Origin of the sequence: Mesorhizobium sp. M0106 (assembly GCF_040322715.1) — a bacterium.
GTDB lineage: Bacteria > Pseudomonadota > Alphaproteobacteria > Rhizobiales > Rhizobiaceae > Mesorhizobium.
Genome location: NZ_JAMYUA010000003.1, coordinates 113,432 through 168,851 on the forward strand (window position 1 = coordinate 113,432; position 55,420 = coordinate 168,851).

The following is a 55,420-nucleotide window of genomic DNA, read 5'->3' on the forward strand; positions in this document are numbered from 1 at the left end:
ACGGCCTTGCATACACACGGCGCGGCAAGGTCAATCTGCGCAACGCCCGCCATGCCGACGATCCGCGTCCGCTCGACGAGGAAAGCGACTGCCCGGCCGCACGCGACTATTCGCGGGCCTATTTGCACCATCTGGTGCGCTCGCAAGAGGCGCTTGGGGCGATGCTCCTGACCTGGAACAATCTGTCCTATTACCAGCAGCTGATGCGCGACATTCGTGAAGCGATCGAGGCTGGCAGGTTCGCCGAACAAGCCGAGATCATCACGCAGCAATGGGCAAACGGTGACCTCGCCGTCCGGTAGGCATGCCCGCCAGGAATCCGGCTCCAGGGAGGAGTTGCCCCTGCCATGAACTGTTTTGAAACGACTGCCTAATAAGCATTGCCGGACGACATCGGGCGAGGATCAAGAACCTGTTCGTTTCGGGGCAAGTTTCAGTTCCTGGCACGCCGGTGCGGACGAACGGCATCGCTGCACCTTCGCCCTCCGTGGCTGTCCAGCAATGGACGGCGGGGTCGTTGCTTGCCGCTCTGATGATCGCCGTGACCGGCCTGGTCTTGCGCTCGCTTGGCGCGCGCGGCGACCTTTGGCTGGACGAGATCTGGAGCTTTGCGCTGATCGAGCCGCTGACCTCGATCGACCAGATATTCTGGCGCGTCAATCACGACAACAATCATTTCCTCAACTCGGTCTATCTCTATCTCATTGGCCCCGATGCTTCGCCGCTGATGCAGCGAGGTCTGTCGATAGCATTAGGTGTTGCCACGATCGCTGCGGCGGCAGCGAGCGCCGCATCGCGCGGACGACAGGCGATGATCGCCACAAGCCTGTTGTTTGCCGTGAGCTACCCAATGGTCCATTACGGCTCGGAGGCGCGCGGCTATGCCGGCCTTGTGCTGTTCACGCTGCTTTCGGTGGTTTTTCTGGAGCGCCGGCTCGACAATAGACGGTGGTCTGGCGCGGCCTTGGCAGCGGCGATCCTTTTCGGCTTCCTGTGCCATCTCACCATGATCGGAATGGTGGCGGTCCTCGCAATCTGGACCGCTTGGCTCGCCTGGCAGCGTACGGCGAAGGTCGGCCGTGTCGTTGCGGACCTGGCGTCGATCTTCCTGCCGGGCTTGCTTGCCGTGCTGCCGCTGGCTGTCGGCGTGTTTGTCGGCTGCAGGCTGTTCGGCTTCAGTGTCGGTGGTGTTTCGCCGTTCTCGATTGCCGCCTTCGCGCAGGGCTATGGCGGGATGATCCGCTCTCTGTTCGGGCTGCCACCCTGGTTCGGCGACGGGCCCTACATCGTTGCCGCCTGCTGTCTTGTCGGCCTCTCCGCCGGTGTCTGGCGCGGTCGCCGAGCCAGCCTTCATGCGATCGGGATTATCGGACTGCCTTTGCTCATGGCGGCGGCGCATCTGCCCAACCTCGAGTTCCCACGCTATTTCATCATCAGCGGAACATTGCTGCTGCTCTGGGCCGGCGAGATGATTGGCCGCGGCCTGGATGCTCGCGGGACTGCAAGGCTACTTGCGATGGGAGCGCTTGCGATCGTGGTGAGTGGAAGCATTTCGTCGCTGCTCCAGCTCTATCAATATGGACGCGGCTCCTACGCCGCTATCGTCGATGAAATGACCAGGAACGGCGCAACCACCTATGCCAGCGACGGCAATTTCCGCACCCCCATTGTCGTCGACTATTTTGCGGCGCGAATGGATCGTCGGGCATTGCTGGTTCCAGACGACGGGATGTGCACCGAACGGCCCGCCTGGCTGGTCCTCGAGGGGGACGTGGACAAACAAGCCGAACATGTCCAACCGACGGCCGCATGCGCTCTGGCGTATGAACGGGCCGATGCGTCGAGGCATTGGGGGTTTTCAGGCCTGAGTTGGACGCTCTATCGGCGACAGGATTGAAACAACCCTTTAGGTGCTGAGCGACGTGGACGCACGCAGGCTGCAGCCGGTGATCCGAAAGCTGCCGTCAGGCTGTAGTTCGAGCGTGTAGACCGCCTCGTAGTCCTTGCCATCCGGGCCGACGATCAGCACTTGCTGGATGATCGAGGTCGGGCTCGTCTCGCGAACCTTGCCGAAGGAGTAGGTCTGCGGTTGGCGCACCGGCGGATAGCCTTTTGTCACCATGTTCATGAAGGTATCGACGGTCGGAAAGACGCGTTTCACATTCGGTGCGGCAAAGCTGTAGGCCGTCATTCCGTCATTGGCGATGAAGGCCCTCAACTGCCCATCGATGACCGTCTGCGCCGCTTTGACTTCGGCGTCGCCAGCAAAGGCCTGGGATGCGAAAATGAATGGAACGACTGCGAATGCGAAAAACGCGCGGCGCATGGCCTGTCTCCGTTGTCCCTGAGAAATCGCTGCCTGAAGGTACATGATACCATACGCTTTGCAGTGCTTCAGGGTTTCAGCCGAGCGCAAACATTCGGCGTGGCAGTCCGTGTCCAGACCGAGATGCATTGTCGAGGCGAGAACAGCCTGAGCGATTGCCGATGCTTGAAAGGCGAACGGCAGTCTGCCACAAGGGCCGCTCGATTATACCTAGAGCGTGCGATGTGAGCAGGACCAGGCAATGAAGGCATTTTTCGTGCAGATAAAGTGCGATCTGGGCAAGGCCTACGACGTTGCCAGCGCCCTGGCCGATGCCGAGATTGCTTCGGAAATCTACTCGACAGCCGGAAACTACGACCTGCTCGCCAAATTCTATGTCGACGACGAGGAAGACATCGGCCACTTCGTCAACGAGAAAGTGCAGATTCTTCCCGGCATCAAGGACACGTTCACGGTCGTCACCTTTCGCGCGTTTTGATCCCCATCCGGCATCTGCCCGGACACCAGGCAAAGCCTGATCAAGGCCCTATTGGTGCTGCCTTAATTTTAGGCAAGTGCGATATACTGATCGCCGGCGCCCAACAAATCACCGATTGCGCTTGATTTTCTCCAGCGAGGCCAGTGAAATGGCGCCACAGGGGAGTATGCGATTGGCAGCGTTCGATGAAATGCTTCCGGAAGTTTCCGGGCTGAGAAAACCGTATTCGGCTTACGATCGCTGGCTGAAGGAACAGGACCCGGCCAGACTTACCGAGAAGATGCAGGACGCCGAACGCGTCTTTCGTAAGACAGGCATCACTTTCGCCGTCTACGGCGAGCAGGAAGCATCGGAGCGGCTGATACCCTTCGATATCGTTCCGCGCATCATTTCGGGCAATGAATGGCGACGGCTGACGCAAGGCATCGAGCAGCGCGTCCAGGCGCTGAACGCCTTTCTCGACGACATCTACCATCGCCAGGAGATCTTGCGCGCCGGCCGGGTGCCGAAGGAGTTGATCGCCAAGAACGAGGCGTTCCTGCCCGAGATGATCGGGGTGCGGCCGCCGGCCGGCGTCTATACCCACATCATCGGCGTCGACATCGTACGCATTAGCGAGAACGAGTTCTACGTGCTGGAGGACAACGCGCGCACGCCGTCCGGCGTCTCCTACATGCTGGAGAACCGCGAGACGATGATGCAGCTCTTTCCCGAGCTGTTCCAGCAGATCAAGGTGCGGCCGGTTGAGAATTACCCGCAGCTCTTGCGCCAGTCGCTGGCGGCAGTGCGGCCGCAAAGCACCAAGGGCGCGCCGACCATTGCCGTGCTGACGCCGGGTAGCTTCAACTCGGCGTATTTCGAACATGCTTTCCTTGCCGACCAGATGGGCGTGCAGCTTGTCGAGGGGCAGGATCTGCGCGTCGTCGATGGCCATGTCGCGATGCGCACCACCGAGGGCTACAAGCAGATCGACGTGCTTTACCGGCGTGTCGACGACTCGTTCCTCGATCCGCTGACCTTCCGCCCCGACTCGGCACTTGGCGTGCCGGGCATTATGGACGTCTACCGCGCCGGCAACATCACGATCGCCAATGCGCCGGGAACCGGCATCGCCGACGACAAGGCGATCTATTCGTACATGCCCGAGATCGTCGAATTCTACACCGGCCGCAAGGCGATGCTCGGCAACATCCCGACCTGGCGCTGCTCGGAGCCGGACAGCCTGAAATACGTGCTCGAGCACATCGATGAATTGGTTATCAAAGAGGTCCACGGGTCCGGCGGTTACGGCATGCTGGTCGGTCCGGCGGCGACCAAGAAGGAATGCGAGGATTTTTCCAAAAAGCTCGCGGCAAAACCGTCGAACTACATTGCTCAGCCGACGCTGGCACTGTCGACCTGTCCGATCCTGACGGACAAGGGGCTGGCGCCGCGCCATGTCGATCTGCGCCCCTATGTGCTGGTTTCCGACCGTATCCAGATCGTGCCCGGCGGGCTGACCCGAGTAGCGCTCAAGGAAGGCTCGCTGGTCGTCAATTCCTCGCAAGGCGGGGGCACGAAGGATACGTGGGTGTTGGATGATTAGAGTGGAAGTAGCGAGTAGTGAATAGTGAATAGTGAATAGATAAGGATATGCGTCGTTAATGTTGGTGAAATGCCCTGAAGTGAAGCGCGCGGAATCGTGCCCTGGAATCTGGATAGTCACCATTCACCATTCACCTTTCACTATTCACCACAGGACCGCCTGACATGCTTCTCGGCCGCACCGCCAACGGGCTTTACTGGATGAACCGCTACATCGAGCGGGCGGAAAACATGGCGCGGCTGGTGGATGCCGGCTTGCGCATGGCGCTGACTCGTACTCAGAACGCTTCGGAGGAGTGGAATTCGGTGCTGCTCAGCGCCGGTTCGGACGCCAGCTTCACGCAGAAATATTCCGACTACACCGCCGCCAATGTCGCCGACTATCTGCTGCGCGACACATCGAACCCGTCGAGCACGATGTCGTCTATCGACACGGCCCGTAACAATGCCCGCATGGTGCGTACCGCACTGACGCGTGAAACCTGGGAAAGCATCAACGAAGCCTGGATGTCGCTGAAGCGGATGCTGGCCAAGCCGATCGACGAGCGCGACCTGCCCAACGCGCTCGACGCAATTAAGCGCGAGACGGCGCTGATCCGCGGCTCGTTCTACGGCACGATGCTGCGCAACGAGATTTTCGATTTCTCGCAGCTCGGCACTTATGTCGAACGCGCCGACAACACCGCGCGTATCCTGGATGTGAAATACTACGTGCTGTTGCCGTCGATCTCCTGGGTCGGCTCGACGCTCGACAACTACCAATGGGAATCGATCCTGCGCTCGGTGTCGGCGCACCGTTCCTATCGCTGGGTCTATGATGCCGACTACAAGCCGAGCAACATCGCCGATTATCTGATCCTCAACGTCCGCATGCCGCGCTCGCTGACCTTTTGCTACCGCTTCCTGACGGAGCATCTCAAATTCCTGGGTGACGACTATGGGGAGCGCCACGCCTGCCATGCGACGGCTGCCAAGACCCAGGCCATGCTGACGGCCGGGTCGATCAAGGATATTTTCGACGCCGGCCTGCACGAATTCCTGGCCAATTTCATCCGCGACAACACCAGGCTCGGCGACGAGATCGCGCAGGATTACAGGTTCTATTGAGCATGACCCCAAAAAGCGGAGACCGGTTTTCGGAAAAGCTCATGCTCCAGGGACGAGTGCGATGCGGCTGAAGATCACCCACCTGACGGAATACCGCTACGATGCGCCGGTGCACTATCTGTTGCAGCGTTTGCGGCTGCTCCCGGTGAACGGGCGCACCCAGACGGTGCTGTCCTGGGCGCTGAGGATCGAAGGCGCACGCGAGGAAGTGCGCTTCACCGACCATTTCGGCAATGATACCCGGCTGTTGAGCGTCGAGGGCGAGCGCGACTTCATCACCGTCGAAGCAGCCGGCGAAGTGGTGACGCGCGACACCGCTGGCGTCTGCGGACCGCACCAGGGTTTCGCGCCGCTCTGGCTGTTCGGCCAGGAAACGCCGCTGACGACGATCGGAAGCGGCATTCGCGAGCTTGCTGCCTCGGTCGGCAAGGGTACCGACATCGAAAGGCTGCACCGGTTGATGGCGGTGATCGGCGAGCGCGTCGCTTATACGCCGGACACCACCAACGTGACGACGCCGGCCGAAGAGGCCCTGGCGCTCAAGACCGGCGTTTGCCAGGACCACAGCCACATCTTCGTTGCCGCGGCGCGTGCCATGGATTTTCCAGCCCGCTATATCAGCGGCTACCTGATGATGGATGCGGCCATCGAGCAGGCGGCAAGCCACGCTTGGGCCGAGGCGCATGTCTCGGGCCTCGGCTGGGTCGCCTTCGATGTCGCCAACGGCATTTCTCCGGATGAGCGCTATGTGAAGGTGGCGACCGGCCGCGATTATCGCGACGCCACGCCGGTATCTGGAATTCGGCTGGGACAGGCGGAAGAACAGCTTGCGGTCACCGTCACCGTGGAGCAGTAATCCCCGGCAAGATTGTTGCCAAAGAGATTCGATGACCTATTGCGTCGGCCTGAAGATCGATCGCGGGCTCGTGTTCATGTCGGACACGCGCACCAACGCCGGCATGGATTCAATTTCGACCTTCAGGAAGATGCATGTCTGGGAAGAGCCGGGCGAGCGCGTCATCGTTTTGATGTCGGCCGGCAATCTGGCGACGACCCAGGCCGTGGTCAGCCTGCTCGACGAACGCACCAAGGCAGTGGCGGAGCGCCGTGCCACGCTGCTCGAAACGCCCTCCATGTACCAGACAGTCCGGTTGGTCGGAGACACCGTCAAGGAGGTCATCGCCAGTTCGTCGCCGGCTGGCGAAAAGGCGGATTCCTACTTCAACGCCTCCTTCATCCTCGGCGGTCAGATCAAGGGCAGCGCGCCGCGCCTGTTCATGATCTATCCGGAAGGCAATTTCATCGAATCGACCGACGACACGCCGTTCTTCCAGATCGGTGAGACCAAATACGGCAAGCCGATCATTATCCGCGCTTATGAAAAGACGATGAGTTTCGCCGAGACGGTGAAATTGCTGCTGGTGTCGTTCGACTCGACGCTGAAGTCGAACCTGTCGGTCGGCCTGCCGCTCGACCTGCTGTTCTATGAAAAGGACACTTTCAAGGTCGGCCTCAAAAAGCGAATAACCCAGGACGATCAATATTATCGTACGATCTCGGATAGCTGGTCGAACGCGCTGAAGACCGCCTTTGCCAGTCTGCCTGATTTTCCCGAATGAAAACCTTCGTTTTTCGTGCTCTTTGATCGCGGCTCGATGAGGCGCCACGGAGGCGAAGAAGATGAATAGCAACGAATTCCGCGAGTGGTCGCTACGAGCGGCTGAATGGGGCGTCGACTACAGAAACAGCCTTCGCGAGAGACCGGTGCGGCCGCTTGTCGAGCCGGGCGAAATCTTCAAAAGCGTCGATGCCGCGCCGCCGGAAGACGGTGAAACGATGCAGGCAATCTTCGCCGATTTCGAACAAAAGATCCTGCCTGGCATGACGCACTGGCAGCATCCGCGTTTCTTCGCCTATTTCCCGGCCAATGCGGCACCGGTCTCCGTCGTGGCCGAGTATCTGGTTTCCGCGATGGCCGCGCAATGCATGCTCTGGCAGACCTCGCCGGCGGCAACCGAGCTCGAGACGCGGGTCGTCGATTGGATGCGGCAGGCGCTTGGTTTGCCGGAGGGATTTTCCGGCGTCATGCAGGATTCGGCTTCATCGGCGACGCTTGCCGCCGTACTGACCATGCGCGAGCTCGCGCTCGACTGGCAAGGCAACAAGAACGGCTTGCAAGGGCAGCCGGTCGTGCGGATCTATTCTTCCGACCAAGTCCATACTTCCATCGACCGGGCGATCTGGGTGTCGGGCATCGGCGAGGCGAACCTCGTGCGCATTCCGGTCGCCGGACGCTTCCGCGCCATGCAGACGGCGGCTCTGGAAGCCGCGATCGTTACCGACCGCGAAAACGGCATGCTGCCGGCGGGCATCATCGCCAGCGTCGGCGGCACAAGTACCGGCGGCACCGACAATGTGGCGGCTGTTGCCGAGGTGGCGAAGCGGCACGGGCTCTACCTGCATGTCGATGCCGCATGGGCCGGCTCCGCCATGATCTGCCCCGAGTTCCGGCATTTCTGGACCGGCGCCGAAAAATGCCGATTCCATCGTCTTCAACCCGCATAAATGGTTGGGGGCACAATTCGATTGCTCGATGCAGTTCATTCGCCAGCCGAAAGACCTGGTCCGCACGCTGGCGATCAAGCCCGAATTCCTGAAAACGCATGGCCGCGACGGGGTCATCAACTACTCCGAATGGTCGGTGCCGCTCGGACGGAGGTTCCGCGCTCTGAAACTTTGGTTCCTGCTGCGTGCGCATGGGTTGGAAAATCTGCGGAACATGATCCGCAACCATGTTGCCTGGAGCGAGAGCCTCGCCGCGCGGCTGGCTCGGGAACCGGATTTCGAGATCGTCACGGAACCGATGCTGTCGCTATTCTCATTCCGCCATCTCGCGGCTGCGGCCATCGACTCTGACGAGCACAATTTGCGGTTGGTCAGCGCGATCAACGATGACGGCCGCATTTACCTGACGCAGACCCGGGTGGACGGGCAGGTGGCGATCCGCTTTCAGGTCGGGCAGTTCGAAACGACTGCGGCGGACGTCGATACTGCGTTCGAGGTCATCACTGAGATCGCGCGTGGGCTGAGTTGATAGCCTCGTCGAGATCGCGCCGGAGCTTTTCTCGCTGCAGTCGTCCGATTTTCATTAGCCGGCCCATACCTGTTCATGGCTTTCGTTTTCAGCTATAGACGAGAAAAACGAAAATGAGAGGGTTGCTAGATGTATCTGTCGCCGCGTCATTCCGAAATCATCCAGATGGCCAAGGACCATGGCCGCGTACTGGTCGAGGAGCTGGCGACGCATTTCAACGTGACGCCGCAGACGATCCGCAAGGATCTCAACGATCTCTGCGACCAGCGGCTTTTGTCCCGCATCCATGGCGGGGCATTGTTCCCCTCCGGCATCGAGAACATGGAATATGAGGCTCGGCGCAAGATCGCCGCCGAGGAGAAGGAGGCGATCGGCCGCGCAGCAGCCCGGCTGATCCCCGACAACGCGTCTCTGTTCATCAATATCGGGACAACGACGGAAGCTGTCAGCAAGTCGCTTCTCGATCACAGCGGCCTGATGGTCATCACCAATAACATCAATGTTGCCAACAGGATGCGCATATATCCTTCGATCGAGGTGGTGATCGCCGGCGGTGTCGTGCGCGGTTCCGACGGCGGTGTGGTCGGCGAGGCCGCGGTCGATTTCATCAGGCAGTTCAAGGTCGATTTTGCGGTGATCGGCGCCTCGGCCATCGACCATGACGGCGCACTGCTCGACTTCGATTTTCGCGAGGTGAAGGTGGCTCAGGCGATCATCGCCAACGCCCGACATGTGATCCTGGTGTCGGACCAGACCAAATTCGAGCGCACCGCGCCCGTCCGCATCGGCCATCTGTCGCAGGTCAACACCTTTATCACCGATCGTTGCGACATCCCGTCGGTGCGTAAGATCTGCCAGGAGGCAGAAGTTCAGCTGATCGAAACGTCGCTCTCCTAGAGATGCCGTTGCGGCATCTTCCGCCTATCATATTTCGTTTGACATTCGTTATCATTTCGAAATAATTCCTCGACGGTTTCGCAAGAACCCAAAAATGCTGCAATGCGAAATCGAGGGAGGATTCTTTGAGCGCATCACCGATTCATGACATTTTCGTCATCGGTGGCGGCATCAATGGCTGCGGCATCGCCCGCGATGCCGTTGGACGTGGCTTTTCGGTTTTTCTTGCCGAGATGAACGATCTGGCCAGCGGGACCTCTTCCGGCTCGACCAAACTGATCCATGGCGGCTTGCGCTATCTCGAATTCTACGAATTCCGCCTGGTGCGCGAAGCGCTGATGGAACGCGAGGTCCTGTGGAGGAACGCGCCGCACATCATCTGGCCGATGCGCTTTGTGCTGCCATACGCCAAGGGGCTGCGTCCGGCCTGGCTGATCCGGCTCGGGCTTTTCCTCTACGACCATATTGGCGGGCGCAAATTGCTGCCGCCGACGAAAACGCTGGACATGGCCAAGGATCCGGCCGGCAAGCCGCTGAAGCCGCTGTTTCGAAAGGCCTTCGAATATTCGGACGGTTGGGTCAACGATGCCCGGCTGGTTGTGTTGAACGCCCGCGACGCTGCCGAGCGCGGCGCAACCATTCGAACCCGAACAAAGGTCGTCAGCGCACGCCGCGAAGGCGATCTCTGGATGGTCAGGCTTGAAAATGTGCGGACCGGCGATACCGAGGAGGTCAAGGCGCGGCTGCTGGTCAATGCCGCCGGCCCGTGGGTCGATCAGGTGCTGTCGGCCACCGTCGGCTTGAACGACGTGCACAATGTCCGCCTCGTACAAGGCAGCCATATCGTCGTGGGCAAGAAATTCGACGACCCACGCGCCTATTTCTTTCAGAACAAGGACGGGCGCATCATTTTCGCCATCCCTTACGAGGACGAATTCACGCTCATCGGCACGACCGATCGTGACTATCCCGGCGATCCGCACAACGTCAGGATCAATGACGCCGAGATCGACTATCTCTGCGCTGCGGCAAGCGAATATTTCGCGCAGCCGGTCAAGCCGTCGGATATCGTCTGGACCTATTCCGCGGTGCGACCGCTCTACGACGATGGCGCCTCAAAGGCGCAGGAAGCCACCCGAGACTATGTGCTGAAGGCCGATGGAGGCGAGGGTGCCGCCCCGATCGTCAACGCCTTTGGCGGCAAGATCACGACCTACCGCCGATTGTCGGAATCGATGCTCGAGAAGATCGAGGGTTTTCTCGGCAAGCGCGGCAAACCATGGACGGCAAACGCGCCGCTGCCCGGCGGTGACTTTCCCGTCACCGGCTTCGATGCCGAGGTGGCGAAACTGAAAACGGCGTACCCGTTCCTCGACGCCCGGCTGGCCCGCCGGTTGACCCAGCTTTACGGCACCCGCGCAAGGAAGCTGCTGGGCCTCGCCAAGTCGAACGTCGATCTTGGCCGTAACTTCGGCGCCGATCTCTACGAAGCCGAGGTGCGCTACCTCGTCGAAAACGAATGGGCGATGACTGCCGAGGATGTATTGTGGCGCCGGACCAAGCGCGGCCTGCGTCTCAGCCGTGAGCAGGCGGCAGTGCTCGACGAGTTCATGCGCGGAATAAGCCGGCAGCACGTAGCGGCTGCCGAATAGGAACGGCCGACTGATGCAGAAAGCCTGGGAGGAGGCATCATGCTTGAACTGAGAAACGTGACGAAGACGGTGGGTGCGGCGGAACATATCCGCGACGTCTCGCTGACGCTTCAGCACGGCTCGCTCAACGTCCTGCTCGGGCCGACGCTCTCCGGCAAGACCAGCCTGATGCGGCTGATGGCGGGCCTCGACGTGCCGACCTCGGGCTCGGTCTGGTTCGATGGCAAGGATGTCACCGGCATGCCGGTGCAAAAGCGCAACGTCGCCATGGTCTACCAGCAATTCATCAATTATCCGGCGATGACGGTCTACGAAAACATCGCCTCACCGCTGCGGGTGGCCGGCACGGATCAGGCAACGATCGACAGGGAGGTGCGCAATGCCGCCGCCCTTCTCAAACTAACGCCCTATCTCGACCGGACGCCTCTCAGTCTGTCGGGCGGCCAGCAGCAGCGCACCGCGCTGGCCCGCGCCATCGTCAAGAATGCCAGCCTCGTGCTGCTCGACGAGCCGCTCGCCAATCTCGACTATAAGCTGCGTGAAGAATTACGCGCGGAACTGCCGAAAGTCTTCGCGGCCGCCGGTACAATCTTTGTTTATGCCACGACCGAGCCGCACGAGGCCTTGCTGCTCGGCGGCAACACGGCAACGCTTTCCGAGGGCAGCATCACCCAGTTCGGGCCGACCATCGAAGTGTTCCGCAAACCGGTCGATCTGGTGACGGCGAGAACCTTCGCCGATCCGCCGCTCAACACCATCGTGCTTGCCAAGAAGGGCCTGGATTTCCTGCTCGAGGGCGGCGTGAAATTGCCGGTGCCGGCGGAACTCTTCGGCGTCGCCGATGCGATCTATACGATCGGCTTCCAGCCGCATCATCTGTCCCTCGATCGGCCCAACGCCGCCGCAGTGCCGGTGCGCGCAAAGGTGACGATCACCGAGATCACCGGATCGGAAAGCTTCATCCATCTCGATTTTGCCGATGCGCGCTGGGTCATGCTGACCCACGGCATTCGCGACTTCGAGCCGGACGAGGAGGTCGAGGTGTTCATCGACCCGCGCCACATCATGGTCTTCGACGAGCACGGCCGCGCGATGGCCGCGCCGAAGCTGGCGGCTTAGGAGGAAGCGATGGCGCGCATCGACGTCAATCATATCCGCCACTCCTATCTGCAGAACCCGCGCACGGATGCCGATTTCGCGCTGAAGGAAGTGCACCACACCTTCGAGGATGGCGGCGCTTATGCGCTGCTCGGCCCATCCGGCTGCGGCAAGACCACGCTGCTCAACATCATTTCGGGATTGCTGCATCCCTCGCACGGCCAGCTGCTGTTCAACGGCAGGGACGTGACCAATCTGTCGACCCAAGAGCGCAACATTGCCCAGGTCTTCCAGTTCCCGGTGATCTACGACACGATGACCGTCTACGACAATCTGGCGTTCCCGCTGCGCAATCGCGGCGTGCCGGAGGCCGACGTCGACCGTAAGGTGCGCGAGACGCTGGAGATGACCGGGCTGGCCGATATGGCCAAACGAAAGGCGCGCGGACTGACCGCCGACCAGAAGCAGAAAATCTCGCTCGGACGTGGGCTGGTGCGCTCCGACGTCAATGCCATCCTGTTCGACGAGCCTTTGACCGTCATCGACCCGCATATGAAATGGGTGCTGCGCTCGCAGTTGAAGCAGCTTCACCGCCGCTTCGGTTACACCATGGTCTACGTCACGCACGACCAGACCGAGGCCTTGACCTTCGCCGACAGGGTGGTCGTCATGTATGACGGCGAAATCGTGCAGATCGGCACACCGGCGGAGCTGTTCGAGCGCCCGCGCCACACTTTTGTCGGCTATTTCATCGGCTCGCCCGGCATGAATGTCATGCCGGTGGCGATCGACGGCAAGACAGCGAAGCTGGGCTCGCAGCAGATCGAACTGGCGGGCGTGCCCAAGGCGGGCGGCGGCGCCATCGAGCTCGGCATCCGTCCCGAATATGTGCGCCTGGGCAGCCAGGGCATGGCCGTCCGGGTCAGCAAGGTCGAGGACGTCGGCCGCCATAAGGTGGTCCGTGCCAATCTCGAAGGACGCGAGATCGCCGCCGTCATCGGCGAGGACGAGACAGTTCCGGCTGATCCGAAGGTGCGGTTCGACCCGGCCGGCATCAACATCTATGCCGATTCCTGGCGCGTCGAGATGGGAGCCTGAAGTGGAAAAGACCTGGAACAACAGAGCCTGGTTCCTGGTGCTGCCGGTGCTGCTGCTGGTGGCGTTCTCGGCGGTCATACCGCTGATGACGGTCGTCAATTATTCGGTGCAGGACACTTTCGGCAATAACGTCTTCTTCTGGGCCGGCACGGAATGGTTCGAGGAACTGCTTTCCTCCAGCCGCTTCTGGCAGGCGATGATCCGCAACCTTGTCTTCTCCTTCATCATCCTGGCGATCGAAGTGCCGCTCGGCATCTTCATTGCGCTCAATATGCCGAAGAAGGGTTGGGGCGTGCCTGTTTGCCTTGTTTTGATGGCGTTGCCGCTGCTGATCCCGTGGAACGTCGTCGGCACCATCTGGCAGGTGTTCGGGCGCAACGACATTGGCCTGCTCGGCTATTACGTCAACGCGCTCGGCATCGACTATAATTATGTGCAAGACCCATATGACGCCTGGGTCACGGTCATCATCATGGACGTCTGGCATTGGACCAGCCTCGTCGTTCTGCTCTGCTACGCCGGCCTGGTCTCGATCCCGGATGCCTTTTATCAGGCGGCCAAGATCGACGGTGCCTCGCGCTGGGCGGTGTTCCGTTACATCCAGCTGCCGAAGATGAACCGCGTGCTGCTGATCGCCGTGCTGCTGCGCTTTATGGATAGCTTCATGATCTACACCGAACCGTTCGTGGTGACCGGCGGCGGACCCGGCAACTCGACGACCTTTCTTTCGATCGATCTCGTCAAGACCGCGCTCGGCCAGTTCGACCTCGGCCCGGCGGCGGCGATGTCGCTGGTCTACTTCCTTATCGTCCTGTTGTTGTCATGGGTGTTCTACACCGTGATGACCAATTACGACGCGGAGCGCTGAGATGAGCCGCACCGAAGAGAGAGCCGATAGGGTGAGCGAGACGACAGCTTCGGAAGGGCTCGCCAGCACGCTACGGCAGGACGAGATCGCACGGCTGATGCGCCGTCGCGGCGAGGAGTCGCGTTGGTGGTGGATCGTGCCGACGCTCTACATCATCGTTCTGCTTTTGCCGATCTACTGGCTCATCAATATGAGCTTCAAGACCAATGGCGAGATCGTCTCGTCGCTGACGCTCTACCCGCACGCACCGACATTGGCGAATTACCGCACCATCTTCACCGACGCGTCCTGGTATTCGGGCTACATCAACTCGATCACCTATGTGGTTATGAACATGGTGATTTCGGTGGCTGCGGCACTGCCTGCTGCCTATGCCTTTTCGCGCTATCGCTTCCTCGGCGACAAGCATCTGTTCTTCTGGCTGCTGACCAACCGCATGGCGCCGCCGGCGGTGTTCGCGCTGCCATTCTTCCAGCTTTATTCGGCCTTCGGCCTTATCGACACCCACATCGCCGTGGCTCTGGCGCATTGCCTGTTCAACGTGCCGCTGGCGGTGTGGATCCTCGAAGGCTTCATGTCGGGCGTACCCAAGGAGATCGACGAGACCGCCTATATCGACGGCTATTCGTTCCCGCGCTTCTTCATCAAGATCTTCATGCCGCTGATTGCGAGCGGCATCGGCGTGGCGTGCTTCTTCTGCTTCATGTTCTCGTGGGTGGAGCTCTTGATCGCCCGTACGCTGACGACAACCGATGCCAAGCCGATCGCCGCGACCATGACCCGCACCGTTTCGGCCGCCGGCATGGATTGGGGGCTGCTCGCCGCAGCCGGCGTGCTGACGCTGATTCCTGGCGCGCTCGTCATCTGGTTTGTGCGCAACTACATCGCCAAGGGCTTTGCCCTGGGGAGGGTATGATGGAGCAGGTCGACAGAAGCCCATGGTGGTGGGCCGTGCTGCTTCTCGCCATAGTCGTCGTGGCCTGGGTGGCACTTCAAATCGATTTCGTGGCAATAACGGTAGGCTTCAGCGATCCGGCTAATATCCGCCTGTGGGGATTTAACCTCTCGTCCAACCTCGATTTTTCGTGGATGGCTTGGACGTGGCCGACCGCGGCCTTCTTTGGAACCATCTTTCTGCTGCTTTGCGGCATGGCGGTGTGGGAATACGTCTCGCCGGGCGGCAATCCGCGCGTCGGCGTGCTGCGGTTCGAAACGACGCGTGGCGACCGCCTGTTCCTGTCGCTGCTTGGCAGCGCCTTTATCCATCTCGCTTGGCTGGGTCTAGTCGGACCCAATCTGTGGTGGGCTCTCGCTCTCTCCGTGGTCTACGCCGTCGGCGTGTTCCGCTACGTATAGAGGGGGAAACTGTTGGAACGGCGGCGTGCCGGCCGCCGATCCAGATCGCACTTTGAACTTTAACAGTGGAGGAAATACATGCGACGGCAATTCTTGACATCAACAACTGCGCTTGTCCTGTTGCTCGGGGCAAGCAATGCCTATGCCGGAATGGACGAGGCCAAGGCCTTCCTCGATAAGGAAATCGGGCCCCTTTCGACGCTTTCGCGCGCCGACCAGGAAGCCGAGATGCAATGGTTCATCGATGCCGCGAAACCTTTCGCCGGCATGGATATCAAGGTGGTTTCCGAAACCATCGCCACGCATCAGTATGAATCGCAGGTGCTGGCGCCGGCCTTTACGGCCATCACCGGCATCAAGGTTACGCATGACGTCATCCAGGAAGGCGACGTCGTCGAGAAGATCCAGACCCAGATGCAGACCGGCCAGAACCTCTATGACGGCTGGGTCAACGATTCCGATCTGATCGGCACGCACTGGCGCTACCAGCAGGTGCGCAACCTGACCGACTGGATGGCAGGCGACGGCAAGGATGTCACCAACCCGAATCTCGACCTGAAGGATTTCATCGGCACTTCGTTCACCACCGCGCCCGACAAGAAGCTCTACCAGCTTCCCGACCAGCAGTTCGCGAACCTCTACTGGTTCCGTTACGACTGGTTCAACGACGAGAAGAACAAGGCGGACTTCAAGGCCAAATACGGCTACGACCTCGGCGTGCCGGTGAACTGGTCGGCCTATGAGGACATCGCCGAGTTCTTCACCGGGCGTGAGATCGATGGCAAGAAGGTCTACGGCCATATGGATTATGGCAAGAAGGACCCGTCGCTCGGCTGGCGGTTCACCGACGCCTGGCTGTCGATGGCCGGCAATGGCGACAAGGGCATTCCGAACGGTCTGCCCGTCGACGAATGGGGCATCAAGGTCGACGAGAATTCGCGTCCGGTCGGTTCCTGCACGGCGCGCGGCGGCGACACCAATGGTCCGGCTTCTGTCTATGCCATCCAGAAGTACCTCGATTGGCTGAAGGCCTATGCACCGGCGGAAGCCCAAGGCATGACCTTCTCCGAATCGGGGCCAGTTCCGGCGCAGGGCGCGGTTGCCCAGCAGATCTTCTGGTACACCGCCTTCACCGCCAGCATGGTCGACGCCAGCGCCAAGGCGGTGCTGAACGACGACGGCACGCCGAAGTGGCGCATGGCGCCGTCGCCGCATGGCGTCTACTGGAAGGACGGCATGAAGCTTGGCTATCAGGACGTCGGTTCCTGGACGCTGATGAAGTCGACGCCGACCGACCGCGCCAAAGCCGCCTGGCTCTACGCGCAGTTCGTCACCTCGAAGACGGTCGACGTGAAGAAGAGCCATGTCGGCCTGACCTTCATCCGCGAGAGCACGATCCACGACAAGAGCTTCACCGAACGTGCGCCAAAGCTCGGCGGCTTGATCGAGTTCTACCGCTCGCCGGCGCGCGTCCAGTGGTCGCCGACCGGCACCAACGTGCCGGACTATCCGAAGCTGGCACAGCTCTGGTGGCAGGCGATCGGCGATGCTTCGTCGGGTGCCAAGAGCGCGCAGGAAGCGATGGACTCGCTCTGCGGCGAGCAGGAAAAGGTGATGAGCCGCATCGAGAAGTCGGGCGTCCAGGGCGATATTGGCCCGAAGATGGCCGAAGAGCATGACCTCGCCTACTGGAATGCGGACGCGGTCAAGAAGGGCAATCTCGCTCCTCAGCTCAAGATCGAGAACGAGAAGGAAAAGCCGGTCACCATCAACTACGACGAGCTGGTGAAGAGCTGGCAGCAATAGGACCGTTTGATGCGGGCGTCCGCGCCCGCATCGCCATGCTCAGGGGAGGCGGCATGTTGCCGTCTCCCCTGTTTGCGTGAACGGCTCCGCGCCATCTGGCGTCGAGACATCGCAGCACCTTGAATTCGCTTCGACGGGAGAGAGAATGACCGGATATATCCTTGCAATCGACCAAGGGACGACATCGAGCCGGGCGATCCTGTTCGACGACAAGATGATGGTCGTCGGCAGCGGGCAAAAGGAATTCACCCAATATTATCCGGCCTCCGGCTGGGTCGAGCACGATCCCGAGGAGATCTGGTCGAGTGTCGTGGAAACGGTAGAGGCTGCGCTGAAGACAGCCGGCCGCAATGCGGCGGATGTCGCCGCGATCGGCATCACCAACCAGCGCGAAACCCTCGTCATCTGGGACAAGGAGACCGGCAAGCCGATCCACAACGCGATTGTCTGGCAGGACCGCCGCACCGCGCCGCTATGCCAGAAACTGAAGAAGCTGGGGCTGGAGAAGAAATTCACGAAAAAGACCGGCCTGCTGCTCGATCCCTATTTCTCCGGCACCAAGATCGCCTGGATGCTGGACAAGGTGAAGGGCGCCAGAAAACGCGCCGAGAGGGGCGAACTGCTGGCTGGCACCATCGACAGTTTCCTGATTTGGCGCCTGACTGGCGGCAAGGTCCACGCGACTGACGCCACCAATGCCTCGCGCACACTGGTCTACAACATCGAACAAAACGCTTGGGACGACGAGCTGCTGGCCATTTTCGGCATACCTGCAAGAATGCTGCCGCAGGTGAAAGATTGTGCCGATGATTTTGGAATCACCGACAAAAGCCTGTTTGGTGCAGAGATCAGAATCCTCGGTGTGGCCGGCGACCAGCATGCGGCGGCGATCGGCCAAGCCTGTTTCGAGCCAGGCATGATGAAATCTACCTACGGCACCGGTTGCTTCGCGCTGCTCAACACCGGCAGCGATCTGGTTCGTTCGAAGAACCGGCTTTTGACCACCATCGCCTACAGGCTGAACGGCAAGACCACCTACGCTCTGGAAGGCTCGATCTTTATCGCGGGCGCCGCCGTGCAATGGCTGCGCGACGGCATCAAGGTAATCGGCAAGGCCGAGCATAGCGGCAAATTGGCAGCGGAAGCCGATCCGACGCAGAACGTCTATCTGGTGCCTGCTTTCGTCGGGCTCGGCGCGCCCCATTGGGATGCCGAAGCGCGCGGCGCCATATTCGGGCTGACCCGCAATTCGGGGCCGGCGGAATTTGCCCGCGCGGCACTGGAATCCGTTGCGTTCCAAACACGCGACCTGCTTGACGCCATGCGCAAGGACTGGAAGGCCGCCTCGGCCAAGACCGTGCTCAGGGTCGATGGCGGCATGGTGGCGTCGGACTGGACCATGCAGCGGCTGGCCGACATTCTCGATGCGCCGGTAGACCGGCCGACAATTCTCGAGACGACCGCGCTTGGTGCGGCATGGCTGGCCGGCTCGAAGGCCGGTGTCTGGCCGAAGGCGCGGGAATTCGCTAGGAGTTGGGCGCTCGAGCGCCGGTTCAAGCCGGACATGGATGCTTCGACACGTGCGGCCAAGCTGGCCGGTTGGCGCCACGCTGTGCGCAGGACGCTAAGTACGCAGGCAGGGATGCCACCGGATTCGCACTAATGAAAAACCCGCGCCGTTTCGGGCGCGGGCTTGCAGCCTCTAATCTGGGACTCAGTAAGGCGACCGGCACTGCCGGCGCGGACCGTAGTTGGGCTGGTAAGTGTTGTCAGAAGCGCGATAGCTCCGATAACGGTCATAGCACCACTGCACGTGGGCATCGCCACGATAGACACGATTCTGGTTGACGATCGCGCCGGTAATCAGCGCTCCAGTAGCAAACGCAGCCAGCGGGAACCAGAAATCGCCGTGACGGCGATAGCCGCGACGATATTCGCGATAGCCGCGATGGCCACGCCAGTACATGCCGTCGTCACGCGAAAAATTGCGACGGAAATCGCGACGCGAGAAATCGCGATTGAAATTCCGGTGCCTCCGCCACGGCTCGTACTGGACGGTCTGGACATTCGAGGTGAGCCCCTGGGCAGGGGGCGCATAGCTGGGCTGAGCGTTGACTGGCACGATCTCCGCGGCAGCGAATGAGATCGAAAGGGTGGTCGCCAGCAGGCCCGACATGATCCTATTCATGATCTTCTCCTTGAAACGCGTGTCCCTTGTCGCGGAAAAACGGACAGGCTGCGCAAATTGTTCCGCCAAAAATCCCAAGTTGCTGATCTGCAAAGGTTCTCTCGATTCGCTGCTTGCGCTTGTCCCGCAAAGCGCGAGCTTCGGCCTTGCGCGAGAGGGAGGCCGTTCCGTCGACGCCGAAGCGCTCCGCAAGGCATGATGACACTGCAGGACAGTCCGGTTTGCGAGCCGTCTTTTTCCGGTTGACCGGCAGAGGCACTCTCCCTATGTTCCGCGCAATTTCGAGGGCGGCCTTTCTGAGCCCGCGGGAGCGCGTAGCTCAGCCGGTAGAGCAACTGACTTTTAATCAGTAGGTCATGGGTTCGAATCCCATCGCGCTCACCAAAATCAAGATTGTCCAACCCGGAGACATAGGTAACAGATTGTACCTAAGACATGGGTGACAACCTCGTGCCGAACGCATGCAGTGGCTTTAGCCGCCCGCCCCATCGTCCATCATTGTGCCGGTGAGTGCCTCGTAGGCTCTGCTGCACAGCTGTGAATGCGGACAATCCTTCACGGTAAGCACTGGCACCACGGTGAGAACTGCTGCGGCAAGGATTTGCAGGCAAAGACCGACGGCGCTTACCTTTCTGCCGAACACGCCGGCCAGGAAAAAGTAGAGACCCTGGGCCATGCAGGCTGCGGTCAGAATGCCCAGAAGCGTGCTGGTCGCTCTTGCGAAGGGCGTTATGTAGCCATCAGGAAAACCCAGCATGCCGAGATCGGCGGACCATTGCAGCGCCAGCATGACGCTCAGCGCTGACCAGACGAGGGCCGTCGTACGAGTGAACAGCGTCTGCTTTGGTTTGTTGCTCGGATCGGCCATCGGGATCACGTCGGGATTGCTTGCCGTGACATGCGCAAGCTCTCGGTCAGATCAGTGAGACGTTGCCGCCGGGATGGCGTTCGAGACGTCCGGCGAGGTCGAGCTCCAGCAGCACCATGAACACTTGAGCGGGATGCAGGCCGGTGTGGCGGATGATCTCGTCTACCGCCACTGGCGTCGGGCCGAGCGCCTCGGCGACGCGGTCGCGGTCGTCCTCGCGCGGCGGCGGCGTTGCCGAAAAGTCGGGCGGCTCCTCAAGCGGCGATGTCCTTGGGGCCCAGGCGCCGACCAGCGGGGCGATCGCACTGGTGATATCGGCGGCCTCGGTGACAAGGGTTGCGCCGTCCTTGAGCAGGCCATTGGCGCCGGCAGCGCGCGGATCGAGCGGCGAACCGGGAACGGCAAAGACCAGCCGGCCCATCTCGCCGGCAAGCCGGGCGCTGATCAGTGAGCCGGAGCGCTGTGCGGCCTCGACCACCACCAGCCCTAATGCAGCACCCGCGACAAGCCGGTTGCGGCGCGGGAAATCCTGCGCGCGCGGCTGCCAGCCAAACGGCATTTCGGAGATGATGGCGCCGCCGCGCTCGGCAATCTCGTCGCACAGGCCGGCATTTTCGGGCGGATAGGGCAAATCGAGGCCGCCGGCGAGCACGCCGATTGTGCCAGTCGCAAGGCTGCCCTGGTGCGCGGCCGTATCGATGCCGCGCGCCAGGCCGGAGACGATGCCATAGCCGTCGCGGCCGAGATCCGCCGCCAGCATCCGCGCCATCTTGATGCCGGCCAGCGATGCGTTGCGAGCGCCGACGATGGCGACCGCTGGCAAGCGGAACACCGCGCTATTGCCCCTGACCGCGAGCAGCGGCGGCGGATGATCCATGCTTTTCATCAGCGGCGGATAATCCGCTTCGCCGATGCCGACGAAGCGGGCGCCAGCCCGCCGGGCGGTCTCCAACTCCGCCTCGGTCTCGGCAACGGACGGGATGCGGACGATTTTTTTGGCGCCACCCGAAATCATCAGCTCGGGCAGCATCGATAGCGCTGCTTCGGCCGAACCGAACCGGTTGATCAGGTCGCGAAAGGAAGCCGGGCCGACATTCGGCGTGCGGATCAGACGAAGCCAGCTCAGCCGTTGTCGGTCGCTGAGGCGCGGCCCAGCGTCGGGCTCGCTCACTCCTTGGCCCCGATCTTACCCTCGGTGCCGGCAAGCAGCCGCGCAATGTTGCCGCGGTGCTTTACAATGACGATTAGGCTCATCGCCGCGAAAAGCCCGGCAATCTGCGGCGTGCTCAGGAAATACAGTGCCATGGGCACCACGACTGCTGCCGTCAGCGCGGCGAGCGAGGAGTAGCGGAACAGGAAAGCCACCGCCAGCCAGACGACGGCGAAGATCAGCGCCGCCTGCCAGGCAAGGCCGATCAGCACGCCAAGGTAAGTGGCGACACCCTTGCCCCCCTTGAAGCCGAGCCAGACCGGAAAGAGATGACCTAAAAACGCGCCGAAGCCGGCCCAAAGTCCGAGCTCGGGCGCAAAGCGGCCTGCGATCAGCACCGCCGCGGTGCCTTTAAGGGCGTCGAGCAGAAGCGTGGCCGCGGCCAAGCTCTTGTTGCCGGTGCGCAGCACATTGGTGGCGCCGATGTTGCCGGAGCCGATGTTGCGCACGTCGCCGAGGCCGGCGGCACGGGTGATCAGCAGGCCAAACGGGATCGAGCCGAGAAGATAGCCGAACACCAATGCCAAGACGGGACTGTAAGCCATTGTTCCCCCGAACTTTCCTTGGCTGAGCGGATTTTAAGCCGTGACGCCTGTTTTCGTCCTAGGCCGAAAACACTGTGCGGCCCGCCACCATTGTTTGCAAGACCTTGCCTTGCAGTCGCGCGCCTTCGAAACAGGTGTTTTTCGAGCGTGAGCGGATGCCGCTCTCGCTGACGACCCATGGCTCGTCCAGATCGACGAGCGAAAGGTCGGCCAATGCCCCCGGTTTCAGCGTGCCGCCGGGCAGGCCGAACAATCTTGCCGGCGCGGTCGACAGTGTCTCGACCAGGCGGAGCAGCGTCACGTCGCCATTGTGATAGAGCCGCAGCGCTGCGCCTAGCAGCGTTTCCAGGCCGATGGCGCCGGCCGCGGCATCGGCAAAGGGAAGGCGCTTGGTGTCGACGTCCTGCGGGTCGTGCGAGGAGACGATGAGATCGATGGTGCCGTCCTTGATCGCTTCGATCATCGCCAGCCGGTCTTCCTCCGCGCGCAGCGGCGGCGTCAGCCGGAAGAAGGTGCGGTACTCGCCGACATCATTCTCGTTGAGCGACAGATTGTGGATCGACACGCCTGAGGTGACGTTGGCGCCATCGGCTTTTGCGCGCGCTACCGCGTTTGCCGCCATAGCCGTCGAAATCTTGGCAGCGTGATAGGCGCCGCCGGTCAGCCGAGCCAGCGCGAGATCGCGCTCCAGGGGGATCGATTCGGCTTCGCGCGGAATGCCGGCAAGGCCAAGCCAGCTTGCGTAAAGGCCTTCGTTCATCACGCCGGCCGAAGCGAGGTCGGCGTCTTGGGTTTCATGCGCGATGACGCCACCGAAATCGCGCGCATAGGTCAGCGCGCGGCGCATCACCAGCGCGCTGGCAATAGAATGCCGGCCATCGGTGAAGGCGACCGCGCCGGCCTCGCGCAGCAGGCCGAATTCGGTCATCTCGCGGCCTTCCAGCCCCTTGGTGATCGCTGCTGCCGGCAAGATGTTGACGATTGCGGTGTCCTTGGCGGTGCGCAGCACGAACTCGACCAGTGCGACATTGTCGATCACCGGGTCGGTATCGGGCATCATGACGATTGAGGTGACGCCGCCGGCCGCCGCAGCGATGCTCGCCGAAGCAATGGTCTCCCGGTGTTCGCCGCCGGGTTCGCCGATGAAGACGCGCGCGTCGATCAATCCGGGGATGATAGTCTTGCCGGCGCAGTCGATGATGGTGGCGCCGTCGGGCGCGCCCTGGTTCAAGGCCGCCTTGCCGGCGGCAACGATTTTGCGGCCTTCGACGATGACGGTGCCGACCTCATCGACGCCGCGCGACGGGTCGACGATGTGGGCCCGGCGGAAGACCGTTATGCTCATCAGGCGCGGCCCTCGTGATTTCGACGGGGGTCGAGCAGCGCTTCCATAACCGCCATGCGCACGGCGACGCCCATCTCAACCTGTTCCTGGATAACGCTTTGCGGGCCGTCGGCGATCTCGGAGGCGATCTCGACGCCGCGGTTCATCGGGCCGGGATGCATGACCAGCGCACCGTCCTTGGCCGCCTTCAGCTTCTCCGCGTCGAGGCCGAAATAGCGGAAATATTCGCGCACCGACGGTACGAAAGCGCCTTCCATGCGTTCGCGCTGCAGGCGCAGCATCATCACCACGTCGGCGTCCTTCAGACCCTCGGCCATGGAACGGGTGACGATGACGCCCATCTTCTCGATGCCGGCGGGCAAAAGCGTCGAAGGGGCGACGACCCTGACCTGGGCACCAAGCGCGTTGAGCAGGATGATGTTGGAGCGGGCCACGCGCGAATGCAGGATGTCCCCGCAGATCGCCACGATCAGCTTCGACAACGGACCCTTGACGCGGCGGATGGTTAGTGCGTCGAGCAGCGCCTGGGTAGGGTGCTCATGGGCGCCGTCGCCGGCATTGACCACCGAACAGCCGACTTTTTGGGCAAGAAGTGCTGCCGCGCCGGCCGATTGATGGCGGATGATCAATATGTCGGGACGCATGGCATTCAGCGTCATCGCCGTATCGATCAGCGTCTCGCCCTTTTTCACCGACGAACTCGCTACGGACATGTTCATGACGTCGGCGCCGAGCCGTTTGCCGGCCAGCTCGAATGACGATTGCGTACGGGTCGAGGCTTCGTAGAAGAGATTGATCTGGGTGCGGCCGCGCAGCGTGGATGTCTTCTTGTCCGACTGCCGCGAGATGGCAACGGCCCTGTCCGCCCGGTCGAGCAGAAGCTCGATGTCGGCAGGGGAAAGATCGCGGATGCCCAGAAGATGGCGGTGGGGATAAAGCGGCAGGGACGATGCGTCGGTCATCTCAAGTCGCTGCTATAGGGGGGAGGCTCCGCGGCTGCAAGCACCGGCTTGGGATTGGATTGGTTCTCCCCGGTATTTTCGTCGCGCGCCGCTGGCCATAGGCTATAAACCGCCTTGGCTTTGGATTCGCAGCCTTCAGGTGATAAGGACGAAGCGTGACTGACGACGTGACCAACCAGCCGCCGCCGCTGGCCGGCGGTAACGCCTGGCGGGGCGATCCGTTGCTGATCCAGCTTGCCGAGCGCTTTTCCGATCCGGTGCGCAAGGACCTCGACGGGCTTGGCCGTTTCGTTCTGACCCATGAGGCGCAGGAACTGGCCCGTCTTGCCAATGTCGAGATGCCGAAGCTCAGGACCCATGACCGCCAGGGCCGGCGCATCGACCAGGTCGAGTTCCATCCCGCCTATCACGCGCTGATGCGCCGCTCTGTTGCCAACGGGCTGCATTCGTCGGTCTGGGAGAATGGCGACGCCGAGATCGGCCGCCGCCACCAGGTGCGCGCTGCACGCTTTTACCTCACGGCTGAGCTCGAGACCGGGCATCTCTGCCCGATCACCATGACCAGCGCTTCGCTGGCAGCGCTGATGGCCAGCCCGAAGCTGTTTCGCGAATGGGCGCCTCGGGTGACGACGCGCAAATACGATCAAAGCCAAAAGCCTCCGGTCGAAAAAGCCGGGCTGACGCTCGGCATGGGCATGACCGAGAAGCAAGGCGGCACTGATGTCCGTGCCAACGTCACCAGGGCCGAGCGCGCGGGCAGCGGGTTTTATCGCCTGACCGGCCACAAATGGTTCATGTCGGCGCCGATGTCGGATGCCTTCCTGGTGCTCGGACAGGTGCCGGAGGGACTGTCGTGCTTTCTCGTTCCCCGCCTGCTCGGCGACGGATCCGGCAACGGCTTCCGTTTTCAACGGCTGAAGGACAAGCTCGGCAACCGATCCAATGCCTCGTCGGAGGTGGAATTCGTCAATACCATCGGCGAGATGGTCGGCGAGCCCGGCGCGGGCGTGAAGACGATCATGGACATGGTGACCCTGACGCGGCTCGACTGTGCCGTCGCCTCATCGGCGATCATGCGGGCCGGACTGGCCGAGGCCGTCCACCACACGCGCCACCGCAAGGTGTTTGGAACCAATCTGATCGAGCAGCCGCTGATGCAGCGTGTGCTGGCCGATATGGCGCTCGACGTTGCCGCCGCTACCGCGCTGTCGTTCCGGCTGGCGCGCTCCTTCGACGAGGCGGCCGGCGACCGCGGCGAGGCGGCCTTCGCCCGCGCCATGACGCCGGTCGTCAAATACTGGGTCTGCAAGATTGCGCCGCCGCTGCTCTATGAAGCGATGGAGTGCCTCGGCGGCAATGGCTATGTCGAGGAGGGGCCGCTCGCCCGCTACTATCGCGAAGCTCCGGTCAACGCGATCTGGGAGGGATCCGGCAACGTCATGGCGCTCGACGTGCTACGTGTGCTGGGGCGTGCACCCGGCCTGTTCGATGACGTGCTGGCCGGCATCGACCGCGATCTCGGCGCCGGCGGACGCGGCACCGTCGGCGTGCTCAAGGCGGCAATGCAGGTCGCTGCAACCGACGAGGGCTCGGCGCGGCTCTTGACCGAGCAATTGGCATTGTCGGCGGCGGCAGCAGAGCTTCGCAGGCTGGGGGCAGGGCGGATCGCCGACGCCTTCGTCGAAACGCGCCTCGCCGGCCAGTGGCGCAATACCTATGGCATGATCGATTCCCGCCATGATGCGCGCATGATCATCGATACGCTCTACCCGCCGATCAACTAAGGGCCGTCGCCCAATTCGCTGCCGCTCTCGCGACCCTGTGGATGGCCGTTAACCTTAACGAATGGTTTCCATTGCGGCGGCCGGTGGCAAAGCCCAGTGTTATGGTTAAGGCAAGGATTGTTCAGCTTGAGCGGCTTTGCCCTGCGAAGCAGGAGCGTCATGCGGCATATTCTGAGCTCTTTTCTGGCATTGCATTGGGCGGCCGTTTTCGCCCTGCTGGCGTTCATTTGCATCGACGGGAATCGAGGCGTGGCGACGGCCCTTAGCGTACTGGGCGTTCCCGTCCAGAACACTCGATTTGCCGATCTCGAAAACGCCGTCGTCGTGGCGCCGCTCGCCGTGGCACTGCTTGTCGTCGCGGTGCTGTTCTGCTGGGCCTTTGTTGAAGCACTGACCAGCGACACGACCAACCCGGATCCCGCCGACAGCGTCATGCGAATCGCCTTCATTTCCGCCTTGGGCGTGCTGTCGCTGATCGTCATCGGCGGCGCCGCGCAAGGCATCAATGGGCTGTTCATGATTGTCGCGGTGCAATTGGCGGCACTTCTGGCGTCCTATGTCGCGATGCTCGCGGAGCGGCGGTCGACCGTTGCCGCGGCAGTTCCAGGGACCGGCGAAATCCGAGCGGCCGCGCATGTCATGGCCAAGGCAGCGGCGCATAATTCCTCGCTTGCCCGCATTTCCGGCCGGCTGGATTCGAGGGATGACCGCTGATGCGCACCTTGTTCGCGCTGTGGGCGGCTCCGCTCCTCTTGTTTTGGGGCTGGTTCTTTCTGTCGCTCAACGACATCAATTTCGGCTATGTCATCCTGAGCCGCCAATTACACGATCTCGTCTTCCAGCTCTATGGACAGATGCTCGGCGTTGATCCGGCGCTTATTCCGGGCATGGTGGCGAAAGCTTGCGTGTTCGATGGGCTGCTGCTGGTGGCGTTCTGGGCATTTCGCCGCCGCAAGGCGATTGGTGGCTGGATCACGGCGATGCGCAACCGCTATTTCGACCAGGCATCGACGCCGAGCGCCTGAAGCCGGTCGAGAACACCTTGGAGGATAAAAGCGGCCGCCGCAGAATCGATCTTGCCGGCGCGTTTCTTGCGGGAAAAATCCATCTCGATCAGCGTCCGCTCGGCCGCCACCGTCGACAGCCGTTCGTCCCAAAAGAGGAAGGGCAGATCGGTCAATCCAGCCATGTTGCGCACGAAAGCGCGGGATTTTTGGGCGCGCGGGCCTTCGGAGCCGTCCATGTTGATGGGGAGGCCGATCACCACGGCGCCGGCATTTTCCTTCTGTAGCAGAGCGAGCAGCACTGCGGCATCGAGCGAGAATTTCCTGCGCATGATGACAGGGCGCGGGTGGGCGAACGACAAGCCGCGGTCGGAAACCGCCATGCCGATTGTCTTGTCGCCGAGGTCGAGACCGGCCAGGGTCTTGCCGCCGCCGAGCCGGGCCGGCAACTCCTCGATGGTGATGATGCCCAACGGCTTTTCCTTTGACCGCGACGCCGCACGTCCTATACGCGCAAAGCGTGCGTGGCACTTTAATTTCGCCGTCGGCGTTCTATCCTCTACCGAAGCAAAAATCGAGGAAAGCATTGATGAAACTGACCTGGTACGGACATTCGGCATTCCGAATTGAAATCGAAGGCGCGAAAATCCTCATCGACCCCTATCTGGTCGGCAATCCATCATGGACGGGCGGCTGGGAAGGGCCGGCCGAAGGGATCACGCACGTGTTGCTCACCCATGGCCACAGCGACCACATCAGCGGCGCCATCGAAGTGCTCAAGAAGAGCGGCGCGATGCTGGTCGCCAATTTCGAGATTTGCATGTACCTGGTCGGCAAGGGCGTCGGTGACAAGCAGATCAATCCCGGCAATATCGGCGGCACCGTCGATTGCGGCGGCTTCACCACCACCTTCGTTCAGGCTCTGCATTCATCGTCCTTTCCGGGCGAGGGTGGCCAGAATACCTATCTCGGCAATCCGGGTGGGCTCGTCCTGCACTTTCCCGAGGACAAGACGCTTTATCATATGGGCGACACCGACATTTTTTCCGACATGGCGCTGATCAACGAGTTGCACGAACCGAAGATCGGCATCGTGCCGATCGGCGACCGCTTCACCATGGGTGGCGCGGTAGCAGCCCTTGCCTGCCAGCGTTTCTTCAAGTTCGAGACGGTCGTTCCCGCTCACTTCGGCACATTTCCGATGATCGATCAGACCGCCGACAAATTCGTGGCCGGGCTGGATGGATCGGGTGTGAAAGTTGCGTTGCCGAAGATCGGCGAGACGATTACGCTGTAAAGAAAGCCGGTCCGGAACGATACGATGCGCTTGAGAAATTCTCTTTGCATTTCCATGCTGGTTGCCGCGTCGCCGACGCTGGGCGCGGAAAATTTCATCGAGGGCGTCTATCTGCAATCGGAGGACCTCTGCGCGCAGGCCAAAAAGGATACGCTGCAGACGGTGATCGAGGGCGGCAATATCGTGCTGTCGGCAAATGGCCTGGAAAGCATCGAATATAATTGTGAATTCCTGCAGATCACCAAAGCGACACGCTCACCAAGCTGGGCGGTGACCGCTATATGCCAGGAGCCGGGCTACGTCTTTCCCGATGTTCTCTCACTGACACAGATGAGCCCGAAGCAGATCGACCTGGTATCGGTTCGGCCTGCCGCCGACGAAGGCGAGCAGAGCGGCAACGGCGGCAGTTATTTCCTCTGCGACGGCGTGGCGATGCCATAGGGCAGTTGAAGGCACGATGCATGTTGCGCGGCACGCGCCGCGCCGCTATAGCGCTGGTTTTCCCCGAGGCACAAACATGTCCGTTGATATAAAAACCGTGAAGCGCGTCGCGCATCTTGCCCGTATTGCGGTGAGCGAGGAGGATGCAGAGCGCATGACCGGCGAATTGAACGCCATTTTGGGCTTTGTCGAGCAGTTGAACGAGGTCGATGTTTCCGGCGTCGAGCCGATGACGTCGGTCACGCCGATGGCAATGAAAAAGCGCCAGGACGTCGTCACCGACGGCGGCAAGGCAGCCGACATCGTCGCCAACGCGCCGGCGACCGAAGAGAATTTCTTCCTTGTGCCGAAGGTCGTGGAGTAGCAGGCCGATGGCAATCGACATCGCGGCTGAGACGCCGCTGCAGGACGATGTGCGTGGGCTGGTCGAGGAGCTCAACGCCACATTGCTGGAGCTGACGCCGCCGGAGCATTGCTACCATTTGACGGTCGAGCAGATGGCGGACCGCGACACGACCGTCTTCATCGCCCGCGACAACGGCCTTGCCATCGGTTGCGGCGCACTGAAGCGCCACGATGCTGTCGTCGGCGAGGTCAAGCGCATGTATACGCGACCTTCGCATCGCGGCCACAAGATCGGCGCGAAGATTGTCGAGCGTATCGAGGCGCTGGCGCGCCAAGAAGGGCTTAAGCGTCTGGTGCTGGAGACGGGCGACCGTCATCCCGCCGCCTGGACCGTCTACGAACGCGCCGGTTTTTCGCGTTGCGGCCCGGTACTGGACTATCCCGATTCCGAGTGGTCGGTGTTTTACGAAAAGAGCCTTGCCTGATGAGCGACCTTACCCAGCTGACGATTTCGCAGGCCCGCGCCAAATTGCGCTCCAGGGAGATCACCGCCACCGAAATCACCGAGGCTTATCTATCGGCGGTCGAGCGAGCCAATCCGGCGCTCAATGCCTACGTGGTGGTCACCGACGACAAGGCGCGCGACATGGCCAAGGCCTCCGACGCGAAACTGGCCAAGGGCGAGGGCGGGTCGCTCGAGGGTATCCCGCTCGGCATCAAGGATTTGTTCGGCACCGAAGGCGTCCACACCCAGGCCTGCAGCCATGTGCTGGACGGCTTCAAGCCGCGCTACGAATCGACGGTCACCGCCAATCTGTGGGCGGATGGTGCCGTCATGCTCGGCAAGCTCAACATGGACGAGTTCGCCATGGGCTCGTCCAACGAGACCTCGTATTACGGGCCGGTCATCAACCCGTGGCGGCGTTCGCGCCTCGACACGGTGGTGATGCCGATGACACATCAGGGCGAGGGCGGCTTCGTTTCGGCGGGCGGCACCAGGACCGCGCGCGCGTTGGACAATGCCCAACTGGTGCCGGGCGGTTCGTCCGGTGGCTCCGCATCAGCGGTCTCGGCCTTCCTGTGCGCCGGCGCCACCGCCACCGATACCGGCGGCTCGATCCGCCAGCCCGCCGCCTTCACTGGCACAGTCGGCATCAAGCCGACCTATGGCCGCTGCTCGCGCTGGGGGATCGTAGCCTTCGCCTCGTCGCTCGACCAGGCCGGGCCGATCGCGCGCGACGTGCGCGATGCCGCGATCCTGTTGAAGTCGATGGCTTCGGTCGACCCGAAGGACACGACGTCCGTCGACCTGCCGGTGCCGGACTACGAGGCGGCGATGGCCCGCACGATCAGGGGCATGAAGGTCGGCATTCCCAAGGAATATCGTGTCGACGACATGCCCGCGGAGATTGAGGCGCTGTGGCAGAAAGGCATTGCCTGGCTGCGGGATGCTGGTGCCGAGATCGTCGATATCTCGCTGCCGCATACCAAATACGCGCTGCCGGCCTATTACATCGTGGCGCCGGCCGAAGCCTCGTCCAACCTCGCCCGTTACGACGGCGTCCGCTATGGCTTGCGCGTGCCCGGCAAGGACATTGTCGATATGTATGAAAAGACCCGCGCCGCCGGCTTCGGGCGGGAGGTCAAGCGCCGCATCATGATCGGCACCTATGTGCTTTCCGCCGGCTACTACGATGCCTACTATCTACAGGCGCAGAAGGTTCGAACCCTGATCAAGCGTGACTTCGAAAATGTGTTTGCAGCAGGCGTCGACGTCATCCTGACGCCGGCAACGCCTTCCGCCGCCTTCGGCATCGCCGACGAGGACATGGCCGCCGACCCGGTCAAGATGTATCTCAACGACATTTTTACGGTGACGGTGAACATGGCCGGCCTGCCCGGCATAGCGGTTCCGGCCGGGCTCGACGCCAAGGGGCTGCCGCTCGGCCTGCAGCTGATCGGCCGGCCCTTCGACGAGGAAACGCTGTTCCAGACCGCCCATGTCATCGAAAAGGCGGCCGGCACATTTCAGCCGGAAAAATGGTGGTAAGATCGTTTCTCATCTGAGGGGGGTGAGGGATGTTCTTCTATGTCTCCAAGGTTCTCGGGTTCTTCGTCGAGCCGTTGAATCTCGCGATCTTCCTGCTGCTGGCGGGGCTGGTCGCGGCGATGTTCGGGCGGCGACGGCTGGCGACCGCCGGCAGCGCTCTTGCCTTCCTCATTCTGGCGGTTTCGACATGGAGCCCGCTCGGCCCCATGATGCTCAATCGGCTGGAGGAACGCTTCCCCAGGTCGCCGCTGCCGGAAAAGGTTGACGGTATCATAGTGCTTGGCGGCAGTCTGGATGGCGCCGTCAATCTGGTGCGTGGCGGCTATGAAATGAACTCCAGCGGCGACCGGATGGTCGAGGCGGTCGTGCTGGCGCGGCGCTTTCCGACAGCGAAAGTCGTTATCTCCGGTGGCAGCATCGAAACGTTCCGCGGCGGCGAAGGCGATGCAGATACCGCGCCGCGTCTTTTTGCCGCTTTCGGCGTGGCGGCCGATCGGCTGATCCTCGAGAACAAATCCCGCAGCACCTACGAGAACGCTGTCTTTACCAGGGAACTGGTGACGCCGAAACCGGGCGAAACCTGGTTGCTGGTGACCTCGGCCTTCCATATGCCACGCGCCAAGGCGCTGTTCGACAAAGCCGGCTTTTCGACCGTTCCGTGGCCGGTCGACTATCGCACTTCCGGCAAGGAAAGCATCGGCACCTTGCCTTATCCCGGCGACTGGCTGGAGGTCACCACTGTTGCGATCCGCGAATGGATAGGGCTCACCGCCTATTGGCTGTCGGGCCGCATCGATCGGCCTTTCCCCGGACCGGGCGGCTGACCGAGCACCGCCTGCCGCGCCGCCGAGAAAAACTGGCGGCGCACCAGTACCGCCAGAAGCAGCAGCGTCGATAGCACGAAGACGGTGGGATCGACGAACCAACCGAGATAGCCGATCGAGAAGAACACGCCGCGCAGGCCCGAATTGAAATGCTTTCCGGCCAGCATGTTCATGCGCGCGGCACGCCACACCGCCGTTTCGGTGACCGGATTGCGCGACGCCTCGCCATGTGGAATCGGCACGGCGCCGATCAGGATCGAGCAATAGTTGAACAGCCGGTAAGCCCAGCCGAACTTGAAGAAGGAAAAGGCCAGGATCAGCACCAGCCCGAACACCTTCGTCTGGAAGGCCGCGCGTGAGGACGTGGCGCCAAACGGCAGGTCGCTCAGCACGGTCAGAACCTGATCGGAAGCGCCGAGCAGGGCAAAACAGCCGCCGATCGCAATCAGCGAACTGGAGGCAAAGAAGGCGGTCCCCTGTTGCAGCCCGCTCATGATAGCGGTGTCGACGATGCGGATCTCGCGTTCGGCCATGGTCCGCATCCAGGCCTCGCGCTGCGCGTTCATAGCCCTCGTCAGCGACACGCGGCTGACCAGCATTCCGTCCGCGGCGAGCGTATGCAGCACCCACGCGGCAAGGAAGAACCCCAGCGCCGCAAGGTCGGCCATCGATAGATGAAAGGAATCGCTCATGCGTTGCTTTTACCACAGGCGGAGGGGGCGCTTCGATGGTCGAAGCTGGAATGTCGCTGCCGGAGCAAACGAGGTCGGCAGGCGCAGCGCGGCGGTCCTTAAAACAGCGGAAAACATCATGGGAATTCCTATATGTAGACCTCAACAGGGTCCCAGGAGAAAACGCCCACGTGTTCCTTTCGGTTTTCGACTTGTTCAAGATCGGCATCGGCCCATCGAGTTCGCACACGATGGGGCCGATGACGGCCGCGCGGCGGTTTCTCGACGAGATTGCGGGAGACGACTGGCCGCGCCCGGCCGGCGCCAAGGTCGACCGGATCGCGGCCAGCCTGCATGGCTCGCTCGCCTATACCGGCATCGGCCATGGCTCCGATCGTGCCGTGGTGCTCGGCCTCGCCGGCCAGACGCCGCAGACGGTGGATCCCGACCTAGCAGACGGCATCGTCGCTCGCATCGCCGCCGAGAAGCGGATTTCGCCGCCCGGCCATCCGTCCTACCGTTTCGACCCGGCAACGGATCTTGTGCTGGATCGCAAGACGCCGCTGCCGGGTCACGCCAACGGCATGGCCTTCTCTGCCCATGATGCCGGCGACCGGTTGCTGCTGAGGCGCGTCTATTATTCGATCGGCGGCGGCTTCGTAGTGTCCGAGGAAGAACTGCAGCGGATGAAGGCGAGGGGCTCGGCGACAACCGAAGGCAAGAAGGTTCCGTATCCGTTCAAGAACGCCGTCGAAATGCTGTCCATGGCAGCGAAAAGCGGGCTTTCCATCGCCGAGATGAAGCGCGTCAACGAGGAGACGCAGATGTCGCGCGGGGAGCTCGACGCCGGCCTCGACGGCATCTGGAGCGCCATGAAGGGCTGCATCGAGCGCGGCCTGTCGCAAGACGGCATCATGCCGGGCGGACTCAAGGTGCGCCGCCGTGCGCGGATGCTGCACGACAAGCTGCAGGAGCAATGGCAGCAGAACCGGCCCAACCCGCTGCTCGCCAATGACTGGCTGTCGATCTATGCGATGGCGGTCAATGAGGAGAACGCTGCCGGCGGCCGTGTCGTCACCGCGCCAACCAATGGGGCGGCCGGCACTCTGCCGGCGGTGTTGCGCTACTGGTTGCATTTCCATCCCGAAGCCGACCAGCCCAGCATCCGCGATTTCCTGCTGACGGCGGCGGCCGTCGGCGGCATCATCAAAACCAATGCTTCGATCTCGGGGGCGGAAGTCGGCTGCCAGGGTGAGGTCGGTTCGGCTTCGGCAATGGCTGCGGCGGGATTGTGCGCCGTCATGGGCGGCACGCCCGAGCAGGTCGAGAATGCTGCCGAGATCGCGCTGGAACATCATCTCGGCATGACCTGCGATCCGGTCGGCGGCCTGGTGCAGGTGCCGTGTATCGAGCGCAACGCGCTTGGTGCCGTCAAGGCGGTGACCGCCGCTTCGCTGGCCATCAAGGGCGACGGCGTTCATTTCGTGCCGCTCGATGCCGCGATCGAGACGATGCGCCAGACCGGCCTCGACATGAACGAAAAGTACAAGGAAACCAGCCTTGGCGGATTGGCCGTCAATGTCGTGGAGTGCTGAGCGCCAATCTGGCGGCATGGACCACCACTGTGGAGAAGTCGATCAGGCCGTTGACGCGTTCGCGTGCTGGACTAAACCTTAAACGATGTCTCTCAATCTCATAAAGCTTTGCGTCGGCTGTGACAGCGTCGAGGATCTGGAAGAGTGGATTGCCTTCCGTCTCGACGAGCGCCGCCGCGCCGGCGAACCGGCCGAGCACTACCACACCACCCGCATGGTGCCGACGCGCGGCGCCGAGATTGCCGACGGCGGCTCGCTCTACTGGGTGATCAAGGGCAATGTCCAATGCCGCCAGTTGATCACCGAAATCCGGCCCTTCACCGATGACGAGGGCATCGGCCGTTGCCATCTGATCCTCGATCCCGAGGTCGTGCGCACTGACTGGCAACCGCGCCGTGCATTCCAGGGGTGGCGCTACCTGAAGCAGGCGGACGCGCCGGCCGATCTCGGCAAGGGCAAAGCTGGGCTGATCGAGATGCCGCCGAAGCTCAGGCGTGAGCTTGCCGATCTCGGCCTGCTCTGACGCCAAGAAACGCAACGCCAGGACCACCAGCCGAAGCGTCGTCCGCAGGTGCCATCATCACAGGTCCTCCAGGTCGCCTCATCTGGGCTTGCAAGCCGGGGAACAACGCCACATCTTGAATGTCATGAGCGACAAGAAGCAGCCCGTGTCTGCAAAGGCCAATCCTGCGCCGGTCGAGTCTCAATCGAGCACCGGCGAGATCGACGCGTTTCTCCGTCAGGCAAGGACGCTCGCTGCATCCGCTACCGGTTCAGGTAGGCTGATCCTGTCCCTCGACGCGACGATGAGCCGCCAGCCGACCTGGGATCTCGCCTGTGCGCTGCAGGCCGAGATGTTCGACGCCGTCGGCAAGGCCGGGGCGCTCAAGGTTCAACTTGTCTATTTTCGCGGCCTTGGCGAGTGCCGCTCGTCCGCATTCGTCACCGATACCGCAGCTCTGAAACAGCTGATGACGCGCATCGACTGCCGCAGCGGCCATACCCAAATCGGCAAGGTGCTCGCCCATGCGCTGAAACAGACGGCGGCGGCCAAGGTCAACGCGCTGGTCTATATCGGCGACGCGATGGAAGAAAACATAGATGATCTGGCCGAAAAGGCCGGCAGCCTCGGTCTGCACGGCGTTCCTGTCTTCGTCTTTCAGGAGGGCCATGATGCCGCTGCGGAAAAGGCGTTCAAGGAAATTGCGCGGCTGTCGAAAGGGGCCTGGTTCCGGTTCGATCGGCGGGCTGCCGCGACGTTGGCCGGCCTGCTTTCGTCCGTCGCCGTGTTTGCGACCGGCGGGCTGAAGGCACTGGAGGCCCGCGGCAGGCCGGAGGACCGGCTGATGATCGAGCATATGCGGGGCGGCGGAAACTGATGGGCGCGATTATCGCTTTCGTAGCATTGCTTCTGGTGTTTCTCGGCATGCTCACCATCTTCCTGCGCGCCGATCCGGCGAAGCTTGCAGGCGGCATGAGGACGCTTGGACCTGTGCTGCTCGGGCTGGTCGGCGTCGCCGTGCTGCTGGTCGGGCGCGAGGGCATCGGCGGCTTGATCCTGTCGGCTGCGCTCGCCTGGTACGGCTCCATGCGCATGAATCGGCCGGCAGCCAAACTGGCGGCAGGCAAGCGTTCGACAGTTCGTACGGCGGCGCTTGAGATGGAACTCGATCACGATACCGGCGGCCTCGAAGGCCTTGTGCTGGCCGGGCGCCATGAAGGCAAGATGCTTGGCTCGATGGGGCTTGCCGAATTGCAGCAACTCTATCGCGAACTCTCCGGCGATCCGGAGAGCCGCCAATTGCTAGAGACGTATCTTGACGGCCGATTTCCCATCTGGCGCAAAGACGCTGATGCGAATGGTGGCGAAGGGCTGGGTGTTGCGCCAGGTTCTGGCGCCATGACTAAGGAGGAGGCCTACAAGATCCTTGGTCTTGAAGCGGGGGCTGCCGCGGCGGATGTCCGCAAGGCGCACCGCCGCCTGATGCAGCGCCTGCACCCCGATATCGGTGGCACGTCTTTCCTGGCGGCGCGGATCAATGAAGCCAAGGACGTCTTGCTCTCCAATCACAACTAGTCTCCTTCGACGCAGAACCTCGGGAAAGATATCGTTTCGCGCGCCGCTTACTGCTGGACGGCGTAGCACTCGATCTTCTTCTTTTTCAAAGCGTTGCAGGCTTTCCAGGCAGCCGTCTTCGAACCGAAACCACCGAACCGGGCGCGGTAGTAGGTGACACCGTCCTTGTCGAAGGCGACGGTGAAACCGGAGGCATCGGTCAGAACGGAGGGCGCCTGCTTCGTCGCCTTGTCGAGGAAAGCCTTCGCTTCGGCCTGTTTTGGCGAAGAGGCGACCTGTATTGCCCAGCCGGATGGCACCGACGCCGTGCTAACCGGATCGACCTCTGCCGCCGGTTCGGCATAGGCTGCGGCGACCCGGGCTGTCGCCACGTCGTCCACCGTCGACACAGCCGTCGTCTTGACCCTCTTGGCCTGAACGACCGGAGCGGTCTCTTCAACGACGGGCGCATTTTCCTCGACAAGAGAGGCAACGGCATCGTCGTCCGGCTTACTGTCCGGTGTCGGCGCGTCATGCTTCGGTAGAAGCACCTTGGCCAAGGCTGAAATCGGATTGCCGCCGCCGGCCTTGGCAATCAGCACGCCGCCGCCGCGCGACGACGCCTGCGGCATGTAGGCATTGATCAACCCGGCCATCTGGCTGTCGCGGCTGCCGCCGGACCTGCCGCCCATGACCACCGCTACGATGCGCCGATCGCCATCCGAGACCGAGGAGACCAGATTGTAACCGGAGGCGCGGGTGTAACCGGTCTTGATGCCGTCGACGCCCTTGATGCGTCCGAGCAGACGATTGTGGCCGTTGATGCGCTGCCGCCCGTAAAGAAAGGAGCGCTGCGAGAAATAGCCGTAGTATTGCGGGAAATGCTCTCTCAGGGCGATGCCGAGCATCGCCATGTCGCGCGCGGTCGTGAACTGGCCGGGATCAGGCAAGCCGTTGGCGTTGCGGAAAACGGTTCCCCTCATGCCCAGCGCCCGCGCCTTGGCGGTCATCATGCGGGCGAAATTGGCTTCGTTGCCGCCGAGCATCTCGCCAAGCGCTGTTGCGGAATCGTTTGCCGATTTGGTCACCATCGACAGGATCGCGGTCTCGACCGTGACCGAGCCGCCCCGCTTGACGCCGAGCTTCGTCGGCGGTTCGGCAGCGGCATTGGCCGAGAACACGACCGGGGAATTCTTGCTGATCCTGCCCTTCGCCAACGCCTCGAACGTCAGATAGAGCGTCATCATCTTGGTAAGCGACGCCGGATAGCGCCGGCCATCGGCGTCCGACGAATAAAGCACCTTGCCGGTCTTGGCATCGATGACGATGGCCGCCGACTTGGCCGCCATGGATGAGGCCGCGTCCGCGACGACGAAGCTCATCGCCATAGCGAGGATCATGATCGTTTTGAGGGGGGACGCGGATTTGGAAACGAAGCCCGACAACGCCTTACGCACTGATAGTTCCTTTGAATTTCCGTTGCCTTGGAGGCGGCAAAGGGTCCTGCCTCACCTCCGGCCACGCTAACGCGGGCAGCGTTACCAATCCGTTTATGGTAACCGCCACGTTCACCATTTTCTGTGGGATTGAGCTTCTCTTTATTCGAATCTTAGCGATTGCCGGCAGCTCACGATGCGCATTGCCGCGGGAATCTTGACTTTTGTGCACTGCACAATATATTTACATGCATTGCACAACGCGGCCCGGACAAGCCGCGTCTATCGTCCAAGGCAACCGTTCAAGGGAATGCGTGAAATGACCCAGACCTATGAAGATTTCAGCAAATACGGCAAGGAATTTGCGGACACCGGATTGAAGAGCTTCGCCTCGCTGTCCAAGGGTGCGCAGGCTATCGCCGCCGAGGCGGGCGACTACACCAAGAAAAGCTTCGAAGCCGGTAGCGCCGCTGTCGAGAAGCTCTTTTCCGCCAAGTCGCTGGACAAGGCGATCGAGATCCAGTCCGACTATGCCAAGCAGTCCTATGAGAGCTTCGTCACCGAAGCCACCAAGCTTGGCGATCTCTATGCCGAACTCGCCAAGGAAGCCTACAAGCCGTTCGAATCGATCGTCGCCAAGGCGAAGTAAATTCGACGAACATTCCGAGCCGGCCCCTGGGCTTGCAAAGACAGACCCGGTCGCGAACGCGCGGCCGGGTTTTTTCATGCCAGCTCGAAATCGGGGGCCTGCGGTCTTCACGATTTGAAAAATCGGTCAAGTTTGGCCACCTAGCCATATTGTCAGCTAAACAGAAGGGCTTAAAATCGTCCATCGAACACCTACATGTCGAGCATGCATGAGGATTCGAAAGAGGCAGGACTACGTGACTACAGGTTTGACTGCCACGAGCTACGTGGTGCGAATGCAGAACGGCAGCAACGGCAATGAGGCCGGTCGCGGCACGGCCGTCATCACGCGCACAAAAACCAAGACCAAGAAGCCCAGTCTGTATCGGGTCCTCATTCTTAACGACGACTACACACCCATGGAATTCGTGGTCCACGTGCTGGAGCGCTTTTTCCAGAAGGACCGCGAAGCCGCCACACGCATAATGCTTCATGTTCACAATCATGGGGTGGGCGAGTGCGGGGTCTATACATTCGAGGTGGCCGAGACCAAAGTGGCTCAGGTCATGGATTTCGCCCGACAGAATCAGCATCCGCTGCAATGCGTGATGGAGAAGAAGTGAGGTAACATGCCGGCTTTCTCCCAAGGCCTGGAAAAGGCGCTTCACCAAGCGCTGACGCTCGCAAATGAGCGGCACCATGAATATGCAACCCTTGAACATTTGCTGCTCGCCCTGATCGACGACACCGAGGCGGCGGCCGTCATGCGTGCCTGCAACGTCGATCTCGACGAGTTGAAGCATACGGTCCTCACCTATATCGACACCGAGCTCGACAACCTCGTCACCGGCTACGATGAAGATTCCAAGCCGACTGCCGGTTTCCAGCGCGTCATCCAGCGCGCGGTGATCCATGTGCAGTCGTCAGGCCGCGAGGAAGTGTCCGGCGCCAACGTGCTCGTTGCCATCTTCGCTGAGCGCGAGAGCCACGCCGCTTACTTCCTGCAGGAACAGCAGATGACCCGCTACGACGCGGTCAACTACATCTCGCATGGCATCGCCAAGCGCCCCGGCGCTTCCGAGACGCGGACGCCGCGCGGCGCCGACGACGAGCAAGGCAGCCAGAGCGGGGCCGAGCCGCAAGAGGAAGGCGGCAAGAAGAAGCAGCAGCAGGACGCGCTGACTGCCTATTGCGTCAACCTGAACAACAAGGCCAAGGCCGGCAAGATCGATCCATTGATCGGTCGCGAGAGCGAGATCAACCGGACCATCCAGGTGCTGTGCCGCCGCTCCAAGAACAACCCGCTCTATGTCGGTGATCCCGGCGTCGGCAAGACGGCAATCGCCGAAGGCCTCGCCAAGCGCATCGTCGAGGGCGACGTTCCCGAAGTGCTGCACAATGCCACCATCTTCGCGCTCGACATGGGCACGCTGCTGGCCGGCACCCGCTATCGCGGCGATTTCGAGGAGCGGCTGAAGCAGGTCGTCAAGGAGCTCGAGGATTATCCCGGCGCCGTGCTGTTCATCGACGAAATCCACACCGTGATCGGGGCAGGGGCCACCTCCGGCGGCGCCATGGATGCGTCGAACCTGTTGAAGCCGGCGCTGTCGTCCGGCGCCATCCGCTGCATCGGCTCGACCACCTACAAGGAGTTCCGTCAGTTCTTCGAGAAGGACCGCGCGCTGGTGCGGCGCTTCCAGAAGATCGACGTCAACGAGCCGACCGTCGAGGACGCCATCGAGATCATGAAGGGCCTCAAGCCCTATTTCGAGGAGTTCCACAAGGTCCGCTACACGAGCGAGGCGATCAAGGCTTCGGTCGAGCTCTCGGCGCGTTACATCAACGACCGCAAGCTGCCGGACAAGGCGATCGACGTGATCGATGAGACCGGCGCCTCGCAAATGCTGGTGCCGGAAGCCAAGCGCAAGAAGACCATCGGCATCAAGGAGATCGAAGCGACGATCGCCACCATGGCGCGCATCCCGCCGAAGACGGTTTCCGCCGACGACGAGAAGGTGCTGCAAGGTCTCGACATCGAGTTGAAGCGCGTCGTCTACGGCCAGGACACCGCGATCACCGCGCTGACTTCGGCCATCAAGCTGGCGCGGGCCGGCCTGCGGGAACCGGAAAAGCCGATCGGCTCGTACCTGTTCTCGGGTCCGACCGGTGTCGGCAAGACGGAAGTGGCCAAGCAGCTCGCCGCCTCGCTCGGCGTGGAGCTGATCCGCTTCGACATGTCGGAATATATGGAACGCCACACCGTTTCACGGCTGATCGGCGCGCCTCCCGGCTATGTCGGCTTCGACCAGGGCGGTCTTCTGACCGACGGCGTCGACCAGCATCCGCACTGCGTGCTGTTGCTGGACGAAGTCGAGAAGGCGCATCCGGACCTGTTCAACATCCTGTTGCAGGTCATGGACCACGGCAAGCTGACCGACCACAACGGCAAGCAGATCGACTTCCGCAATGTCATCCTGATCATGACCACCAATGCGGGCGCGTCCGACGCGCAGCGCGCGGCCATCGGTTTCGGTTCGACCAAGCGCGAAGGCGACGATGTCGAGGCGATCAACCGGCTGTTCACGCCGGAGTTCCGCAACCGTCTCGATGCGATCATTCCGTTCGGCTCGCTGCCGGTGCCGGTCATCCATCAGGTGGTGCAGAAGTTCGTCATGCAGCTGGAAGCACAGCTTTCCGAGCGTGGCGTGACCTTCGACTTGTCGCAGGATGCAATCGCATGGCTGGCCGATAAGGGCTATGACGAGCGCATGGGCGCCCGGCCGCTTGGCCGTGTCATCCAGGAGCACATCAAGAAGCCGCTGGCCGACGAGGTGCTGTTCGGCAAGCTCAAGAAGGGCGGCACGGTGCGTGTCACCGTCGAGAAGAAGGAAACCGGCGAGACCGGCCTGAAGCTCGAATCGCTCGCCGACGAGGCGCCGGTGAAGCCGAAGAAGGAAGAGCCGGACGACGCGCCGAAGGCCAAGAAGGCGGTGGCGAAAAAGCCCGCCGCAAAAAAGGCGGTGGCGCAGAAGCCGGAGCCCAAAGGTAAGGACGGCGGCAAGCGCAGCCTTGTGCCGCAACTGCCGCGTAAGAACTGACGAACCAGCCAGTAAAAAAGCCCCGGAAACGGGGCTTTTTTTGTGACACCTTCCGGTTAAGCACCCGGCGCCCGCCGGAGCGGTTTGCGCCGGTTCAGCTTGCCAGCGCCATCCGTATCTTGGCGGCGTTCTCGGCCAGGACTTCAGGCTTTTCCATCTGTCCGCTGTGCGGTTTCAGGGGAATGCCCTCGAAGCGCGGAATGACATGGACGTGAAGGTGAAAGACAGTCTGCCCCGAAGCTGGTTCGTTGAACTGCATAACCGTGACGCCATCGGCATCGAAGGCCTTCTTTACGGCCCGCGCAACTTTCTGGACGTGAACGAAGAGCGGGCCAAGCACCGCCGGATCCGCGTCAAGCAGGTTGCGCGACGGCGCTTTCGGCACCACCAGCGTGTGACCCTGTCCTTGCGGCATCACATCCATGAAGACGATGACCGCGTCATCTTCGTAGACGCGGTGCGAAGGGATTTCTCCGCGCAGGATTTTTGCGAAGATGTTGCTGCTGTCGTAGGTTGCTTCGGCCATGGCGCGCGCTCCGGTTCTTGGCTCGCTGTCTCGTGTAGCGAAGCTATTCCGGGCGGGCAAGACGATCGGCCGACATCGGCCATGCGGCCCGTGTGGCTGAGCAAGTGGGGTCTCGCTGCTCTACTGCGCCATGTCCTTGCGGAACGGGGTGTGCTCTTCCAGATATTCGCTCATCCGCTCGACTTCGCGCCGCTCGCGCTGGAGGTAGTCGGCCACTGCATTGCGCAGACCTGGATGGGCGATGTAGTGCGCCGAATGCATCGTCACGGGCCGGTAGCCGCGCGCCAGCTTGTGCTCGCCCTGCGCACCGGCTTCAACCACCTTCAGCTTGCGCGAGATGGCGAAATCGATCGCCTGATGATAGCAGACCTCGAAATGCAGGAACGGGTGGTCCTCGATGCAGCCCCAATTGCGGCCGTAGAGCGCGTCTGAACCGATGAAGTTGATGGCACCTGCAATGTAGCGCCCGTTGCGTTTGGCCATGACCAGCAGGATGTCGTCGGCCATGCGTTCGCCGATCAGTGAGAAGAAATCGCGGTTGAGGTAGGGCCGGCCCCATTTCCTGCTGCCGGTATCCATGTAGAACGCGAAAAAGTCGTCCCAGGCCTTTTCGGTCAGATCCTTGCCGGTCAGCCAGTCGATCGAGATGCCGTCGGCGAGGGCCTCGCGCCGCTCTTTTTTCATTGCCTTGCGCTTGCGCGAGGCTAACGTTGCGAGAAAATCGTCGTAGCTCGAAAAGCCTTCGTTGAAGAAGTGAAACTGCTGGTCGGTGCGATGCAGGAAGCCGGCCGCCGCCAATACCTGGACGTCGTCCTCCGGCGCGAAAGTAACATGCGCGGAAGACACGCCGAGCTTATCCGTCACCGCCTTCAGGCCGGCCGCAAGACCGGCCTTGACGGTGGGGATGTCCTCGCCCCTGCCGACCAGCAGGCGAGGGCCGGTGACGGGTGTGAACGGCACCGCGCATTGCAGCTTCGGATAGTAGCGCCCGCCGGCGCGTTCGAACGCGTCCGACCAGCCATGGTCGAAGACATATTCGCCCTGGCTGTGCGACTTCAGATAGCAGGGGACCGCTCCGAGCAACATGCCTCGCGCGGTTTCCAGCCTGAGGTGATGGCCTTGCCAGCCGGTGCGCCGAACAGCGCAGCCGGAATCTTCCAGCGCGCTCAAAAAAGCGAATGAGACAAGCGGGTTGTAGCCGTATTCTGCATCGCCGCGTGTAGTGCCGCCGAGGCTGTCCCATTCAGCGCTGGTAAAGGCGCCGATGCCCGCGGCGATGCGGATCGACAGCTCCGCATTCGCCGTTTGTCTTTCGCAGTCGTCCCCTTGATCCATGAGGCTTACTTAAGCTCGCTGCGGACCCATACAAGCCCGCTCAGGCAAGCCGTACCAGATCGGGCTCGAATCCTTCGAACGTCATCTGGTCGGCATATTTGAAGGTCAGGTCGACGGCAGGCTGGTCGTGCACGGTCCAGGTGATCACCGGCATACCGAGTCTCTCTCGCACGAAGGAGACGAACCGGTTCGGCAGGTCGCCGGCAGCGTAGGAGGTGAAGGCGATGTCATGCGCCAGCATGGCGAAATGCGCCTCGATCAGGTGGTTGTCGTTGCCGTAGGCGGTCAACCCGCCGGGTATGCCGGGTGCATATTTCGGGAACTCGCGGATCAGCCAATGGTCGAACGACATGATCGCGGTCTTGCCCTTGTAATGCTTGAGCATCTTGCCGACGCTTTCGACCAGGCCTTCGTCATGCCCGGCAGCACCTTTCAGTTCGACAACCATCGGCACACGGCCGTCGACCAGATCAAGCGCCTGCTGCAGCGTCGGCAAATGGTCGGCGGTGCCGCCGACCTTCAGCGCCGTGATCTCTGCAGCCGTACGCTGCCAGACGAAGCCGTCCTCGCCGGTCAGCCGCCGCAGATCGCCATCGTGGATGATAACGGGGACGCCGTCGGATGACAGGTGCACATCGCATTCGATCGCGTAGCCGCGCTCGGCCGCCGCAGCGAAGGCGGAAAGGGAGTTCTCCCAGCGCGTCTTGTTCATGTCGTGGAGGCCGCGATGGGCGACGGGCCGGGCGGTCAGCCAGGAAAGATCGGTCATGGTTGCAGTCCCGGTCATTCGACTTCGAAGATCGCTTCGATTTCCACTGCGGCATTAAGCGGCAGGGAGGCGGTGCCGACGGCGGAGCGAGCGTGCTTGCCACGATCGCCGAGCACGGCGGCGAGAAAATCCGAGGCGCCGTTGGCAACCAGATGCTGTTCGACAAAATCCGGTGCCGAGGCGACGAAGACAGTGATCTTCACCAAGCGACGGATTTTCTCGAGATCGCCAAGTGCCGCCTGAGCCTGGGCCAATATGTTGATCGCACAGTATTTTGCGGCTTCCTTGCCGGTCGCGGTGTCGACATCGCGGCCAAGCAGTCCGCTCGCCTGGAGCTTGCCCTCCTTGAGCGGCAACTGCCCGGCGGTGAACAGCAGATTGCCGGTCCGGCAATAGGGCACGTAATTGGCGGCGGGCGCGGCGGCGGCCGGCAGCGTCACGCCGAGATCGCTTAGCCGCTTTTCGATTGTTTCGCTCATGCTATTTCCCTATTGCTTGAAGGTGCCGCGCAGGCCGGGCCGAAATTGCTATTTTTGCCTCGCTTCCGCCACGACTTTTTTTAAGCTGGACCATCTTTCCATGCGGCTTGCCACTAGCCGCGATGATCGGAGCACCCCATGCGCGCAACGCGCCTCGCATTCAACGCCGTTCTCTTGACAGCGGCTTCCTGGGCGGCTCCCGCTTTTGCGGTGCCTGCGCTGCAGGCGCATCGTGCTGTTTACGACATTTCACTCGACAAGGCTTCAGACCGTTCCGGCATTACCGGCATCACCGGCCGCATGGTCTACGAGTTCAACGGCTCGCCTTGCGAGGGCTATACGGTAAAGTTCCGTTTGGTGACCCAGATCGTAACCAGCGACAACACAAGGCTGACCGACCAGCAGATGACCACCTTCGAGGATGCCGAGGGCAAGACCTTCTCCTTCGTGAACAAATCCTTTGTCGACCAGAACCTCGACAAGGAGGTCAAGGGTACCGCAACGAAGGAAGCCAACGGTCTCAAGGTCGATATCGACAAGCCCGAGAAGAACAGCCTGGAACTCGCGCCGACCCAGTTCCCGACCCAGCAAATGGTCGAAATGATCGGCAAGGCGGAAAAGGGCGAGCGTTTCTACGAAACCAACCTGTTCGACGGCTCTGAGGACGCCAACAAGGTGGTGACCACCACCGTCGTCGTCGGCAAGCAAGCCGATGCCGACAATGCCGATCCGGAAGCGCCGGCGCTGGCCAAGCTCGCCACCGACAAATACTGGCCGGTCGACATCGCCTATTTCGATGATGCCGACAAAGGGGGCGAGGAGGTGCCGGAATACCGGATCAGCTTCAAGCTGCACAAGAACGGCATCACGCGCGATCTCGTCATGGACTATGGCGAGTTCTCGATGACCGGCAAATTGGTCAATCTGTCACTGTTCGATCAGCCTAAGACCTGCCCGTCTAAATAAGCTCGAGTGAACGGCAAGCCGCCGGCCGCTATCCGGGATAGTAGCGCTTAATCTTGCGGGGCAAGTCGCATCGACTTGAGCATGCCGCAATTGCCTATCAACGTCTTATGACGGTATGCGCCGCGGGGGAGCAGGTTGAGCAGGATCGACGTTTTTGTGGCGCCGCGGCCCAATGCGACGCTGATCAACGCTATGACATTGGTCAACCGGATTGTCATGCTGCACGGCATTCCAGGCTTTCGCGACCTGTTGCCATTCAACCGTCTGGCCGGTTTGCGCGGCGTCGCCAACGTCCGCCACATCGATTTTCCAGAGGATGACCGGCAAAGGCTGAAGGCTTGTTGCGGCGCGGGCAAGGCGACGTTCATCACGCCCAACCATCCCGAATTCTTTACCGACTGGATGATCGACAAGGAGGTCGTCTCGCGGGTGAGCCCGCTGGCGGCATCCTGGGCCACGCACGGCGTCGTCAACGGGCTTGGCCGGCTGATGCAGAAATTCTGGTTGGCCAACAATCTGATCGCGCAAATCCCGGGCAACAGCGCGGCCGCCAAGGAACATTCGGTGGCCTGGGCGCTGAAGGGGCACGGCGTGCTCCTGCATCCCGAAGGCGGTGTCGGCTGGCATGCCAACATCATTGCCCCGCTGCTGCCGGGCGTGGTCGAAATGGGGTTCGAGGCGTTGAAGCGCGGCCGTCTGACGGATCCGGATTTCAAGGTTTGGATCGCGCCCGTGATCTGGAAGCTTGCTTTCACGGGGAATGTCGAGGCAGCGCTGGCAAAGGAATACGCCTATGTCGAGCACAGCCTGAAGATCGAACGCCGTGCCGCCGATTCGCTGCCGGAGCGCATCCATCATATCTATGCGACGTTGCTGTCGCGCGATGAGGCTGCATATGGCCTGCGGTCCGATGAGCGGGCTTCGTATGACGCACGTCAAAAGGACCTGCTGACCGAACTCGGCCGTCGGCTTGCCGAACTTGTCTCGGTCGACGCCGGCACGCTCGACAATGCCGACCTTTTGCGCCGTTCGCGGCGCTGGCTGCGGGAAAACACGGATGGCAGCGGAAGCCAGAAGCAGGTCCGAATGCTGGCGGATACAATCCAGCGCGTGCAGCGTGTCGGGCGGTGGGCTTCAGCCAACCCGCGCATCACGCAGGAGGAGATCGCCGAACATTTGAAGCGGATCCGCAACGATTATTGCAAGGGTACGCTGCGCGATACGATCAACCGTTTCGTGCCGCAGCCGGCAGGCCCACGCCGCGCCTATGTCCGGGTACCGGAGCCGCTAGGCTTGCACGCCTATCAAGGCTCCGTCGAGGAGGCACTCGCCGAACTGCACGACCGGATGCAGGAGACCGTCACCAAGATGATGACGCAACTCGAGGCTGGCGGCGGCTTCATTTTCTATGCCAATCCCTTCTATCATCGTTAGCGATGTGTTGGTCGGCGCAAGATGAAGGAGTGCGGCAAGCCTCATGGCGGTCTATGTCGATGCGGCGATCTGGAAATGGGTCGGCCACCGCTGGTGTCATCTGCTGGCAGACGACACCGACGAGCTGCATCGCTTTGCCGGGCAGCTCGGCATCAAGCGCGCGTCCTACCAAGGACCGCCGAAGACATCGGCACCGCATTATGACATAACCGGGTTCGAGCGCGACCGCGCAGTGCGGTTAGGCGCCATCGAATGCACCCGCGAGGAGATCGTCGCTGTTTTCCGGCGTGTGCGGGTGCCGAAGGGGAAGATGCGGCGATGACACCGGTGCGCTGATCGCCGCACGCTGAAACACAGACGCCACAACGCTTGCGTTTGTCGCGCTTCCCCTCTATATGCGCGCTCATTCCACACACGGACTTTGGTGTCTGCCCGGGAGAAATCCGGCTGAAACCTCCGGTGGCGTTCGAGGACAAAGTCCAAAAATGCCTGTGTCCGTGGAGGCTAACCGGAAAGGAAATAAGAATGGCTCTGCCTGATTTCAGCATGCGCCAGCTATTGGAAGCTGGCATTCACTTCGGCCACCAGACCCACCGCTGGAACCCGAAAATGGCGCCCTATATCTACGGCGCCCGCAACAACATACACATCATCGACCTCTCGCAGACGGTGCCTTTGCTGCACCAGGCGCTGAAGCAGGTTTCCGACACTGTTGCCAAGGGCGGCCGCGTGCTGTTCGTCGGCACCAAGCGCCAGGCCTCCGACATCGTCGCCGATGCCGCGCAGCGCTCGGCCCAGTACTATGTCAACTCGCGCTGGCTCGGCGGCATGCTGACCAACTGGAAGACGATCTCGAATTCCATCCAGCGCCTGCGCAAGCTCGACGAAATGCTGGCCGGCGAGGCTCAGGGCCTGACCAAGAAGGAGCGCCTCAACCTCGACCGCGAGCGTGAGAAGCTCGACAAGGCGCTGGGCGGCATCAAGGATATGGGTTCGACGCCCGATTTGATGTTCGTGATCGACACCAACAAGGAAGCGATCGCCATTCTCGAAGCCAAGCGTCTCGGCATCCCGGTCGTTGCCATCATCGATTCCAACTGCGACCCGGACAAGATCGACTTCCCGATCCCCGGCAATGACGACGCGGCCCGCGCCATCCAGCTGTATTGCGATTTGATCGCCAAGGCAGCTATCGACGGCATCGCCCGTCAGCAGGGCGCGCTCGGTGTCGATATCGGCGCATCGGTCGAGGCTCCGGTCGAGCCGGCGCTCGATCAGACCCCGGCCGCCGAGAGCCCGGCAGCCCAGACCCCGGAAGCATAGTAGCGAAGGGCGGCCGCGGCCTTCATCTTTCCAATATGTTGGCGCGGTAAGCGCTACCGGCACCAGGCGCATCATCGAAAATCGATGGTGCGTCAGTGCATTTAGACAAAGAGGCGACAATGAGCATTTCGGCTGCACAGGTCAAAGAACTCCGCGACTTGACCGGCGCGGGCATGATGGACTGCAAGGCGGCGTTGAACGAGACCAACGGCAATATGGAAGAAGCCATCGACTGGCTGCGCAAGAAGGGCATTTCCAAGGCCGACAAGAAGGCTGGCCGTACCGCTGCCGAAGGCCTGATCGGCGTAGATTCCGGCGTCCGCGAGGCAGCGATCGTCGAGGTCAATTCCGAGACGGACTTCGTTGCCCGCAATGCTGCGTTCCAGGAGATCGTCGCCAATGTCGCGAAGGTCGCGCTTGCCTATGGCGGCAAGACCGAGGCCGTTGCCGCCGCTCCCTATCCGGGCTCGGGCAAGTCGGTCGCCGAGACCATCAAGGACGCTGTCGGCACCATCGGCGAGAATCTGGGCTTCCGCCGCTCGGCCAAGCTCACCGTCGAGCACGGCGCTGTCGCAACCTACGTTCACAATGCGGTCGCCGACGGCCTTGGCAAGCTCGGCGTGCTGGTGGCCATCGAGACGACAGGCAACGCGCATGCCGCCAACGCCTTCGCCCGTCAGGTTGCCATGCATGTCGCTGCCACCAATCCGATGGCCCTGACCACCGAAGAGCTCGATCCGGCCGCAGTGGAACGCGAGAAGGCGATCTTCGCCGACCAGGCGCGCCAGTCCGGCAAGCCGGAAGCGATAATCGAGAAGATGGTCGAAGGCCGTTTGCGCAAGTTCTATGAAGAGGTCGTGCTGCTCAAGCAGGCTTTCGTGCTCAATCCCGACATTACCGTCGAGAAGGCGCTGAAGGATGCCGAAAGCGAAATCGGCGCGCCAGCCAAAATCGCTGCCTATCTGCGCTTCGCGCTCGGTGAGGGCATCGAGAAGGACGAGACCGATTTCGCGGCGGAAGTCGCGGCAGCGGTCAAGAAGTAACTATTCGTTTGAAAGGCTTTTTCGGCCGGGTATCCGCGAGGATGCCCGGCCGATTTCTTGCGCGGTGTCGATGAAGGCGCGGAGCTTCGGGGCCATCGAGGCGCGGCGCGGGAAATAGAGGAACAGTCCCGGTTCCTCGATCGATACCTCGCCAAGGACTTCGACCAACCGGCCTGCCTCGATGTCGGGCTTGACAAGCGGCTCGAACAGATAGGCGAGGCCGATACCGGCAAGCGCCATTTCCCTTGCCGACAGCGGATCGCTGACGACCACGCTGCCGCGTGTCTCGACGCTGATATCCTTGCCCTGATCGGACAGATCCCAGCGATAGAGCGCACGTGATCGCAGCAGCCGATAGCCGATGCAGTTGTGCGCGGCGAGATCGGCCAACGCCCATGGCCGCCCGCGCCGGGCGACATAGGCCGGCGAGGCAACGATGATGCTGCGGAAAGGCCCTGTCAGTCGCACCGTCACCATATCCTCGGCGATCATCTCGCCCAGCCGGATGCCGGCGTCAAAACCCTCGCCGACGATATCGCTCAGACGTTCGTCGGTGACGATCTCCACCGTCACGTCAGGGTAACGTTCCGCCATCGCCGTCAGGATGGGCATCAGCGCCAGAGGCAGCGCCAAACGCGGCGCGTTGATCCTGAGCAGTCCGCTTGCCCGGCCTTTGACAGAGCGGATACGTTCGATCCGGTCGGCAATGTCTTCCAGCGCCGGCTCCGCCGCAGCGACAAGCGCGGTGCCAGCCTCGGTCAGCGAGACGCTGCGCGTGGTGCGGGCAAACAACGGCTGGCCGATTCGCTCCTCTACCAGCCGAACCGCATGGCTGACCGCTGACGGGCTCATGCCGAGCTCGGCGGCTGCCGGCGCGAAGCCGCCACGCCGCGCGACGGCAACGATTATAGGTAGGTGGCTAAGCAGATCGCGGTCCATTCATGCATGATATCGCATAGTCCATTCGGATAATGCAAATCTTATCGGTGGGGAAAGGAGGGCGCATCTTTGGCTGCATCACACGGCAATCGCCGAGCAGCTAAGGAGACGTCTAATGACCGACCTCGATTCCGAACGAACCCGTAATCTCGAGACCGTGCGTAAATTCTTTGATCTGATGCACCGCAACGACATTGAGTCATGGGGCGACCTTTGGGCTGAAGATGGCCGTATACTTGTCTTCTACCCACCGGCAGGATTTGGAAACAGCATCGATGGTAAGGCCGCGATCCTGGCGGCCTTCCGAGGCCTCTTCGGTAATTTCGAATCCTTCGATTCGCAGCTGACAGCCATCTATCCGGCAGCGGATTCGGACGCGATCGTCGTTGAGTACAAGAACCGCGCGGTGCTGATCGGCGGCACTGAATACACCAACAGCAATATCGCGATTTTCCACTTCAAGAGCGGTCTGATCAGCGCCTACCACGATTATTTCGATCCGCGCCGCTTCCAGGTGGTGGTCGATGCGCTGGCCAAGGCCTGACTGCGTATCCCAGGCAAGACCTCAATCCCGCTTTTCAAACTTCAGGAGAAATCCATGACCATGTCCTACTACACGCTCGGCAACAGCGGGCTGCGTGTCACCCGCCTGGCGCTCGGCACCATGACGTTCGGCACGGAATGGGGCTGGGGCGCGGAGAAGGAGACCGCGCGCGCCTTGGTTGATGCCTATGTCGAAGCCGGTGGCAATTTCTTCGATACCGCCGATCTCTATACCGGTGGCACGGCCGAAACCTGGCTCGGCGAATTCATCGCCGAGCGTGGGCTGCGCGACAAGGCGGTGATCAGTACCAAATTCACCTACAACGCCGAACCGGGCAACCCGAACGCCGGGGGCAACGGCCGCAAGAACATCCTGCGGGCGATAGACGGTTCGCTGAAGCGGCTCGGCACCGACTACATCGACCTCTACATCCTCCATACCTGGGACAGGCTGACGCCGCCGGAGGAGGTGATGCGGACGCTGGACGATCTGGTGCGCGCCGGAAAGATCCGGCATGTCGGTCTGTCCGACGTGCCGGCCTGGTACGCAAGCCGGGCGCAGGCCGTCGCCGAGCATCGCGGCTATGAACCGGTTTCGGCGCTTCAGCTCGAATATTCGCTGGCCGAGCGCAACATCGAGCACGAGTTCGTGCCGTTCGGCACGCGCTATGGCGCCGGAATCATGGTCTGGAGTCCATTGGCCAGCGGCCTGCTCAGCGGAAAATACCGTTTCGATACAATCGTCGAGGATGGTGGCCGGCTGGAGACAATGCGTGGTTCGACCAATCCCGGTTTCCAGAAATTCACCGATCGCAACTGGCAAATCGTCGCCGAACTGGAGAGGGTTGCCGGCCAGCTCGGCCGCAGCATGGCCCAGGTCGCCCTGAACTGGACGGCAAACAGGCCAGGCATTGCGTCCGTCATCGTCGGCGCCACCAGGCTTGACCAGCTCAAGGACAATCTCGGCGCGCTTGATTTCGACATTCCCGAAGATCTTCGGGCACGGCTCGATGCGGTGAGCCGGCCGGTCACGCCCTTTCCGTATTCGTTCTTCGGCCCTGAAATACAAGCCGGCCTGACCGGTGGGCAGGCGGTTGGCGGTAAGCCGGCAAGCTATCTGCCGGATCTGCTCATGCGAGGCACTTTTGCCGGCGTGAGCTGACGGCTATCCCGGTCCACGATCTCAACTTTCCGGCTCGAGCGCCGCGTGACATCGCGGCGCCCTTCGTGTATCGGAACGCCCAGTGTTTCGGGGCGCACCGAAACGCGTCACACGCACGATGACGAGGACCAGATGACGGTGAAGCCCCTCTACCGACGTGTCTTGCTGAAAGCGTCGGGCGAAGCGTTGATGGGCGAGCAGCATTTCGGCATCGACGTATCGGTGGTCGACCGCATCGCCGCCGACATCGCCGAGGCCCGCGCATTGGGCATCGAAGTCGGTGTCGTCATAGGCGGCGGCAACATCTTCCGTGGCGTCGCGGTTGCGTCAAAAGGCGGAGACCGCGTCACCGGCGACCATATGGGCATGCTTGCCACGGTTATCAATTCGCTGGCGCTGCGCACCTCGCTCAACAAGATCGGCGTCGACGCCGTGGTGCTGTCGGCGATCGCCATGCCCGAGCTTTGCGAAAGTTTTTCGCAGCGTCAGGCGACCGCCTACATGAACCAGGGCAAGGTCGTCATCTTCGCCGGCGGCACCGGCAATCCGTTCTTCACCACCGATTCGGCTGCAGCCCTTCGCGCCGCCGAGATCGGCGCCGATGCTCTGTTCAAGGGCACCCAGGTCGATGGTGTCTATTCGGCTGATCCCAAGAAGGACCCGCATGCGACACGTTTCGAGCGGATCAGCCATGACGAAGTCATCAAACGCGGGCTTTCGATCATGGATACGGCGGCGATTGCACTTGCGCGCGAAAACAACATTCCGATAATCGTCTATTCGATCCACGAGAAGGGTGGCTTCGGCGATATCCTGAGGGGCGGCGGCCGTTGCACGGTTGTCGCAGACGATTGACCGGACCATGAACCCGAAAGGGACCGGTTGCGGATGAGGCTCGAACAGGGCCTAAGCAGTGAACCCGGGTTAACGGGTCGAGGAGACGATGATGAGTGGCGAGTACGACGATCTCAAACGGCGCATGGACGGGGCGATCGCCGCGTTCAAGCATGATCTGGCTTCGCTGCGCACCGGCCGCGCGTCGAGCAACCTGCTCGATGCCGTCCAGGTGCAGGCCTATGGCACCACCATGCCGATCAACCAGGTGGCAACAGTGTCGGTGCCGGAACCGCGCATGATTTCGGTTTCGGTCTGGGACAAGTCGATGGTCAGCGCAGTCGACCGCGCCATCCGTGAAGCCAATCTCGGCTTCAATCCTATCGTCGACGGTACCAATCTCAGGATTCCGCTGCCCGAGCTCAACGAACAGCGCCGCAAGGAGCTGGTCAAGATCTCGCACGGTTATGCCGAGAATGCCCGCGTCGCCGCACGCCACGTTCGCCGGGACGGCATGGACTTTCTGAAAAAGGCGGAAAAGGACGGCGACATCAGTGAGGACGACCATCGCAAACGGGCCGACCAGGTTCAGAAACTGACCGACGAGACAATCAGCACCATCGACCACCTGCTTTCCGACAAGGAAGCGGAAATCATGCAGGTCTAGGGTCTGGCCACGCCTGGCCCGGAAGCGAGAATATGGCAACGCCCGCGCATGTCGCGATCATCATGGACGGAAACGGACGCTGGGCCAAGGCGCGCGGCTTGCCGCGGCTGGCCGGTCACCGCGCCGGCGTCGAGGCGCTGCGCAAGACAGTGCGCGCCGCCCCCGGCCTCGGCATCTCCTTCCTGACCGTCTACGCTTTTTCGTCGGAAAACTGGTCACGGCCGAAATCCGAAGTCAGCGACCTCATGGGCCTGCTGAAGCTTTTCATCCGACGTGACCTCGCCGAGCTGCACCAGAGTGGGGTGCGGATCAGGGTCATCGGTGACAGGGCAGGGCTGCAGCCCGACATAAGGGGGCTGCTCGAGGAAGCCGAAACGCTCACTCTCGGCAACGAGGCGCTGACACTGGTCATTGCCTTCAATTACGGCGGGCGCGACGAGATCGTGCGCACCGCGCGCAAGCTCGCAGCGGCGGTGGCGCGCGGTGAGATCGAGAGCGAGGCGATCACGGCCGATTCCTTTGCCAGCTCGCTCGATACAGAGGGCATTCCGGACCCGGAACTGGTCATCCGCACCAGCGGCGAGCTTCGGCTGTCCAACTTCCTGTTATGGCAGGCCGCCTATAGCGAACTCGTTTTCCTGCCTTGCTACTGGCCCGACTTCAGTCGCGAGCACCTGTCCGATGCACTGCGCGATTTCGCCGGCCGTGAGCGCCGCTTCGGCGGACTTGCCGCCCAAGATGTCGCCTCAGGCTGAGGAATGAGCAACCTCCAACTCCGGGTCATTTCGGCCGTCGTGCTTGCCATCGTCACGCTTGCCCTGACCTGGCTCGGCGGACTGTCCTTCCGGTTGCTTTGCGCCGCCATGGCGGCGGTGATCTTCTACGAGTGGACGCGGATGAGCCGCCCCGTTGCCCCGGCAGGTGCTGGTGCTACGGCAGGTCTCGGCTTTCTGCCCGAGGCGCTGATCGTGGTCTTTATTGGTGCCCTCGTCGCCGGCCTGCCTGCGTCTTTGCTGCTGCCGCTCGTCGCGGCTCTGGTTGCTGTCACTGCCGTCGCTTCTTCCATGCGCAGGGCAGGACCGTGGGAAGCATCCGGCCTTGCCTATGCGGCCGTGTCCGGCTTGTCGCTGGCCTTCTTGCGTGACGGCGACCATTCAGGGCTGCTGGCCATTCTGTTCCTATTCGCCGTGGTTTGGGCGACCGATATCTTTGCCTATTTCGTCGGCCGCTCCATCGGTGGTCCAAGGCTGGCGCCGTCGATCTCGCCGGGCAAGACGCGGAGCGGGGCGCTCGGTGGGTTGGTCGGCGGCGTAGTGGCCGGGCTGCTTCTGGCCGCCGTAGCCGGAACGGGCAACCTCGTCGTGCTTGGCGTGGTCGCACTGGTGCTTTCGATTGTCGCGCAGGCCGGCGACCTGTTCGAATCATGGGTCAAGCGACGCCACGGCCGTAAAGATTCCGGCACGCTGATACCCGGCCATGGCGGCATCATGGATCGGGTAGATGGGCTTGTCGCGGCGGCTTTCGCCCTATACGTCATCGGCTGGATTTCCGCGACCGCCGACCATCCGGCACAGGGGCTGTTTCCGGTTTGAACGGCATCGTCGGTGGGCCGACGCGGGGCTGCGTCATGGATTCGCCTGGATTGATGTCACAGTCGCGGCGTGATCTGTGCCGTGGATGAATTTGAGGG

58 protein-coding genes, 1 tRNA gene and 1 pseudogene (1 of these 60 only partly in view) are annotated in these 55,420 nt (G+C 61.9%); 45 read left to right on the plus strand and 15 right to left on the minus strand.

Translation table 11 applies throughout. From position 1 onward, the window contains the following. Positions 1-302: the final stretch of a tRNA guanosine(34) transglycosylase Tgt gene (gene tgt, locus NKJ55_RS04055; RefSeq protein ID WP_352448774.1), read on the plus strand. The gene continues 829 nt to the left of window position 1, outside the view; 302 of the gene's 1,131 nt are visible here — the last part of the coding sequence; its start codon lies off the left edge, out of view; it ends in the stop codon at positions 300-302. 215 nt (positions 303-517) lie between these two features. Beyond that, positions 518-1,897: a glycosyltransferase family protein gene (locus tag NKJ55_RS04060; RefSeq protein WP_352448775.1), complete on the plus strand. Its 1,380-nt coding sequence runs from the start codon at positions 518-520 to the stop codon at positions 1,895-1,897. A 9-nt stretch (positions 1,898-1,906) separates the two neighbouring features. Here NKJ55_RS04060 and NKJ55_RS04065 read toward each other — a convergent pair whose 3' ends face one another. Then, positions 1,907-2,326 carry a DUF4864 domain-containing protein gene (locus tag NKJ55_RS04065; RefSeq protein WP_352448776.1) on the minus strand — a complete coding sequence of 140 codons (420 nt, stop codon included), beginning with the start codon at positions 2,324-2,326 and terminating at the stop codon, positions 1,907-1,909. A gap of 241 nt (positions 2,327-2,567) precedes the next feature. Between NKJ55_RS04065 and NKJ55_RS04070 the strand changes: the two genes are divergently transcribed. The 15 genes and pseudogenes from NKJ55_RS04070 to glpK all read left to right on the plus strand — a co-directional run bounded on the left by NKJ55_RS04070 (position 2,568) and on the right by glpK (position 19,027). Next, positions 2,568-2,804: an Lrp/AsnC ligand binding domain-containing protein gene (locus NKJ55_RS04070; RefSeq protein ID WP_023674883.1), complete on the plus strand. Its 237-nt coding sequence runs from the start codon at positions 2,568-2,570 to the stop codon at positions 2,802-2,804. Positions 2,805-2,976: 172 nt separating this feature from the next. After that, entirely contained in the window at positions 2,977-4,389 is a 1,413-nt protein-coding gene (locus NKJ55_RS04075; RefSeq protein ID WP_352448777.1) for a circularly permuted type 2 ATP-grasp protein, read from the plus strand. Between the two features lie 164 nt (positions 4,390-4,553). Then, positions 4,554-5,495, plus strand: a complete 942-nt coding sequence (locus tag NKJ55_RS04080; RefSeq protein WP_352448778.1) for an alpha-E domain-containing protein — start codon at positions 4,554-4,556, stop codon at positions 5,493-5,495. 61 nt (positions 5,496-5,556) lie between these two features. Further along, positions 5,557-6,351 carry a transglutaminase family protein gene (locus NKJ55_RS04085; RefSeq protein WP_352448779.1) on the plus strand — a complete coding sequence of 265 codons (795 nt, stop codon included), beginning with the start codon at positions 5,557-5,559 and terminating at the stop codon, positions 6,349-6,351. A 31-nt stretch (positions 6,352-6,382) separates the two neighbouring features. Next, entirely contained in the window at positions 6,383-7,114 is a 732-nt protein-coding gene (locus tag NKJ55_RS04090) for a proteasome-type protease (protein WP_352448780.1), read from the plus strand. Positions 7,115-7,175: 61 nt separating this feature from the next. Next, positions 7,176-8,589 (plus strand): annotated as a pseudogene (locus NKJ55_RS04095) (pyridoxal phosphate-dependent decarboxylase family protein). Positions 8,590-8,718: 129 nt separating this feature from the next. Continuing rightward, the gene (locus NKJ55_RS04100; RefSeq protein WP_023674889.1) at positions 8,719-9,486 is read left to right on the plus strand and encodes a DeoR/GlpR family DNA-binding transcription regulator; all 768 of its coding nucleotides are present in this window, start codon (positions 8,719-8,721) and stop codon (positions 9,484-9,486) included. A 125-nt stretch (positions 9,487-9,611) separates the two neighbouring features. Beyond that, the gene (glpD, locus tag NKJ55_RS04105; RefSeq protein ID WP_352448781.1) at positions 9,612-11,138 is read left to right on the plus strand and encodes a glycerol-3-phosphate dehydrogenase; all 1,527 of its coding nucleotides are present in this window, start codon (positions 9,612-9,614) and stop codon (positions 11,136-11,138) included. A 39-nt stretch (positions 11,139-11,177) separates the two neighbouring features. Beyond that, entirely contained in the window at positions 11,178-12,257 is a 1,080-nt protein-coding gene (locus NKJ55_RS04110) for an ABC transporter ATP-binding protein (RefSeq protein WP_352448782.1), read from the plus strand. Positions 12,258-12,266: 9 nt separating this feature from the next. Continuing rightward, complete coding sequence (locus tag NKJ55_RS04115) at positions 12,267-13,334, plus strand: ABC transporter ATP-binding protein (RefSeq protein WP_352448783.1); 1,068 nt, start codon at positions 12,267-12,269, stop codon at positions 13,332-13,334. 1 nt (position 13,335) lies between these two features. Further along, entirely contained in the window at positions 13,336-14,202 is an 867-nt protein-coding gene (locus tag NKJ55_RS04120; protein WP_023674893.1) for a carbohydrate ABC transporter permease, read from the plus strand. Position 14,203: 1 nt separating this feature from the next. Next, positions 14,204-15,118, plus strand: a complete 915-nt coding sequence (locus tag NKJ55_RS04125; RefSeq protein WP_352448784.1) for a carbohydrate ABC transporter permease — start codon at positions 14,204-14,206, stop codon at positions 15,116-15,118. 173 nt (positions 15,119-15,291) lie between these two features. Next, entirely contained in the window at positions 15,292-15,558 is a 267-nt protein-coding gene (locus NKJ55_RS04130) for a DUF2160 domain-containing protein (protein ID WP_031193610.1), read from the plus strand. 78 nt (positions 15,559-15,636) lie between these two features. Then, a complete protein-coding gene (locus tag NKJ55_RS04135) occupies positions 15,637-17,364 on the plus strand; it encodes an ABC transporter substrate-binding protein (protein ID WP_352448785.1) in 1,728 nt (575 codons plus the stop codon). A gap of 145 nt (positions 17,365-17,509) precedes the next feature. After that, positions 17,510-19,027 carry a glycerol kinase GlpK gene (glpK, locus tag NKJ55_RS04140; protein ID WP_352448786.1) on the plus strand — a complete coding sequence of 506 codons (1,518 nt, stop codon included), beginning with the start codon at positions 17,510-17,512 and terminating at the stop codon, positions 19,025-19,027. A gap of 51 nt (positions 19,028-19,078) precedes the next feature. Here glpK and NKJ55_RS04145 read toward each other — a convergent pair whose 3' ends face one another. After that, positions 19,079-19,552 carry a BA14K family protein gene (locus tag NKJ55_RS04145; RefSeq protein WP_023674898.1) on the minus strand — a complete coding sequence of 158 codons (474 nt, stop codon included), beginning with the start codon at positions 19,550-19,552 and terminating at the stop codon, positions 19,079-19,081. A gap of 308 nt (positions 19,553-19,860) precedes the next feature. Here NKJ55_RS04145 and NKJ55_RS04150 point away from each other — a divergent pair. After that, positions 19,861-19,936: transfer RNA gene (locus tag NKJ55_RS04150), tRNA-Lys, on the plus strand. An 88-nt stretch (positions 19,937-20,024) separates the two neighbouring features. Here NKJ55_RS04150 and NKJ55_RS04155 read toward each other — a convergent pair. The 5 genes from NKJ55_RS04155 to NKJ55_RS04175 are packed head-to-tail and all read right to left on the minus strand — an operon-like array spanning position 20,025 to position 24,482. Then, positions 20,025-20,420, minus strand: a complete 396-nt coding sequence (locus tag NKJ55_RS04155) for a hypothetical protein (RefSeq protein ID WP_352448787.1) — start codon at positions 20,418-20,420, stop codon at positions 20,025-20,027. A gap of 46 nt (positions 20,421-20,466) precedes the next feature. Next, entirely contained in the window at positions 20,467-21,591 is a 1,125-nt protein-coding gene (gene dprA / locus NKJ55_RS04160) for a DNA-processing protein DprA (RefSeq protein WP_352448788.1), read from the minus strand. Beyond that, positions 21,588-22,175 (minus strand): glycerol-3-phosphate 1-O-acyltransferase PlsY, encoded by a 588-nt coding sequence (gene plsY, locus NKJ55_RS04165; RefSeq protein WP_352448789.1) that lies wholly within the window; start codon positions 22,173-22,175, stop codon positions 21,588-21,590. Before plsY ends, dprA begins: the two co-directional genes overlap by 4 nt. Positions 22,176-22,233: 58 nt before the next feature. Beyond that, complete coding sequence (locus NKJ55_RS04170; RefSeq protein WP_352448790.1) at positions 22,234-23,520, minus strand: dihydroorotase; 1,287 nt, start codon at positions 23,518-23,520, stop codon at positions 22,234-22,236. Further along, the gene (locus tag NKJ55_RS04175; protein WP_352448791.1) at positions 23,520-24,482 is read right to left on the minus strand and encodes an aspartate carbamoyltransferase catalytic subunit; all 963 of its coding nucleotides are present in this window, start codon (positions 24,480-24,482) and stop codon (positions 23,520-23,522) included. The genes NKJ55_RS04170 and NKJ55_RS04175 overlap by 1 nt, the downstream gene beginning before the upstream one ends. Positions 24,483-24,637: 155 nt before the next feature. On the opposite strand from NKJ55_RS04175, the gene NKJ55_RS04180 reads away from it, so the two are divergent. The 3 genes from NKJ55_RS04180 to NKJ55_RS04190 all read left to right on the plus strand — a co-directional run bounded on the left by NKJ55_RS04180 (position 24,638) and on the right by NKJ55_RS04190 (position 27,291). Then, complete coding sequence (locus NKJ55_RS04180) at positions 24,638-26,266, plus strand: DNA alkylation response protein (protein WP_352448792.1); 1,629 nt, start codon at positions 24,638-24,640, stop codon at positions 26,264-26,266. Positions 26,267-26,425: 159 nt separating this feature from the next. After that, positions 26,426-26,980 (plus strand): hypothetical protein, encoded by a 555-nt coding sequence (locus NKJ55_RS04185; protein WP_352448793.1) that lies wholly within the window; start codon positions 26,426-26,428, stop codon positions 26,978-26,980. Continuing rightward, complete coding sequence (locus NKJ55_RS04190; protein WP_352448794.1) at positions 26,980-27,291, plus strand: DUF6105 family protein; 312 nt, start codon at positions 26,980-26,982, stop codon at positions 27,289-27,291. The genes NKJ55_RS04185 and NKJ55_RS04190 overlap by 1 nt, the downstream gene beginning before the upstream one ends. Here NKJ55_RS04190 and ruvX read toward each other — a convergent pair. Continuing rightward, the gene (gene ruvX, locus NKJ55_RS04195) at positions 27,258-27,743 is read right to left on the minus strand and encodes a Holliday junction resolvase RuvX (protein WP_352448795.1); all 486 of its coding nucleotides are present in this window, start codon (positions 27,741-27,743) and stop codon (positions 27,258-27,260) included. The two genes, NKJ55_RS04190 and ruvX, sit on opposite strands and share 34 nt — an antisense overlap. Before the next feature lie 116 nt (positions 27,744-27,859). Here ruvX and NKJ55_RS04200 point away from each other — a divergent pair, with 116 nt between their 5' ends. The 6 genes from NKJ55_RS04200 (at position 27,860) to NKJ55_RS04225 (ending at position 32,227) form a co-directional block, all read left to right on the plus strand. Further along, entirely contained in the window at positions 27,860-28,567 is a 708-nt protein-coding gene (locus tag NKJ55_RS04200; protein WP_352448796.1) for a metal-dependent hydrolase, read from the plus strand. A gap of 24 nt (positions 28,568-28,591) precedes the next feature. Then, on the plus strand, positions 28,592-29,008 hold the full coding sequence (locus NKJ55_RS04205) for a hypothetical protein (RefSeq protein WP_352448797.1): 417 nt from the start codon (positions 28,592-28,594) through the stop codon (positions 29,006-29,008). Between the two features lie 76 nt (positions 29,009-29,084). After that, positions 29,085-29,372, plus strand: coding sequence for an Asp-tRNA(Asn)/Glu-tRNA(Gln) amidotransferase subunit GatC (gatC, locus tag NKJ55_RS04210; RefSeq protein WP_023674910.1), 288 nt, complete (start codon positions 29,085-29,087; stop codon positions 29,370-29,372). A gap of 7 nt (positions 29,373-29,379) precedes the next feature. Next, positions 29,380-29,838: a GNAT family N-acetyltransferase gene (locus tag NKJ55_RS04215; RefSeq protein ID WP_352448798.1), complete on the plus strand. Its 459-nt coding sequence runs from the start codon at positions 29,380-29,382 to the stop codon at positions 29,836-29,838. Then, positions 29,838-31,403, plus strand: a complete 1,566-nt coding sequence (locus NKJ55_RS04220; protein WP_352448799.1) for an amidase family protein — start codon at positions 29,838-29,840, stop codon at positions 31,401-31,403. Before NKJ55_RS04215 ends, NKJ55_RS04220 begins: the two co-directional genes overlap by 1 nt. A 29-nt stretch (positions 31,404-31,432) precedes the next feature. Continuing rightward, a complete protein-coding gene (locus NKJ55_RS04225; RefSeq protein WP_352448800.1) occupies positions 31,433-32,227 on the plus strand; it encodes a YdcF family protein in 795 nt (264 codons plus the stop codon). Here the strand turns inward: NKJ55_RS04225 and NKJ55_RS04230 are convergent. Beyond that, positions 32,176-32,919, minus strand: a complete 744-nt coding sequence (locus tag NKJ55_RS04230) for a DUF599 domain-containing protein (protein WP_352448801.1) — start codon at positions 32,917-32,919, stop codon at positions 32,176-32,178. The genes NKJ55_RS04225 and NKJ55_RS04230 overlap by 52 nt on opposite strands. Before the next feature lie 170 nt (positions 32,920-33,089). Here NKJ55_RS04230 and NKJ55_RS04235 point away from each other — a divergent pair, with 170 nt between their 5' ends. The 4 genes from NKJ55_RS04235 (at position 33,090) to NKJ55_RS04250 (ending at position 36,570) form a co-directional block, all read left to right on the plus strand. Beyond that, positions 33,090-34,493, plus strand: a complete 1,404-nt coding sequence (locus NKJ55_RS04235; protein WP_352448802.1) for an L-serine ammonia-lyase — start codon at positions 33,090-33,092, stop codon at positions 34,491-34,493. Between the two features lie 85 nt (positions 34,494-34,578). Continuing rightward, a complete protein-coding gene (locus NKJ55_RS04240) occupies positions 34,579-35,016 on the plus strand; it encodes a DUF1489 family protein (protein ID WP_352448803.1) in 438 nt (145 codons plus the stop codon). Between the two features lie 124 nt (positions 35,017-35,140). Continuing rightward, complete coding sequence (locus tag NKJ55_RS04245) at positions 35,141-35,872, plus strand: vWA domain-containing protein (RefSeq protein ID WP_352448804.1); 732 nt, start codon at positions 35,141-35,143, stop codon at positions 35,870-35,872. After that, complete coding sequence (locus NKJ55_RS04250) at positions 35,872-36,570, plus strand: DnaJ domain-containing protein (RefSeq protein WP_352448805.1); 699 nt, start codon at positions 35,872-35,874, stop codon at positions 36,568-36,570. The genes NKJ55_RS04245 and NKJ55_RS04250 overlap by 1 nt, the downstream gene beginning before the upstream one ends. Positions 36,571-36,617: 47 nt before the next feature. Here NKJ55_RS04250 and NKJ55_RS04255 read toward each other — a convergent pair whose 3' ends face one another. Continuing rightward, a complete protein-coding gene (locus NKJ55_RS04255; protein WP_352448806.1) occupies positions 36,618-38,006 on the minus strand; it encodes an SPOR domain-containing protein in 1,389 nt (462 codons plus the stop codon). A gap of 298 nt (positions 38,007-38,304) precedes the next feature. Between NKJ55_RS04255 and NKJ55_RS04260 the strand changes: the two genes are divergently transcribed. From NKJ55_RS04260 to clpA, 3 genes are all read left to right on the plus strand, one after another. Beyond that, complete coding sequence (locus NKJ55_RS04260; RefSeq protein WP_352448807.1) at positions 38,305-38,634, plus strand: phasin family protein; 330 nt, start codon at positions 38,305-38,307, stop codon at positions 38,632-38,634. Positions 38,635-38,908: 274 nt separating this feature from the next. Beyond that, on the plus strand, positions 38,909-39,235 hold the full coding sequence (clpS, locus tag NKJ55_RS04265; RefSeq protein WP_023674921.1) for an ATP-dependent Clp protease adapter ClpS: 327 nt from the start codon (positions 38,909-38,911) through the stop codon (positions 39,233-39,235). 6 nt (positions 39,236-39,241) lie between these two features. Further along, positions 39,242-41,710, plus strand: a complete 2,469-nt coding sequence (clpA, locus tag NKJ55_RS04270; RefSeq protein WP_352448808.1) for an ATP-dependent Clp protease ATP-binding subunit ClpA — start codon at positions 39,242-39,244, stop codon at positions 41,708-41,710. Between the two features lie 94 nt (positions 41,711-41,804). Here clpA and NKJ55_RS04275 read toward each other — a convergent pair whose 3' ends face one another. From NKJ55_RS04275 to NKJ55_RS04290, 4 genes are all read right to left on the minus strand, one after another. After that, positions 41,805-42,236: an HIT family protein gene (locus NKJ55_RS04275; protein ID WP_352448809.1), complete on the minus strand. Its 432-nt coding sequence runs from the start codon at positions 42,234-42,236 to the stop codon at positions 41,805-41,807. Positions 42,237-42,356: 120 nt separating this feature from the next. Then, on the minus strand, positions 42,357-43,571 hold the full coding sequence (locus NKJ55_RS04280) for a GNAT family N-acetyltransferase (RefSeq protein WP_352448810.1): 1,215 nt from the start codon (positions 43,569-43,571) through the stop codon (positions 42,357-42,359). Between the two features lie 40 nt (positions 43,572-43,611). Then, positions 43,612-44,340, minus strand: coding sequence for a glycerophosphodiester phosphodiesterase (locus NKJ55_RS04285; protein ID WP_352448811.1), 729 nt, complete (start codon positions 44,338-44,340; stop codon positions 43,612-43,614). Between the two features lie 14 nt (positions 44,341-44,354). After that, a complete protein-coding gene (locus NKJ55_RS04290; RefSeq protein WP_352448812.1) occupies positions 44,355-44,819 on the minus strand; it encodes a RidA family protein in 465 nt (154 codons plus the stop codon). A gap of 138 nt (positions 44,820-44,957) precedes the next feature. Between NKJ55_RS04290 and NKJ55_RS04295 the strand changes: the two genes are divergently transcribed. The 5 genes from NKJ55_RS04295 to tsf all read left to right on the plus strand — a co-directional run bounded on the left by NKJ55_RS04295 (position 44,958) and on the right by tsf (position 49,585). Beyond that, on the plus strand, positions 44,958-45,785 hold the full coding sequence (locus tag NKJ55_RS04295; RefSeq protein ID WP_023674927.1) for a cell envelope integrity EipB family protein: 828 nt from the start codon (positions 44,958-44,960) through the stop codon (positions 45,783-45,785). A gap of 135 nt (positions 45,786-45,920) precedes the next feature. Next, positions 45,921-47,219 (plus strand): lysophospholipid acyltransferase family protein, encoded by a 1,299-nt coding sequence (locus tag NKJ55_RS04300; RefSeq protein ID WP_352448813.1) that lies wholly within the window; start codon positions 45,921-45,923, stop codon positions 47,217-47,219. A 43-nt stretch (positions 47,220-47,262) separates the two neighbouring features. After that, a complete protein-coding gene (locus NKJ55_RS04305; protein ID WP_352448814.1) occupies positions 47,263-47,541 on the plus strand; it encodes a DUF4031 domain-containing protein in 279 nt (92 codons plus the stop codon). Positions 47,542-47,744: 203 nt separating this feature from the next. Then, entirely contained in the window at positions 47,745-48,542 is a 798-nt protein-coding gene (rpsB, locus tag NKJ55_RS04310) for a 30S ribosomal protein S2 (protein ID WP_031211288.1), read from the plus strand. A 119-nt stretch (positions 48,543-48,661) separates the two neighbouring features. Continuing rightward, positions 48,662-49,585, plus strand: coding sequence for a translation elongation factor Ts (gene tsf / locus NKJ55_RS04315; RefSeq protein WP_352448815.1), 924 nt, complete (start codon positions 48,662-48,664; stop codon positions 49,583-49,585). On the opposite strand, the gene NKJ55_RS04320 is transcribed toward tsf, so the two are convergent. Beyond that, a complete protein-coding gene (locus NKJ55_RS04320) occupies positions 49,586-50,524 on the minus strand; it encodes a LysR family transcriptional regulator (protein WP_352448816.1) in 939 nt (312 codons plus the stop codon). A 115-nt stretch (positions 50,525-50,639) separates the two neighbouring features. Here NKJ55_RS04320 and NKJ55_RS04325 point away from each other — a divergent pair, with 115 nt between their 5' ends. The 6 genes from NKJ55_RS04325 (at position 50,640) to NKJ55_RS04350 (ending at position 55,322) form a co-directional block, all read left to right on the plus strand. Further along, positions 50,640-51,068, plus strand: coding sequence for a nuclear transport factor 2 family protein (locus NKJ55_RS04325; protein ID WP_352448817.1), 429 nt, complete (start codon positions 50,640-50,642; stop codon positions 51,066-51,068). Between the two features lie 54 nt (positions 51,069-51,122). Continuing rightward, entirely contained in the window at positions 51,123-52,229 is a 1,107-nt protein-coding gene (locus tag NKJ55_RS04330) for an aldo/keto reductase (RefSeq protein ID WP_352448818.1), read from the plus strand. Positions 52,230-52,361: 132 nt separating this feature from the next. Further along, the gene (gene pyrH / locus NKJ55_RS04335; protein WP_023674934.1) at positions 52,362-53,084 is read left to right on the plus strand and encodes a UMP kinase; all 723 of its coding nucleotides are present in this window, start codon (positions 52,362-52,364) and stop codon (positions 53,082-53,084) included. Between the two features lie 91 nt (positions 53,085-53,175). Beyond that, a complete protein-coding gene (gene frr / locus NKJ55_RS04340) occupies positions 53,176-53,730 on the plus strand; it encodes a ribosome recycling factor (protein ID WP_084640965.1) in 555 nt (184 codons plus the stop codon). Positions 53,731-53,762: 32 nt separating this feature from the next. Further along, entirely contained in the window at positions 53,763-54,485 is a 723-nt protein-coding gene (locus NKJ55_RS04345) for an isoprenyl transferase (protein ID WP_352448819.1), read from the plus strand. A gap of 3 nt (positions 54,486-54,488) precedes the next feature. Beyond that, positions 54,489-55,322 carry a phosphatidate cytidylyltransferase gene (locus tag NKJ55_RS04350; protein ID WP_352448820.1) on the plus strand — a complete coding sequence of 278 codons (834 nt, stop codon included), beginning with the start codon at positions 54,489-54,491 and terminating at the stop codon, positions 55,320-55,322. Positions 55,323-55,420: the final 98 nt, after the last annotated feature.

Excerpts from the sequence above, each read along its gene's own strand:
- NKJ55_RS04345 (WP_352448819.1), top strand. The coding sequence starts at position 53,763 with ATGGCAACGCCCGCGCATGTCGCGATCATCATGGACGGAAACGGACGC.
- NKJ55_RS04325 (WP_352448817.1), top strand. The coding sequence starts at position 50,640 with ATGACCGACCTCGATTCCGAACGAACCCGTAATCTCGAGACCGTGCGT.
- NKJ55_RS04290 (WP_352448812.1), bottom strand. The coding sequence starts at position 44,819 with ATGAGCGAAACAATCGAAAAGCGGCTAAGCGATCTCGGCGTGACGCTG.
- NKJ55_RS04220 (WP_352448799.1), top strand. The coding sequence starts at position 29,838 with ATGAGCGACCTTACCCAGCTGACGATTTCGCAGGCCCGCGCCAAATTG.
- NKJ55_RS04135 (WP_352448785.1), top strand. The coding sequence starts at position 15,637 with ATGCGACGGCAATTCTTGACATCAACAACTGCGCTTGTCCTGTTGCTC.
- glpK (WP_352448786.1), top strand. The coding sequence starts at position 17,510 with ATGACCGGATATATCCTTGCAATCGACCAAGGGACGACATCGAGCCGG.
- NKJ55_RS04200 (WP_352448796.1), top strand. The coding sequence starts at position 27,860 with ATGAAACTGACCTGGTACGGACATTCGGCATTCCGAATTGAAATCGAA.
- pyrH (WP_023674934.1), top strand. The coding sequence starts at position 52,362 with ATGACGGTGAAGCCCCTCTACCGACGTGTCTTGCTGAAAGCGTCGGGC.
- NKJ55_RS04225 (WP_352448800.1), top strand. The coding sequence starts at position 31,433 with ATGTTCTTCTATGTCTCCAAGGTTCTCGGGTTCTTCGTCGAGCCGTTG.
- frr (WP_084640965.1), top strand. The coding sequence starts at position 53,176 with ATGAGTGGCGAGTACGACGATCTCAAACGGCGCATGGACGGGGCGATC.
- NKJ55_RS04155 (WP_352448787.1), bottom strand. The coding sequence starts at position 20,420 with ATGGCCGATCCGAGCAACAAACCAAAGCAGACGCTGTTCACTCGTACG.
- NKJ55_RS04145 (WP_023674898.1), bottom strand. The coding sequence starts at position 19,552 with ATGAATAGGATCATGTCGGGCCTGCTGGCGACCACCCTTTCGATCTCA.
- NKJ55_RS04185 (WP_352448793.1), top strand. The coding sequence starts at position 26,426 with ATGCGGCATATTCTGAGCTCTTTTCTGGCATTGCATTGGGCGGCCGTT.
- NKJ55_RS04295 (WP_023674927.1), top strand. The coding sequence starts at position 44,958 with ATGCGCGCAACGCGCCTCGCATTCAACGCCGTTCTCTTGACAGCGGCT.
- NKJ55_RS04085 (WP_352448779.1), top strand. The coding sequence starts at position 5,557 with ATGCGGCTGAAGATCACCCACCTGACGGAATACCGCTACGATGCGCCG.
- clpA (WP_352448808.1), top strand. The coding sequence starts at position 39,242 with ATGCCGGCTTTCTCCCAAGGCCTGGAAAAGGCGCTTCACCAAGCGCTG.
- NKJ55_RS04285 (WP_352448811.1), bottom strand. The coding sequence starts at position 44,340 with ATGACCGATCTTTCCTGGCTGACCGCCCGGCCCGTCGCCCATCGCGGC.
- NKJ55_RS04350 (WP_352448820.1), top strand. The coding sequence starts at position 54,489 with ATGAGCAACCTCCAACTCCGGGTCATTTCGGCCGTCGTGCTTGCCATC.
- plsY (WP_352448789.1), bottom strand. The coding sequence starts at position 22,175 with ATGGCTTACAGTCCCGTCTTGGCATTGGTGTTCGGCTATCTTCTCGGC.
- NKJ55_RS04080 (WP_352448778.1), top strand. The coding sequence starts at position 4,554 with ATGCTTCTCGGCCGCACCGCCAACGGGCTTTACTGGATGAACCGCTAC.
- NKJ55_RS04190 (WP_352448794.1), top strand. The coding sequence starts at position 26,980 with ATGCGCACCTTGTTCGCGCTGTGGGCGGCTCCGCTCCTCTTGTTTTGG.
- tsf (WP_352448815.1), top strand. The coding sequence starts at position 48,662 with ATGAGCATTTCGGCTGCACAGGTCAAAGAACTCCGCGACTTGACCGGC.
- NKJ55_RS04275 (WP_352448809.1), bottom strand. The coding sequence starts at position 42,236 with ATGGCCGAAGCAACCTACGACAGCAGCAACATCTTCGCAAAAATCCTG.
- NKJ55_RS04125 (WP_352448784.1), top strand. The coding sequence starts at position 14,204 with ATGAGCCGCACCGAAGAGAGAGCCGATAGGGTGAGCGAGACGACAGCT.
- NKJ55_RS04240 (WP_352448803.1), top strand. The coding sequence starts at position 34,579 with ATGTCTCTCAATCTCATAAAGCTTTGCGTCGGCTGTGACAGCGTCGAG.
- NKJ55_RS04245 (WP_352448804.1), top strand. The coding sequence starts at position 35,141 with ATGAGCGACAAGAAGCAGCCCGTGTCTGCAAAGGCCAATCCTGCGCCG.
- NKJ55_RS04330 (WP_352448818.1), top strand. The coding sequence starts at position 51,123 with ATGACCATGTCCTACTACACGCTCGGCAACAGCGGGCTGCGTGTCACC.
- NKJ55_RS04100 (WP_023674889.1), top strand. The coding sequence starts at position 8,719 with ATGTATCTGTCGCCGCGTCATTCCGAAATCATCCAGATGGCCAAGGAC.
- clpS (WP_023674921.1), top strand. The coding sequence starts at position 38,909 with ATGCAGAACGGCAGCAACGGCAATGAGGCCGGTCGCGGCACGGCCGTC.
- NKJ55_RS04110 (WP_352448782.1), top strand. The coding sequence starts at position 11,178 with ATGCTTGAACTGAGAAACGTGACGAAGACGGTGGGTGCGGCGGAACAT.
- NKJ55_RS04115 (WP_352448783.1), top strand. The coding sequence starts at position 12,267 with ATGGCGCGCATCGACGTCAATCATATCCGCCACTCCTATCTGCAGAAC.
- NKJ55_RS04205 (WP_352448797.1), top strand. The coding sequence starts at position 28,592 with ATGCGCTTGAGAAATTCTCTTTGCATTTCCATGCTGGTTGCCGCGTCG.
- gatC (WP_023674910.1), top strand. The coding sequence starts at position 29,085 with ATGTCCGTTGATATAAAAACCGTGAAGCGCGTCGCGCATCTTGCCCGT.
- NKJ55_RS04260 (WP_352448807.1), top strand. The coding sequence starts at position 38,305 with ATGACCCAGACCTATGAAGATTTCAGCAAATACGGCAAGGAATTTGCG.
- NKJ55_RS04305 (WP_352448814.1), top strand. The coding sequence starts at position 47,263 with ATGGCGGTCTATGTCGATGCGGCGATCTGGAAATGGGTCGGCCACCGC.
- NKJ55_RS04250 (WP_352448805.1), top strand. The coding sequence starts at position 35,872 with ATGGGCGCGATTATCGCTTTCGTAGCATTGCTTCTGGTGTTTCTCGGC.
- rpsB (WP_031211288.1), top strand. The coding sequence starts at position 47,745 with ATGGCTCTGCCTGATTTCAGCATGCGCCAGCTATTGGAAGCTGGCATT.
- NKJ55_RS04230 (WP_352448801.1), bottom strand. The coding sequence starts at position 32,919 with ATGAGCGATTCCTTTCATCTATCGATGGCCGACCTTGCGGCGCTGGGG.
- NKJ55_RS04175 (WP_352448791.1), bottom strand. The coding sequence starts at position 24,482 with ATGACCGACGCATCGTCCCTGCCGCTTTATCCCCACCGCCATCTTCTG.
- NKJ55_RS04065 (WP_352448776.1), bottom strand. The coding sequence starts at position 2,326 with ATGCGCCGCGCGTTTTTCGCATTCGCAGTCGTTCCATTCATTTTCGCA.
- NKJ55_RS04090 (WP_352448780.1), top strand. The coding sequence starts at position 6,383 with ATGACCTATTGCGTCGGCCTGAAGATCGATCGCGGGCTCGTGTTCATG.
- NKJ55_RS04130 (WP_031193610.1), top strand. The coding sequence starts at position 15,292 with ATGGCTTGGACGTGGCCGACCGCGGCCTTCTTTGGAACCATCTTTCTG.
- NKJ55_RS04280 (WP_352448810.1), bottom strand. The coding sequence starts at position 43,571 with ATGGATCAAGGGGACGACTGCGAAAGACAAACGGCGAATGCGGAGCTG.
- NKJ55_RS04320 (WP_352448816.1), bottom strand. The coding sequence starts at position 50,524 with ATGGACCGCGATCTGCTTAGCCACCTACCTATAATCGTTGCCGTCGCG.
- NKJ55_RS04215 (WP_352448798.1), top strand. The coding sequence starts at position 29,380 with ATGGCAATCGACATCGCGGCTGAGACGCCGCTGCAGGACGATGTGCGT.
- NKJ55_RS04170 (WP_352448790.1), bottom strand. The coding sequence starts at position 23,520 with ATGAGCATAACGGTCTTCCGCCGGGCCCACATCGTCGACCCGTCGCGC.
- NKJ55_RS04070 (WP_023674883.1), top strand. The coding sequence starts at position 2,568 with ATGAAGGCATTTTTCGTGCAGATAAAGTGCGATCTGGGCAAGGCCTAC.